Below are 56,021 nucleotides of genomic sequence, written 5' to 3' on the forward strand. Positions count from 1 at the left end.
AGTGATCGCAGGTCTCGACGTCGTGCCGGTCGTTGAAGGCCACGCCACGCCGGACCTGCTCCTCGAGGGCCCGCAGCGCCCGCGCCAGCGTCGCGCCCACGAAGTAGTGCAGGCTCTCGTCGTGCACGTCGCTCGTCCCGAAGTAGCCCGGGAAGAGCACGGCCCGCAGGTCCTCGACGATCCCGATCACCGCCTCGCGCGAGGGGAGCGTCACCTTGCCGCCGGGCGGGAACGCCGCGTTCAGCGTCGCCTCGCGGCAGAGGGAGTCCACCACCGGGGCGAGCGCCACGGTGTCGACCGCCGGCGCCCTCGCTTGTCTCGAATCGCTCACTTCGCCTCCTCGAACAACCACGTGGAGAGGTACCGCTCCCCCGTGTCCGGGAGGACGGTGACGATGAGCTTACCCTCGTTCTCGGGCCGGCGGGCGATCTCGCGGGCCGCCCACACCGCCGCGCCGCACGAGATGCCCGCGAGGATCCCCTCCTCCTTGCAGAGGCGGCGCGCCATCTCGCCCGCGTCCTCGTTCTTCACCGTCACCACCTCGTCGAGGAGCTTGGTGTCGAGCACCTTCGGGACGAAGCCGGGACCCCAGCCCTGGATCTTGTGCGGCCCCGGCTTCCCGCCCGAGATCACGGGCGAGTCCGCGGGCTCGGCGGCGACGATCCGCAGCGACGGCTTGCGGGGCTTCATCACCTGCGCGCAGCCGGTGACGGTCCCCCCGGTCCCCGTGCCGCAGACGAGGATGTCCACCTTGCCGTCCGTGTCCTTCCAGATCTCCTCCGCGGTCGTGCGCCGGTGGATGTCCGGGTTGGCGGGGTTGTCGAACTGCTGGAGGATGAGGTAGCGGGGATCCTTGGCGGCCATCTCCTCGGCGCGCTTGATCGCGCCCTTCATCCCCTCGGATCCCGGCGTGAGCACGAGCTCGGCGCCGAAGACGGCGAGCAGCTTCCGCCGCTCGACGCTCATGGTCTCCGGCATGGTCAGGACGAGCTTGTAGCCCTTGGCCGCCGCGGCGAAGGCGAGGCCGATCCCGGTGTTGCCGCTCGTCGGCTCGAGGAGGATCGTGTCGGGCTTGAGCTTCCCGTCGCGCTCGGCCGCCTCGATCATCGAGACGCCGATCCGGTCCTTCACGCTGCCCGCGGGGTTCCACATCTCGAGCTTGGCCGCGACGGTGGCCTTGGCGCCGTCGAGGACGCGGTTGAGCCGCACGAGCGGCGTGTTGCCGATGAGCTTCGTGATGTCTTCGGCGATGCGCATGAGACCTCCGGGAAACGGGACCGAACCCGCCCTGCATAAGGGGCCCCGGCCCGGCTGGCAACGAGCGCCCGCCCGGGGCGCTGGGGGTCACTCGACGGGCGCCGGTCCTTCCGCGTCCTCGTCCTCCGCTGCCAGCGCGGCGTCGATGTCCTCCTCGCTGACCGCCTCGGCGACCGCAGCGGTCTCGATCGGCGGAGCGGCCGCGGCGGACGGCGGGCCCACGACCGCGGCGCCCTCGGCGCCCTCGCGCCGGGGCGGATGGAAGAACTCGAACACGGCCCGCGCCTGCTTCGGTCCGAAACCGTCCACCTGCGAGATCTCGTCGAGCGTCGCCTCCTTCACGCGCCTCAGCGCTCCGAAGTGGCGCAGCAGCGCCCGCTTCCGCCCCTCGCCGATGCCGGAGATCTCCTCGAGCACGCTCTGGAAGTTGCGCTCGCGGCGGAGCTTGCGGTGGAAGGTGATGGCGAAGCGGTGCGCCTCGTCGCGCAGGCGGGCGAGGAGGAACAGCTCCGCCGAGTTCTGCCGCAGCACCACCGGATCCTTGCGGCCGGGCAGGAACACGCGCTCGGGGCTCCGCGCGAGCTCGGAGACGAACCCGTGCTCCTGAGCCTCCGCCGCGTCCGCCAGCGCCGCCGCGCCGCTCGCGGCTCGCGAGGCGCCGCCACCCCGTCCACGGCGGCCGATGACCCGCGTCGTCCCGAGCGCCGGGGCGTCCACGAGCCGGCTCTTGGCGAGCCCCACCAGCTCCACGAACGGCGCGCCCTCGTTCCCGGGCGACGGCTTCGTGGGGACGCCGAGGTCCTTCGCCGCGGCGAGGGCCGCGTTGAGCTGGCCCTTGCCGCCGTCGATCACGAGCAGGTCCGGGAACGCCCCCTCGCCGAGGGCGCGCCGGAGCCGGCGCGACACGACCTCGTACAGCATGGCGAAGTCGTCCTGCCCCGCCACCCCTTTGACCTTGTACCGGCGGTAGCACGCCTTGTCGGGCTCGCCGTCCCTGAACGACACCCCCGAGCCGACGGCGAGCGCGCCCTGGAACGTCGAGATGTCGTAGCACTCCATCCAGCGGGGCGGCCGGGCGAGGTGCAGCGCGCGCGTGAGCGCCGCGAGGGCCTGCTCGCGCCGCTCGTCCTTCTCGTGCCAGCTCCGGAACCCCTGCTCCGCGTTGCGCGCGGCCACCTCGAGCAGGTCCGCCTTGGCGCCCCGCTGCGGCGTGAGGAGCCGGACGCGGCGGCCGCGCCGCTCGGAGAGGACGTCGGCCAGCGCGTCCACCTCCGCCGGCTCCACCGGGACGAGGATCTCCTCCGGCGCGGCGTTCTGCTCGTAGTAGAGCGACAGGAACGACGAGAGCGTCTCCTCGTCCGGGAACTCCTGCTCGTGGAAGGGGTAGCTGCGCGAGTCCTGCAGCTTGCCGGCGCGCATGGCGAGCACCTGCACGACGAGGTCGGGCCCCTCGCGGTAGAGCCCCACCACGTCGCGGTCGGCCCGATCCGCCATGAGGACGCGCTGCTTCTCGAGGCTCCGCTCCACCGCCTGCAGCTGATCCCGCAGCCGCGCCGCGTCCTCGAAGCGGAGCGCGTCCGCGGCCTCGTCCATGCGGCCGTGGAGCCGCTCCACCAGCTCCGTCTCCCGCCCCTCGAGGAACTCGATCGCGTCCTCGACCGACTGCCGGTACTCCGCCTCCGGCACGTCGTACACGCACGGCGCCGGGCAGCGCTTGATCTGGTAGAGGATGCACGGCCGCTTGCGGTGCTCGAACACGTGGTCGGTGCACGTGCGGAGCTGGAAGTGCCGGTTCACCACCCGCAAGGTCTCGCGGATGGAGCTCGCCGACGAGTAGGGGCCGAAGTAGCGCGCCCCGGCCCGGCGCGGCTCGCGGGCGCGGCGGACCTCGAGCCGCGGGAACGCGTGGCGCTCGTCGAGGCGCAGGACGATGAAGTCCTTGTCGTCGCGCAGCCGGATGTTGAAGCGCGGCCGGTGCCGCTTGATGAGCTCGTTCTCGAGGAGGACGGCCTCCTTCTCCGAGCGCGTCACGATCACCTCGACGTCGCCGAGGAGCTCGTCGAGGAGCGCCACGAAGGCGCGATCGTCGCCGCGCGAGGCGTCGAAGTAGGAGCGGACGCGCGAGCGCAGGCTCGACGCCTTGCCGACGTACACCACCGCCCCCCGGCGGTCCTTCATGAGGTAGCAGCCGGGCTCGGCGGGCAGCTCGTCGAGCGTCTTCCTGAGGTTCGCGTCCATCCGGGAACGAGGAATTACCCGGAAACGGCGCGCGGATCACCTCCCGAGGTCCCCGCGCCGTCGAGCCGCCCCGCCCGCGCCGGGCGCCGCGCTCCCGCGGGGCGCCTCGCCTCAGGGGACGCAGATCTCGTTCGCGGCCCCGCACCCCGCGCCGAGCCCGGTGCAGACGTCGGTGGAGAACGCGCAGAAGGGGACGTCGAACGGCCCGCTCACGCTGCCCCCGTCCGTGAAGGTCACGCTCGCGTTGCCCGTGACGCGCTCCGAGAGCCGGTCGATGGTGATCGAGCCGCCCGTCGGCTCCACCGCGCCGCTCGTGTCGGCGCACGTCGCGTCGGTGCGCGAGACGAGGGCGGTCGCGAAGGTGAGCCGCCCCTGCGCGTCCGGCACCGGCGTCTCGCGGCTGATGGGGTAGGTCCCAGGCTCCACCGCGCCCGCCGCGCCGCCCAGCACGTTGGCCCGGAGGACGAGCACGCTCACCGTGGTCGCGTTCGCCTTCCCGCCGCACGCCTGCGTCTGCCGGGCGACGTCGCAGAGCCCGCCGAACGTGCCGAAGCCGACGAGCAGCGCCGACGCGTTCGCCTCGACGTCGCTCAGCTCCGTCTCGAAGAGGCACGCCTCCTCCGTCAGGCGGAGCGCCGCGCCGTCGCTCGGCTCGAACGGCTGGCCCAGCACGGTCCCCCTCAAACCCGCGGGCCCGCCGCCGCCGCCGTCGTCGCCCCCGCACGCCCCCAGCACACCCACGAGCACCAGCGCCGCCGCGGCCATCCGCATCGTCATTCTCCCGGCGTGAACTCCCGGGATGGTAGCGGCGCGCGAGGCGCGCGGACGGTCTCGCGCGGGGAGGGACCGCCGAGGAGCGCTCGGCGGGAGACGGGGGCTCGCCCGCCCGCCTCACACACGCCGAGCGCCAGGAGGCCGCGACGGCTACGGCTCCGCCCGAGGGACCCGCGCCGCGATCTGCTCGGGCGTGAGCGAGGCGCCGTAGTGGTACACGATCTCCGGTCCTCCGTAGACCGTCCCGCCGCTGGGCAGGTGCTCCGCCTCGACGAACGCCGCGTGCGGCTGCGCGTTCACGAACGCAGCGACGTCGAGCGCGTCCTGGTCCGAGAGCGTCAGCTCCGCTCCGGGGGGCATGTTGAACTGGATCCAGCTGCCCGCCTGGACGTTGTTCGCCATCCCCGCGCCCTTGTTGTAGGCGCGCGCTCCCCAGACCGGCGGCGACCCTGCGACGCCCTCGCCGTCCTCGGAGTGGCACGCGGCGCAGCGGCCGGCATAGACGGCCGCGCCGTTCGACGGGACCGCCTTCCCGGCGAGGGCCATCGCCTTGATGTTGGGGTTGGGGAACGACTGGTTGAGGGTCGAGACGGCACGGTCCGGATTGGGCTGGACCGGGAAGCCCTGCGACAGCCAGTTGATGTAGGAGACGATGGCGAGCAGCGCCTCGGAGTTCTCCGGGAGCCGCACGCCGTTCATGCTCCGCATGAAGCAGCTGTTCACGCGGTCCTGCAGCGTGATGACGCCCCCGTCCCGGTCGTTGAAGGCGGGGAACGACGCGGCGGCCCCGATGAAGGTGGAGGCGATGGCCTTCTTCTTCCCCGCGTCGAGGTGACAGGAGCTGCAGGTCAGGCCGGAGGCGGGCATGTACGGCGCCGTCAGCGGGTGGGTGTTCGTCTCACGGAGCAGCCGCTCGCCCAGCTGGATCATGTACGCGAGCTCCTGGCGCGCGCCCGAGCTCCGCGGCAGGACCGTCGGCGCGTCCGGCATCGCCGCGACCTCCGCCTTGCGCGCGGCGAGGTACTCCGCCTGCGGATCGGCGCTCGGCGGCGGCTCGGCGGAGGGAGGCGGAGGAGGCGGCGAAGGCGGAGGCTCGATCGTGCGCGTCGAGCTCGCGTCGCTGCATGCTGCGAAGAGGAGGACCGCCACGAGCATGGCGGCGGCACGGATTCGAGGGAACATGGGCGCGTCTCTCCTTTGCCGGCGCTCGCCGGGCTGCCCACGCGCTTCTCGCGGGGCGCGAAACGTGCTCTTTCCAGCGGCGTGCCCGGCGAGGTGGCGCGGCAGATCCCCGCGCCCTCGGCGGTTTTCGCGGAGGGCGCCTGCCTCGGGCCCGGGCGGAGGTTGCAGAGTGCAACGGAGCGGCGACGGGACATTGCGGCGACGCGACGGCCGCTGGCGGTCCGGCATCGGCGCACGCACGCTCGCGACGATGCTGCTGGTCGCGATCCCCTCGCTCCTGGCCTTTTCGCTGCTCGTGCGCGGTGCGGCGGGGGACCTGCTGCGCGGCCGCACCGAGGCCCACATCCAGACGGTCGCGCAGAGCTCGGCGCGCGGCGTCGAGGAGCTCGTCCGGCGCGGAGAGCACTCGGCGCTCGCCCTCGCCACCTCCACGTCCATCGTGAGGGCGCTCGGGGAGCTGGAAGACGGGCGAGCGGACACCGCCTCCGTGGCCGCCCTCGGCGAGAGCTTCCTCGCCGCCCAGCGGCTCGATCCCGCGATTCAGGCGGTTCGCCTCGTCGACGTCGAGGGGAACGAGGTCGTGAAGGCGAGGGAGGGCGAGCTGACGCCCGCGCATTCGCCCGTCCATGGACCGCTCGGGCTACCGGCCATCCAGTCGCTCCGCGGCCGCCCCTTCTTCGAGGAGGCGCTCCGCGCGCCGCGAGGGTCCGTCACGATCTCCGATCTGGAGCGCGGCCGGGTCGAGGGCGAGGAGGACTGGTGCCCGGCGATGGTGCGCTTCGCGACGCCGCTGTTCTTCCAGTCGGGCGCCCGCGCAGGCGTGCTCATCGTGAACGTCTGGGGCGCCGAGGTCGGGGCCATGCTGAACCGGCTCGTCCCCGCCGAGCAAGGCGCCGCCTTCCTCGTCGAGCGCAACGCGGCGGCTCCCGACCGATCCGGCGTCTACCTGTTCCACCAGGACGGTCAGTGCGAGTTCGGCAACCAGACCGGCTCGCGCGTGACCGCGTGGCAGCAGTATCCGCGGGAGCTCGTCGACTCATGGATGAAGACCGACGCGGGCATCGCGATGGATCCCCGGACCGGGGATCTGCTCGCCCACGTCTACTACTCCCCCTACGCGCGCCCGGACCGCGGCTGGGTGGTCGTGCTCGCGGCCCGCGAGGCCTACTTCGCGCGTCCGCTCGAGCGGCTCCAGGCGAGCGTCCTCGGGCTCTCGGCGCTCGTCGTGGCAGGCACCGTGGTGGCCGCGCTCCTGCTGTCGCGCACGCTCACGCAGCCGCTGCGCACGCTCGCGGCCGGGGTCCGCGCGATCGGCGACGACCTCTCCGTGCGCGTGCCGGTGCGGGGCGGTCGTGAGGTCGCGATCGTGGCGGAGTCGGTGAACCGGATGGCTGGCGCCCTGCAGGAGCACCTCGAGACCCGCGAGCGATCGGAGCGCCAGCTGCGCGAGACGGAGAAGCTCGCCTCCATCGGCGAGATGGCGGCGGGGCTCGCCCATGAGCTCAACACGCCCCTGTCCAACATCCGCGCGCTCGCCTCCCTCGCGCGCCGCGATCTCGACGCCGGGCGGGTGGAGCTCCAGGCGCTGAAGGCGGATCTCGCCGACGTGGCGGACCAGACCCGCCGCTGCACGACCATCATCGACGGCCTCCTCCGGTTCGCGCGTCGCCAGCCGCCCGCGCTCGCCGCGCACGACGTGAACCGGCTCGTGCACGGATCGCTCGCGCTCGTCCGGCTGCGCGCAGAGAAGAAGGGCGTCACGCTCGCGTTCGAGGCAGGCGCGGCGCAGGCTGCGGTCGTGGACGCCGCGCAGCTCGAGCAGGTGTTCGTGAACCTGCTCCTGAACGCCGTCGACGCGGCGCGCCCCGGCGGCCGCGTGGAGGTGTCGACCGCCACGGCCGGCGGCCGGATCGCCGTCCGCGTCTCCGACGACGGCGCGGGCATCGCGCCCGAGCACCTGCCGCGCATCTTCGATCCCTTCTTCACGACCAAGGCGGTCGGCGAGGGGACCGGGCTGGGCCTCTCCGTGAGCTACGGCATCGTCCGCAACCACGGCGGCGCGCTCTCGGTCGACTCGGCGCCGGGGCGCGGCGCCACGTTCACGGTCAGCCTCCCCCTGGGGACTCCCTGATGGCGCGGATCCTCGTCGTCGACGACGACCCCCTGGCGCAGCGGGTGCTGGTGCGGCTCCTCTGCCCTGCTCACGACGTGCACGCGTACGGCGACCCGGCGGCCGCGCTGCGTCACCTCGCGGATCGGGGGGCGGACGTCATCCTCACGGATCTGCGGATGCCGGGGCTCGACGGGATCGAGCTGCTCTCCCGCGCGCGGGAGCTCGACCCCGAGGTGCTCGTGTTCGTGATCACCGGGCACTCCTCGATCGCGTCGGCCGTCGAGGCGACCAAGCGCGGCGCGGAGGACTACCTGTCGAAGCCGTTCGAGCCCGACGACGTCCTCCTGCGCGTCGAGCGCGCGATCGAGCGGCGGAGACTGCTCGCCCGGGTCCGGCTCCAGGAGGAGGCGGCGGCGCCGGGGGGCGCGCACGGCGTGTTCCTCTCGCCGCACCCTCGCATGGCGGCGCTCGCCGAGTTCGCCCGAAAGGCCGCGCGCACGGACTCGACGGTGCTCGTGCAGGGCGAGACGGGCGTCGGCAAGGAGATCGTCGCCCGGCTCGTCCACCAGTGGAGCCCGCGCGCGGGGCGCGCCTTCGTCTCGATCAACTGCGGCGCGCTGCCCGAGACCCTCCTCGAGAGCGAGCTCTTCGGACACGAGCGGGGCGCGTTCACGGGCGCGATGGCCCGCCGCGCCGGTTACTTCGAGGCGGCGGACGGCGGAACGATCCTGCTCGACGAGATCGGCGCGACGTCGCCCGCCTTCCAGGTGCGCCTCCTGCGCGTCCTGCAGGAGCGCGTGGTCCAGCGCGTCGGCGGCACGACGCCCATCGCGGTGGACGTGCGGGTGATCGCGGCGACCAACGAGGACCTGGAGCGCGCCGCGGGCGAGGGGCGCTTCCGCAAGGACCTGTACTACCGGCTAGGGGTCGTCACGCTGGTCGTGCCTCCGCTGCGTGAGCGGCGAGAGGACGTGGGCCCGCTCGCGGAGCACTTCCTGCGCAAGTACCGGCACGTCAACCCGGCGGTGCGGGGCGTCTCGCCCGAGGGGCTCGCGAAGCTGGTCGCCTACGACTATCCGGGCAACGTCCGCGAGCTCGAGAACGTCGTCGAGCGCGCGATGATCCTGGAGACGGGCGAGGCGCTCTCCCCAGGGTCCCTGCTGGTGGGACCGGGAGCGGCGCTCGCCGGGAGCCGCGCGGAGCGGGCCGACGCGCCGCAGCCGGAGCCGGTCGCGATTGACGACGCGGAGCGCGAGCACATCCGCCGCGTCCTCGAGCGCTGCGGGGGGAGGCGCGGCGAGGCGGCGCGCCTGCTCGGCATCGACAAGTCCACGCTGTGGCGGAAGCTGAAGCGGTACGGGCTCGGCGGCGACTGAGTCCCCGGTCACTCAGCGGCGCCGCCGGCGCTGCTGCGCGCGGCGCGCGCCGCCGAGCTTCCCCAGCGCGGCCGCGCCGGCGAAGGCGCCCGAGCCGAGCAGGCCCTTCACGCCGGAGGCCTTGGCCGGCAGCCCCAGCTCGAGGTCCTTCAGGGCGAGGATGCGATCGCGCAGCTGCGCCGCCTTCTCGAACTCGAGCGCGCGGGCGGCCTCCTTCATCTCCTGCTCGAGGGCGGCCACGATGGCGGGGAGCTGCTCCGGCTTGTACTCGGCGCCGTCCTCGGCGGCCATCGGCACGGTGACGTAGTCCGCCTCCACCACGGCCATGTGCAGGTCGGTGATGTTGCGCTTCACCGTCTGCGGGGTGATGCCGTGCTCGAGGTTGTAGGCGCGCTGGATCTCGCGGCGGCGGTCGGTCTCGTCGAGGGCGCGGCGCATCGACGCCGTCACCGCGTCGGCGTACAGGATCACGCGCCCGTTCACGTTGCGGGCGGCGCGCCCGATGGTCTGGATGAGCGAGACCTCGGAGCGGAGGAACCCCTCCTTGTCGGCGTCGAGCACCGCGACGAGCGACACCTCCGGGATGTCGAGCCCCTCGCGCAGCAGGTTGATGCCGATGAGCACGTCGAACTCCCCGCGGCGGAGGTCGCGGATGAGCGCGCTGCGCTCGAGGGTCTCGATGTCCGAGTGCAGGTAGCGGCAGCGGACCCCCACGTCCGTGAAGTACTCCGTGAGATCCTCCGCCATCCGCTTCGTCAGCGTGGTGACGAGGACGCGCTCGCCGGCCTCGGCGCGCTTCCGCACCTCGCCGAGCAGGTCGTCCACCTGCGAGCCCACGGGCCGGACCTCGACCTCCGGATCCGTGAGCCCGGTGGGGCGGATGATCTGCTCGACGACGACCCCCTGCGCCTTCTGGAGCTCGTACTCGGCGGGCGTGGCCGAGACGTAGATGCCCTGGTGGACGAGCCGCTCGAACTCCTCGAACCTGAGGGGCCGGTTGTCGAGCGCCGACGGGAGGCGGAACCCGAACTCCACCAGCGTCTCCTTGCGCGAGCGATCGCCCCGGTACATCGCGCCGATCTGCGGGATGGTCTGGTGCGACTCGTCCACGACGACGAGGAAGTCCTTCGGGAAGTAGTCGAGCAGGCACGGCGGGGGATCGCCGGCCTTCCGCCCGGAGAGCCAGCGCGAGTAGTTCTCGATGCCGGGGCAGAAGCCCATCTGCTCCAGCATCTCGAGGTCGAACATCGTCCGCTGCTCGAGCCGCTGCGCCTCGACCAGCTTGTTCGCGGCCTTCAGCTCGCCGAGCCGCTCCCGCAGCTCCTCGCGGACCCCGTCGACGGCGCGCTTGCGCGTCTCCGGCGCCGACACGTAGTGGCTGTTGGGGAAGATCGCGACCTTGTCGACCTCGGCGAGCGTCACGCCCCGGAGCGGATCGAACTCGTGGATCGACTCGACCACGTCCCCGAAGAACTCGATGCGGACGGCGCGGTCCTCCTCGTACGGAGGGAACACCTCGATGGTGTCGCCCCGCACGCGGAAGGTGCCGCGGTGGAAGTCCACGTCGTTGCGCTCGTACTGGATGTCGATGAGGGAGCGGATGAAGCGATCGCGCACGAACTCCTGCCCACGCTCGATCTGCTGCAGCAGGCCGAAGTAGGCCTCGGCCGTGCCGAGGCCGTAGATGCAGGAGACCGACGCGACGATGAGCACGTCGTTCCGGGTGAGCAGCGCGTGCGTGGCCGCGTGCCGCATCCGGTCGATCTCGTCGTTGATGGACGAGTCCTTCTCGATGTACGTGTCGGTCGAGGGGACGTACGCCTCGGGCTGGTAGTAGTCGTAGTACGAGACGAAGTAGTGGACGGCCGCCGAGGGGAAGAGCTCCTTGAACTCGCCGTACAGCTGCGCGGCCAGCGTCTTGTTGTGCGCGATGACGAGCGTCGGCCGGCGCAGCTCGGCCACCACGTTCGCGACGGTGAAGGTCTTCCCCGAGCCGGTGACGCCGAGCAGCACCTGGTGACGGTCGCCGCGGCGGAGGCCGGCGGTGAGCTCCCCGATGGCCCGCGGCTGGTCGCCCGTGGGCTGGAACTCGCTCCGGAGGTCGAAGGGCACCGGCGGAGTGTAACGGCCTCCGGCGCCGCGGTCAGCGAGCGCCCGCCCTCCCCCCTCGGTGGGCGGGCGGGTCCGCGAGCCGCTCGACAAGCGCACCCGTTCCAGTTAATTTGCGCGCGTCCCGCCTGTCGAATGGACGGGGCCGTGCGGGAAGTCTCCCGCGCGAATGACGAAAGAAGTGTGTACAGATGGCGAGCGGTTCCGTGAAGTGGTTCAACGACGCGAAGGGCTTCGGCTTCATCCAGCAGGACGGCGGTGGCGAGGACGTCTTCTGCCACCACACCGCGATCCAGTCCCAGGGTTTCCGGACCCTGCAGGAGGGTCAGCGGGTCGAGTTCGAGGTGAAGCAGGGCCCCAAGGGCCTCCAGGCGGCGAACGTCCGCCCGGTGTAGCGCGCGGCGTGAGCCGCTTCTCGGGGGCCCGGCCGCGCAGTGGCCGGGCCCCCACGATTTCGTGATCTCGAGCACGGAGGAGCGATGGCCTTCAACCCCGGAGCGACGAAGAGGCAGAAGGAGGCGGCGCGCCGCGACAAGCAGCGCCGCAAGGACGAGAAGAAGGAGCAGCGCAAGCGCGAGAAGGTGGAGCGCGGGCCCCTCGCGCCGGGAGAGGACCCGGACATCGCCGGGATCGTCCCCGGGCCGCAGCCGCCGCTCGAGGACTGACCGGCCCCGCCGCCGCGATGCGCCGGCGCCGGGCCCACGGGGCTACTCGACCTTCCAGGTCGTGCCCTGCGGGCCGTCCATGAGCGCCACGCCCTGGGCGAGCAGCGCATCCCGGATGGCGTCGCTCCGCGCGAAGTCCCGCGCCCTGCGCGCCTCCGCGCGCTCCACGATCTTCGCCTCCACCGAAGCCGGATCGATGCCGCGCCGCGCCGCCGCCCTGGCGCGGATGGCGCGAAGCGCCTCCGCGGGCCGCCGCTGCACGAGCCCGAGCGTGGTGCCGATCTCGCGCACGTCGCGGGCGAACGCGGCGAGCCGCGCCCGGTCCTCCGGCGTCTTCTTCCCCCGCTTGTCGGCGAGCGCGTTCGCGGCCGTGAACGCCTCGGCGAGCACGGCCAGCACCTGGGGGGCGTTGAAGTCGTCGTCGAGCGCCCGGCGCGCGTCCTCCACCACGCCGCCGCCCTCCCCTGCGGGCGACGTCCCCTCGGCGAGCGCGTCCACCTTCTCGAGCGTCTCGTAGAAGTAGTTCAGGCGCCGCTCGGCCTCCGCGAGGATCGCGTCCGAGTAGTTGATGGGGTTGCGGTAGTGCGTCCCGAGGTAGAAGAGCCGCACGCCCTCCGCGTCGAACTTGGCGAGCACGTCGCGCAGCGTGAAGAAGTTGCCGAGCGACTTCGACATCTTCTCGCTGTCGATCTCGACGAAGCCGTGGTGCATCCAGTGGCGGCAGAAGCTCTCGGCCGTGCGGCCGTCCCCGACCGCCGCGGCGGACTGGGCGATCTCGTTCGTGTGGTGCGGGAAGACGAGGTCCTTGCCGCCACCGTGCAGATCGATCGGCACGCCCAGGTGCGCGAGCGTCATCGCCGAGCACTCGATGTGCCACCCCGGCCGGCCCCCGCCCCACGGCGAGTCCCAGGTCGGCTCGCCCGGCTTGGCCGCCTTCCACAGGGCGAAGTCCAGCGGATCGCGCTTCGCCTCGCCCGGCTCGACGCGCGCGCCGGAGAGGAGATCGTCGAGGTTGCGCTTCGACAGCCGCCCGTAGTCGGGGAAGGCGCGGACCGAGAAGTACACGTCGCCGTTGGCCGCCGCGTAGGCGAACCCCTTCTCGACGAGGCTCGAGATCATGGCCACGATCTGCGGCACGTGCTCCGACACCTTGGGCGCGACGTCCGGGCGGAGGTTCCCGAGCGCGTCCATGTCCTCGTCGAACTCGCGCGCGTAGCGCGCCGCGAGCGCCACGGGATCCTCGCGCCGCTCGGTCGCGCGGCGGATGATCTTGTCGTCCACGTCGGTGAAGTTGCGCACGTAGCGGACCTCGTAGCCGCGCGCGCGCAGGTGGCGGACGACGAGGTCCCACACCACGTAGCTGCGCCCGTGGCCGACGTGGGCGGAGTCGTAGACCGTGGGGCCGCAGGCGTAGAAGCGGATCTTGCCGGGCTCGATCGGCTGGAGCTCGCGCTTCGTCCCGGTGAGCGTGTCGGAGATGACGATGGGCATCGGCGCTTCTCCTACCGCACTCTGACGAGGAGCGCGACGGCGTGCGCGGCGATCCCCTCGCCGCGCCCGACGAACCCCATCCCCTCGCCCGTGGTGGCCTTCACGTTGACCTGCCCCGGCGTGACGCCGAGCGCCTCGGCGAGGCGCGCCCGCATCTCCTCCGCGCGCGGCGCGATCTTCGGCCGGCGCGCGGCGAGCGTCACGTCGCAGTTGCCCACCCGGAAGCCGGCCGCCGCAACCTTCGCGGCGATCTCGCGCAGCAGGGCGAGCGAAGAGACCCCCTTCCAGCGCGGGTCCGTGTCCGGGAAGTGCCGGCCGAGGTCGCCGAGGCCGGCGCCGCCGAGGATGGCGTCGCCGATGGCGTGCGCGCAGACGTCCGCGTCGGAGTGGCCGAGGAGACCGTCGCCCTCGAACTCGACGCCCCCGAGCACCAGCCGGCGCCCCTCCGCGAAGCGGTGGGTGTCGTAGCCGACGCCCATCGCCACCGGGGCCTCGAGGATGGACCGGGCGCGCGCCACGTCGTCGGGCCCCGTGATCTTGAAGTTGCCGGGCTCGCCCGGGACGAGGGTGACGGGCGCGCCGAGCGCCTCGACGAGGGCGCACTCGTCGGTCGCCTCCGCGGCGCGGTCCCCCGCCGCCTCGAAGGCCTCGAGGAGGAGGGCGCGCCGGAAGCCCTGCGGCGTCTGCGCCAGCCACAGCGCGCGCCGATCGAGCGTGGCCTCCACGATCGGCGCACCGTCACGCGGCGCGGCGCGCTTCACCGTGTCCGTCACCGGCAGCGCCGCGAGGGCCGCGCCGTCGCGCGCCGCCGCCTCGGCCACGCGCGCCGCCAGGCCCGGCGTCGCGAACGGGCGGGCCGCGTCGTGCACGAGCACGATCCCGCAGCCCTCCGCCGCGCGCGCGCCGTTCCGCACGGAGTCGGCGCGCGCCGCGCCGCCCGCGATCGCCCGCGCCGGTCGACCGAGCCCCTCCACCTCAGCGAGGCCGCGGCCCTCCTCACCCGACGGGACCACCACCACGAGCTCGTCCACGGCGTCGCAGGCGACGAGCGCGCGCGCCGCCCGCCGCAGGACGCTCTCACCCCCGAGCTCGAGCCACTGCTTCCTCAGGCCGGCGCGCACCCCCGAGCCCCCCGCCGCCAGGATCGCCGCCACCCGCTCATCGCGGATCATCCGGATCTCCTCCGTCGCCCGCGGGACGCGGGCTGGCACCGCTCGTGCTGAGGCCGCCGCTGGTGACGGCGTCCCCCCGACCCAGGCGCGCAGACGCGCCGATACGCGACCGCCGCGCGGACGCGGGTCCGTGCGGCGGTCGCGTGAGCCTCGCCCCGGCGCGAGCGCGCCCGGGCGGGCGATCAACAGTTGAAGATCTTCTTCAGGTCGTCCTCGACGTCGTCCTCGCCGCACTCCTTCGCGATCGCGAGCTCCTTGATGAGGAGCGACCGTGCGGTGTCGAGCATCTTCCGCTCTCCGAAGGACAGGTCCTTGTCCGACCGGAGCAGGTAGAGATCGCGCAGCACCTCGGCGATCTCGAACACGCTGCCGGTCTTGATCTTGTCCATGTACTCCCGGTAGCGGCGGTTCCAGGTGGTCGAGTCGACCGAGACCTCCTTCTCGCGGAGGATCGTGTAGACCCTGCGGACGTCCTTCTCGCCGATGATCTCGCGGAGACCGACGGAGCCCACCTTGTTCATCGGGATCATGATCTTCATCCCGTTCTCGAGGATGCGGAGCACGTAGAAGGACTGCCGCTGGCCGGCGACCTCCTTGTGCTCGATTCCCATGACCTCGCCGACCCCCTGGCCGGGATAAACCGCCTTGTCCCCGACCTTGAAATTCGGGGCCATCTGAGTAGCCTGCGTTGCGGGCATTCCTTCCTCCGCTCCCTGCGGCTCCCCGGCCGACCGGGGCGGTCGAAGCCGGGGCGGGAGCTTGATCGCGGGAGACTATCACAGCCTCCCGTTCTGCTCAATAACACTACGGAAATCCTTTTTGTTCTCCGCTCGGGCCGACCGCATCCGCAGAGGCTCGCGTGAGCGTCCCGCGCCCCTTCGTCGCGCCTGCGCTGGCGCTCGTCGCAGGGATCGCGCTCGGCCTGCACGGCGTCCGCCTCCCGCGCGGGGTGGCCGCCGCGGGCCTGCTGCTGGGCGCATCCCCGCCGCTCGCCCCGGCGGCCTTTGCCGTGACCGGATGGTGGGCCACCGAGCGGTCGCTCGCCGCCGCGAAGGAGCGGCGCCTCCGCGGCGACGTCTCGCCGCCGCTGGCTCGCCCGCCCCTCGAGCCCGCAGGCGCGGCGCTGGCGGGCCGGATCGCCTCGGTGCCCGACCCGCTGGGCGATCGCGTCCGCTTTCGCCTACGGAGCGCGGCTGGCGGCGCGGTGGAGGTGCTCGCGCCGCGCGCCCCGTGGCCGCTCGGCCTCGGCGACGAGGTCCTCCTCCGCGCGACGCTCCGGCAGCCGCCGGGCGCGCGGAACCCCGGCGGACGCGACGTGCGCGCCCGGCTCGCGGCGAGCGGCATCGCGCACCAGGCGCTCGCCACTACCCCAGCCGTCCGGATGCGGCCTGCGCGGGCCCCGAGCTGGCTCGAGCGCGGCCGCGAGCGGCTGGCCGAGGCCGCGCGCGCCCTCCCCGCGCGCGAGGCCGGCGTCGTGCGCGCGATCGGCGCGGGCGACCGCGGCGGCCTGGATCCGGAGACCAGCGCGTCCTTCGCGCGCAGCGGCCTCGCGCACGTCCTCGCCGTCTCCGGGATGCACCTCGTGCTCGTGGCCTTCGGCCTCGAGCGGTTCCTGCGGGCCCTCCTCCTCCGCGTGGACGCGCTGGCCTCCCGGGCCGATCCGCGCCGGGTGGCCGCCGCCGTCGCCGTCCCGGCCACCCTCGTCTACGCCGTCGCGACCGGGGCGGGTCCGCCCGTGCTGCGCGCGGCCGTCGCGGCCGCCGTCGTGCTGGCGGGGACCGCGCTCGATCGCGAGCCCGACGCCGCCAACACGCTCGCCCTGGCCGCGCTGGTCCTGCTCGCCGCGGATCCCGGCGGCGCCCTCGACGTCTCGCTCCAGCTCTCGTTCGCGGCGGTGGGCGGCCTCGTCGCGTGGGCGGGGCCGATCCGCCGCGCCCTTCCGCTCGCCCGGCCTCCGCCCCGCAGCTGGCGCGCGCGCATCCTGGAGCCGCTCGTCGCCGGGGCTTGCGCGAGCGGCGCCGCCTCGCTCGCGGCGGCGCCGGTCCTCGCGTTCCATTTCCGGCAGCTCCCCACGCTCGGCCTGCTCGCCAACGTCGCCGCCGTGCCCATCGGCTCGGCCCTGACGATCGCGGCCACCCTCGCCGCGGTCGCGGCCGCCGCCGCGCCTGCGCTCGGGGCTGCCCTGCTCGTCGCGGCGCGCCCGCTCGCGAGCGCCCTGCTCGCCGTGTCGGACGCGGCGGCGGCGCCCCGCCTGGCGACGATCGGCGTCGGCACGCCCGGCCTCGCCGGCGTGGCCGGCTTCTACGTCGCGGCCGTCCTCGCCACGCGCGCGCGCCGCGGCCTGCGGCGCCTCGCGTGGGCGGCGGCCGCCGCTTGCCTCGTCGCGCCCGCCCACCTCCGCGCGACCGCGGCCTCGGCGCGCGGGGGGCTCGAGATCCTGTTCATCTCCGTGGGCCAGGGCGACGCCGCGCTGCTCCGCCTCCCCGACGGAAGCGCGGTGCTCGTCGACGCCGGCGGCGCCCCAGACGGCGGCGCCGACCCGGGGGCGCGCGACGTCGTTCCGCTCCTCCGCGATCTCGGCGTGCGCCGTCTCGCGGCGGCGTTCCTGTCCCACGCGCACCCCGACCACGTGCTCGGCCTCGCCGCGGTGGCCGAGGCGTTCCCCATCGACGTCGTGTTCTCGAACGGAGCGCCGGGCGAGGGCGAGGCCGCCCGCGTGCTCGCCCCCCTCTCACCGATCGCGCTCGCGCCGGGGGACGGCTGGGCGCGGGCAGGCGTACGCTTCGACGCGCTCGGCGGGGTCCGCGACGGCCTCGGCGAGAACGACGCGTCGCTCGTGCTGCGCGTCTCCTACGGCGACACGGCGCTCCTGTTCACCGGTGACGTCGAGGCGCCCGGCGAGGCGGCGGCGGTCGCTCGCGGCGGGCTCGACGCCGACGTGGTGAAGGTGCCGCATCACGGCAGCCGGACCTCCTCGAGCGAGGCGTTCACCCGCGCGGTGCATCCCGGCCTGGCGATCGTGAGCGTGGGCCGCGACAACCGCTTCGGCTTCCCCCATGCCGAGGCGGTCACGCGATGGCAGTCGGCTGGCGCGACGGTGCTCCGGACCGACGAAGGGGCGATCCGCCTGCTCTCGGATGGACGCCAGGTCCGGCGCGTGCCCGCTTCGGCCACCCTCGACCCCCTGGCGATCCTCCGCGAGCGCCCCTAGGGTTGCTCGTGCGCATCGAGGACCTCGACCTGGCCGAGATCACGGAGAAGATCCGCCGCCATATCCCCCCCACCGAGCCCCCCGTGGGATACCTCCGCGGCCGGAGCTACTTCCGCGACGTGCTGGTCCACGAGCTCGGCATCAGCGAGTTCGAGGCCGAGGCGCTCGTCGATACCCTCGAGCTCAACGGCTACCTCAAGTTCGAGGGCGATCCCTCGGAGCGCTCTCAGGCCGAGAGCCGCTGGCACGTGGGCTCGGACTCCTGACGCGTCGATGGGGCTTGGCCGGGCGGGGGGGGGCGGGCCGCCGCCCCCGGCGGCCGCGCGGCGGACGGCTCGGTCGGCTCTGGCGCCGCAACCTCCCGGAATCAGACGGTTCGCGTCGCGGTCGTCATGGCACGGCTCCTGGATCGCCGCCGCGCGTGCGACACGCGATCCTCCTCGAGCGGGCGGGCGTCGAGACCGAGGAGCGCGAGCTCCTCTCCGCGGTGACGGCGGGGGGCTCGCGGGCCGATCTCCTCCCCCTCCCTGGCGCTCCCGCCGCGGCCGTCCGGCTGCAGCCCTGCGCAGCGGGAGTGATCGCCGAGGCGCGCGCCATCGGCGTCCGGGCCGCGGGGCGCCCGCTGCTCCCGGGCGCGCGGAGGCTCCTGCGCCCCGGGGAGGGAGTCGAGGTCGGCGGGAGCCGTATCCGCCTCGCACCAGCCTCGGTGGCGGAACGCACCTGCCTCGCCGCGGCCGCGCTCCTCCGGGACGCGGCGGCGAGCCCGGAGGCGCCCGTCGCCGGACCGCACCTCCTCGTGCTCACGGGCACGAGCGCTGGGACGCGGTACCCGCTCGTCGCGGACCAGGTCCTCGGCCGAGGACGATCGGCCACCATCCGGCTCGCCGATCCGCTGGCGTCGCGCCGTCACGCGCGGCTCCGCCTCGAGGCGGGCGGGGCCTCGGTGGAGGACCTCGGGTCCAAGAACGGTCTGCGGGTGAACGGGGTCGCGGTCGAGCGCCGCCCCTGGCCGCTCCGCGACGGCGACGAGATCGCCGTCGGCGAGACGATCCTCACCCTCGTGGACGCTTCGGCGCGGGAGCCCGCGCCTTCGCTCGCCGACCCCGGGGACGATCCGTCCACGGCGATCGCCTCGCTCAACCACGCCGCAGCCGCGGCGCTCCTCGGCTTGTGCGCCGCGGCGCTCGCCCTCGCCTCGTGAGCGGTCACAGGGTCGTTCAGAATGCCGGGGACCGAGCCAGGCGAGACGCGAGCAGCGCAAGGCGCGACGACCGAGCATGGCCGTAGGCCATGTAAGGGAGGAGCAACGCAGCGAGGCGACGCGGATCGTTCGCCGCGGCGACGGGACCGGCGTTCTGGACGCCCTCTCTCAGCGCGGGGACCGCTGCGGAGACAGATCGGCGCGCTCCAGCAGCAGCTCGAAGAGCTCGCCGTGCCGAGCGAACAGGCTCGTGAACTGGACCCGCCCGCGGCGCGTGAAGACGGCGTACACCCTGCCACCGAGCCCGTCCTGCACCACGATGTGGCGGATCTCGTCCCACCGCACGGGACGCCGGCTGAAGGGGGTGGCCGCGACGATCCCTTCGTCCGTCACGGTGATCGACGTGCGGCCGTACACGACGGTGAACACGGCGAAGAAGGCGACGAACAGGGACGCGCCGAGCACCGCGCGCGGCTCGGCCCCGGGAGCGCCGAGGAGCACCAGGAGCACGACGAGCCAGAACGCGCCGGCCGTGGCCACCGCGATCCTCAGCGCCAGGCGCGTCTTGTAGATCCGCGCCGCGTCCATGCGCCAAGTCTACGGCCGCGGAGGGAGGCGGGCCAGACGGCCGGCGCGGGACGAAAGGGGCGGACCTCGGGTGGCGTCCCCGCGCTCGGCCGCGCCCGCGCCCCCCCGCCGCACAACCGGTGCGTCGGGGGAACCACGCGAGGCGTGGCACGAACGAGCGGCCGTCTCGCGGGCCGTGCTCAGCGGCGCGAGAGGTCCTCCGCACGATCGCGCGCGATGACCCGGAGATCCTCGCGCACGTCGGAGGCGCGGCTCGCCGCGTACCGTGCGTACAGCTCGGCGGCGAGGGGATCGCCCAGGAGCCTGTAGCACTCGCCGAGGCCGTACAGCGGCGTGGCGAGCGCGGGGTCGAGGCCGAGCGCCGCCTTGTAGTCGTCGGCGGCCTCGCGGAAACGGCCGAGCCCGAACCGGGCGCTCGCGCGCGCCGTGTAGGCGACCGCGAGTCGCGGCTCCAGCGCGATCGCCTCGTTCAGCAGCGCGATCGCCCCGGCGTAATCGCGGCGGGCCACCAGGTCGAGCGCGCTCCGGTATCTCTGGCCGGCGGACGGCAGCGCGCCCGGCGCGCTCGCCGCGGGTGCGGGGGCCCCGGCTCCTTCCGGCGGCAGCCGGTACATGCGCGGCTGAGGGCTCGCGGACGTGGAGGGGGCCGGAGCCGCCGCGGCGCTGGGGAGCGCGAGGGCGGGCGCGGAGCCCGCGGGCATGACCACGACCACCGTCGCGCCGGCCGGGATGGACGGCGCCGCCGCGGCCGCGGCCCCAGCGGGAGCCGCGGCACCTGGAGAGGGCGGCGCGACGCCCGGGGACGGAGCCGAGGGCACGGGCGGAACGGCGGGCCCCGTCGCGACGGACCTCGGCGCCCGCGCGTCGTCGCTCAGGCGGCGCGCCTCCTCGTCGGCAGGATCCGCGGCGAGCACGAGCTCCGCCTGGGCGATGGCCTGCGCGGGGTAGCGGAGCGCGAGGTAGGCGCGACCGAGCTTCACGCGTGCGAACGCGTAGCCGGGCTGGAGGTAGACCGCGTCCTGGTACGCGAAGAGCGCGCCGCGGAAGTCTCCGGCCCCGAAGGCGCGATCCCCTTGCGCGAGCTTCTCCGCGACAGCGGCGGAGGGACCGGCCTCAGGAGATCCGGCCGGGGTCGCGGTCGGGCTCGTCCCTCGACTCCGCGCCTCCGCTGTCGCGGAGTCGCTACGCTCGGGATGAGCGGCCTCAGGAGATCCGGCAGGGGTCGCGGTCGCGGTCGCGGCCCCTCGACTCCGCGTCTCCGCTGTCGCGGAGCCGCTACGCTCGGGGTGAGCGGCCTCGGGAGCTCCGCTCGCGGCCGGGGCCGCCGGCGCGGCAGCGGCATCCGGCTGCGCCGCCTGCGCGAGCGCGGGGGAAGCGTGGAGGGCGACGGCGAGGGCGAGGGCGCGCATCAGGCGCGCATGATACTTCGACGCCGCGCCCCGGCGAAGGCGGCGCGGCTGTCGCACATCCCCGCTGGACGAGCGCTACGCGCGGAACGGGTTCTCGAGCAGGATCGTCTGCCCGCGATCCGCGCCCACCGAGAGCCCGACCACGGGGACGCCCACGAGCTGCTCGACGCGCTTCACATAGGCGCGCGCGCGAGGCGGCAGGTCGTCCCAGCTGCGGAGGTCTTCGAGCTTCTCGGTCCAGCCGGGGAGCTCCTCGTACACCGCCTCGGCGCGCTCGAGCAGCTCGGGATCGGAGGGCATCTCGTCGAGCACCTTGCCGTCGACGCGATAGCCGACCGCGATCTTCACGGTCTCGAACCCGGCGAGCACGTCGAGCTTCGTCATCGCGATGCCGTGCAGGCCGTTGACGCGGGCCGCGTAGCGCAGCGCCAGCGCGTCCAGCCAGCCCGTGCGGCGGGGCCGCCCGGTGGTCGCGCCGAACTCGCCGCCGATCTTGCGGAGCCGTTCGCCGGTCTCGTCCTTGAGCTCGCTGGGGTACGGCCCCCCGCCGACCCGCGTCGAGTACGCCTTCGAGATGCCGAGCACGTAGTCGACGGCGGTGGGGCCGAGGCCGCAGCCGACCACCGCGTTCCCCGCCACGGTGTTGGAGCTCGTGACGAACGGGTACGTGCCGTGGTCGACGTCCAGCATCGTCCCCTGCGCGCCCTCGAACAGCAGCTGCTTGCCGTTCTGGAGGGCGCGGTGGAGCCAGAGGGACACGTCGGCCGCGTAGCGGGCCACGCGGCGTCCCAGCTCCGAGTACCGGGCCACGATGGCCGCCTCGTCGAGCTCGGGCGTCGCGCCCAGGCGGCTCAGCTCCTCGCGCGCGGCCGGGAGGCGCTCCTTCACCTTCCGCTCGAGGCGGGCGGCGTCGAGGAGGTCGCGGATGCGCAGGCCGCGCCGGGCGACCTTGTCCTCGTAGGTCGGCCCGATGCCGCGGCCGGTGGTGCCGATCTTGCCGGCCCCCATCGCCTGCTCGCGCGCGATGTCGATCGCCTTGTGCCACGGCATGATCACGTGCGCGTCGAGCGACACCACGAGCTGGGAGTCGTCGGCGAGGGCGTTGCGGGACTTCAGCCGGTCCACCTCCATGACGAACACCTCGGGATCGAACACGACGCCGTTCCCGATGACGCACGACTTGCCGGGGTGGAGGATCCCGGCGGGGATGAGGTGGAGGACGGTCTTCTCGCCGTTCACCACCAGCGTATGGCCGGCGTTGTTGCCGCCCTGGAAGCGGACCACGACGTCCGCGTGCTCCGTGAGGAGATCGACGATCTTTCCCTTGCCCTCGTCGCCCCATTGGGCTCCGACGACGACCACGTTCGGCATGTGAAGGCTCCCTGGTGGACTTCCGGCGCGCGCACCTCTAGGGCGCCGCGCCACGGCAGGTGCGGCACGATACCAGGGCGGACCGAGATCCGCTAGCGCGGACGCGGAGGGCTGCGGCGCGGGCGCGCGGGGCGCTTCGCCCGACCGTTCGCGCGCTCCAGCGCCTGGGTGGCGAACTCCAGGTCGACCGCGAAGCCGATGGCGGGGCCGGGCCGGCCGAAGCGCGCGAGCAGCTCGTCGTAGCGGCCGCCGGCGGCGACGGCGCTGCCGGCGCCGGGCGCGTAGCCGGCGAAGGTCACGCCGGTGTAGTACCCGAGCCCGCGGGTCTCGCCGAGGTCCACCGACACCGCCTCCACGCCGCGCCGGCGGGCGAGCCTCAGCGCCGCCTCGACCTCGCCGAGGGCCGCGGCGGCGCCAGGCACCTGTCGGGCGAGCGCCCTGGCCCGCGCGAGGGCGCCGTCGCCGTACAGCGTCGCGAGCTCCGGGAGCGCGGCGCGGGCGCCGGCGGAGCCGCGCGCCCTCCGCGCGAGGGCGGCGAGCGCCCCCTCGTCCTTGCGCGAGAGCGCGTCCCAGGCGGCGCCGCGGGCCTTCGGGGCGAGACCCGCCGCGTCGATGACGGCGTGGGCGAACCGCGCGTGCCCGACCTCGACCACCGCCGAGCCCAGCCCGACGCGCTCCAGGGCCCGGGCCAGCACGACGAGCGCCTCGGCGTCCGCCGACGCGCCGCCCGCGCCCAGCAGCTCGACGCCGGCCTGGTAGACCTCGCGCGGCCGGCCGGCCCGGGCCTCGCGGGCGCGCAGCACCGGGCCGTCGTAGCAGAGCCGCGCCGGGGACGGCAGGGCGTCGGGGCGCGCCGCGTAGAGGCGCGCGATCTGCGGGGTGATGTCGGGCCGGATCGCCACGACCTCGCCCGAGCCCGGCTCCACGAACTTCATCACGTCGGCGAGCGCCGCGGCCGACAGGCCGCGCTCCACGACGTCGAGCCGCTCGAGCGTCGGCAGGAACAGCCGCCGGTACCCGAACTGCGAGAACACCTCCTGCAGCTTCGCGGACAGCTCGGCGAGGTGGGCGGAGTGATCCGGGAGGAGATCGCGCAGGCCGGACGGGAGCGAGAGATCGAGCATCGGGCGGCGACTCTATCCGGGCTTCGGGCTCGAGGCTACGGGCTACGGTGAGCCCTCGCGATCACGACGCTCCCTGAGCGTGGAGCCCGAAGCCCGTGGCCTCGCCTCACAGGACGATCGCCCGCGCGGAGCGGACGTGCGGCAGCTTGCGCACCTTCTCCAGGAGCTCGGCCGAGGGCGGCGAGTCGACGTTCAGGAAGGCGAACGCGCCCGAGCGGTCCTCCAGGCGCGAGAGCGAGATCTGCGCGATGTTCACGCCCGCCGCGGCGAGCGTCGTCCCGAGGTTCCCCACCACCCCCGGCGCGTCGTCGTTCTCGCAGAGGAGCACGTTCCCGTCCGGGACGGCCTCGACGCGGAACGCGTTCACGCGCACCACCCGCGCCTCGCGCTTCCCGTACACGGTCCCGGCGACCTCCGCCTGGCCGACCGCGCCGCGCACGGTCACGGTGACGAGGCTCGCGTAGTCGTGGAGCTCGGCGGAGCGGACCTCGCGCACCACCAGGCCTCGCTCGCGGGCGATGGCCGGCGCGCTCACCTCGTTCACCGGAGTGTCGAGGACCGGCCCGAGCATCCCGACGAGCGTGCGCGCCGCGAGCGGGCGGATGGGCACCGCCGCCAGCTCCCCGGCCACCTCGATGGTCACCTCGCTCGGCCCCTGCGGCGCGAGCTGCGCCGCCAGCGCGCCGAGCTTCTGCGCGAGGGGCAGGTACGGCGCGAGCTGCTCCATCACCTCCGGCGGCAGCCCCGGCGCGTTCACCGCGTTGCGCACGACGCCGCGCACGAGGTAGTCGGCGAGCTGCTCGGCGACCGCCACGGCGACGGCCGACTGCGCCTCCTCGGTCGAGGCGCCGATGTGCGGCGTCAGGATGACGTTCTCGAGCCCGTACAGCGGGTGGTCCGCGGGCGGCGGCTCCTGCTCGAACACGTCGAGCCCGGCGCCCCCGAGCTGCCCCGAGCGCAGCGCGTCCGCGAGGGCGCGCTCGTCCACGATCCCGCCCCGGGCGCAGTTCACGAGGAGGGCGCCCTTCTTCATCTTGCCGAGGGCGGTCGCGTCCACGAGGTGGCGGGTCTTGTCCGTGAGCGGCACGTGGATGGAGACGACGTCGGCCTCGCGCCAGAGCGTGTCGAGATCCACGAGGCTCGCGCCGAGCTTCGCGGCGGCCTCCGCGGAGATGAACGGGTCGAAGGCGACGACGCGCATCCCCAGCGCGACGGCGCGCGCGACCAGCACCGAGCCGATGTTCCCGATGCCGACGACCCCCAGCGTCCTGCCGGCGAGCTCGTGTCCCTGGAACCGCTTCTTCTCCCACTTGCCCGCCTTGACGCTCCCCGTCGCCGCGGCGACGTGGCGGGAGAGCGCGAGGATCATGGAGAGCGCGAGCTCCGCCACGGTGATGGACGAGCCGCCGGGCGTGTTCATCACGACGACGCCACGGCGCGTGGCCGCGGCGAGGTCGACGTTGTCGACCCCCACCCCGGCGCGCCCGATCACCTTCAGCCGCGCCGCCTTGTCGAGCAGCTGAGCGGTGACCTTCGTCGCGCTGCGGACGGCGAGGCCGTCGTAGTCGCCGACGATCCGCTCGAGCTGGTCGGGCTTCAGCCCGACCTTCACGTCCACCTCGAGCCCGGCCTCCTGGAGGATCCGCACCGCCTCCGGCGACAGGTCGTCCGACACGAGTACGCGCGCCACCATCGTCACCCTCGCTCCTGCCCCGTGGGGCCGGGGTTGCCGGCGGCTCCGCGCCCCGGTCAGTGTCATGAGCCCACCGCCCGGCCGCCCGGGCAGCGCCCGCCACGCCGCAGCGCGGCACGAGGGGAAGGGATTCTGTTCGGGGCGGCCGCCGGGTCCAAGCTCCGCGCGGGGCGCGCGTCGCCGAACCGCCCGCGGTTCGCAGGGCGCTTCCAGGCGGCTCAGCGGCGCCGCAGCCCGCCGCAGACCAGCTCGACGATCTCGCGGCGCGTCCGGTCGACGGCGGACTCGTCCCCGGCGGGGACGATGCCGATCACCATTCCGGTCATCGCCAGCTCGAGCGCGCCGAGGAGGCCCGCTGCCGCGATCAGCGGGTCCAGATCGGACCGGAACTCGCCACGCTGCTGCCCCTGGCGGACCACGTCGGCGACGAGGTGGACCGCCCGGTCGAACGTCTCGCGGGTGGAGCCCGCGCGCAGCCCCTGCGGCGTCCGCGTCACCTCCAGGATGAGGACGCGCACGGCGGCGGGCGCCGTCTTGTACACGTCGAACACGAACCCGAAGATCGCCGCGACCTTGTCGCTCGCCGTGCCGGGACCCTCGTCGATGGCGCGGATCGCGTTGATGAGGATGGTCCACTGCTCGGCGAACACGCTCTCGAGCAGCTCTTCCTTGTTCCGGAAGTAGTGGTACACGAGGCCGTACGCGACGTCCGCAGACCGTGCGACGTCGGCGATGCGACAGCCGTGATAGCCCTTCTCCGCGAACACGCGGACGGCCGCGTGAAGGATGGCGCGCCGCTTCTCGGGCTCGGTGCCTTCGACGTTCCTCGCAGGTGGCGTGCGGGCCCGGCTCACCGGTCGATTCTCCAGTCGGCGTTCACGTTCGGCAACCCCCGCGAATGCCGGACGAAGTGCTCCGGCAGGGGCGTCGGACTCTACCGGGTCGCACGTGTCAACGTCGAGCCCAACCGGGAGAGATCGAGCGACGCGCGGTACGAAACGTCCCCGCAGTCGTTCACGCTCACGAACGCCGCGGCGCTGAAGCAGCGGCAGAGCGACTCCCAGGCGACCGACGCGACGTGCTGCTGGACGTGCAGCGCACCGACCTCGCGGGGCGCCTCCCCCGGGCACTGGCGGACCTCCGGGCGGCCGGGGAAGAGCACGTCGTAGGTCGCCGTCGCGCCTCCCATCCGCCCCGTGATGCCCGCGTTCCCCTGCGCCACCGCCTCGATCGGGGCCGGGCGCAGATCGAACAGCGGGTCCAGCCCGGCGACGAGCGCGCCGGAGGAGCCCCGACCGATGGACAGCAGCCCGAGCCGCAGAACGTCTCCGCGGCGGTCCGCGACCGAGGCCGTGGCGCGGAGCTCGGTGAGGCGGTCGAGCGGGGAGGACGTTCGGGCCGGCCTTCCAGTGAACGGGACGGGCTCGGTCCGGCCGTCGATGGCCAGGAAGCGCGCGGTCGCGTCGAGGGAGAACGGCCCGGCCCGGACGGTCCCGTTCGCGAAGGTCTCGCCGAAGCGCCCGGCCTCCAGGTCGAAATCCTGGCCGAGCTCCAGCCGGAGGGCGTCCGCGCCGCGTACGGAAAGGCGGGTGTCCACCGCGGCCCGGAGCTGGTGGAAGCGGCCGGGCGGGGCGGCGGAGAGCACCGGCCAGGCGAGCTGGAGGGGGGGGCCGCCGGGGACCGGCCACGTGTAGACCGGGCTCGGGGCGGTCCGATCGTACGCATCGTACGCCGTCGCGAGCCCCGCCTCGCCGAACCGGTCGGTCCCGACCCGCCACTCGATGCGCGGCGACACCCGGTGGTGGACCTCACCGTAGCGCCGGCCCACCGCGGTCTCCAGCCGCGCGCCTGCGATCCCCCACACGTTCGCGGCGGGGTCATCCGCGTCGGGTCCCTCGAACCCGTAGCCCACCGCGGCGCCGCGCGCGAAGGGCTCGAGCGTGGCGGCGGAGCCCAGCATCAACGGCAGGGCGAGCTCGAGCCGCGCGTCCGCCCGAGACGCGGCGGAACGCCAGTAGGCCGCGACGCCGGGGGCATCGCCGGCCCAGCCGAAGCGCGTGAGCCCTGCGCGTCCGTCGACGCGGAGCGGACCGAACATCGCCGGGAGGAGCGTGGCGGACGCCCACGGCAGCCGGTGGAGCGAGCCGAAGTCGCTGCCGAAGAGGCCGTAGTCGTCCGAGGAGACGAGGAGCGGCTGGAGATAGGAGGCGCCGCCCTCGAGCACGAGCGCCTCTCGCGCGTGGGTAGCGATCAGATCCGAGCGCCGGTAACTGGTGCCACGCGCGAGGACGTCGGTGGAGAAGTCGCGCGGCAGGAACGGGTCGCCGTACAGCGCCACGTCGGCGCGGATCGAGGTGCGCTCCGAGAAGCGCTCCGCGTGCGAGAGCGACAGCGCGTAGCGGTTGCCGGACTCGCCCCCCGGCTCGGCGTCGAGGTCGTCGAGCCAGGTCAGCTCCGCTTGCCCGCGCGAACCGGCCGCGGGCGTCCACCGGCCCTCGAGCCGGAGGATCGGGCCGCGCACGGCGGGGTTCCCCTTCGCGACGTCCTCCCGGCCACGCCCGAGGGCGTACGCGGGCCGGAGCGTGAGGTCGGCGCTCCGCCCGAGGGTGACGAAGACGGGCAGCTCGACGGCGAACCCGGTCGCGCTGCTCGACGCGATCTGCGGGAGCAGCAGCCCCGTCTGCCGATCTCCGAGCGGGAGGTACAGCCAGGGGAGCGGGAGCACCGGCACCGGGCGATCGACGAAGAGGAAGCGCGGCGTGACGTACAGGATGGGCCAGGAGAGCGTGGCACGCCTGCCCGGGATGACGTCGGCGCCCCGCGCGCGGAGCTCCCAGGAGGGCGCCCGGCCCGCCCCGCAATCACAGAGCGTGAGGCGGGCACCGGAGAGCCTCAGCCGGCCCGCGGGATCCCCGTGGAGCTTCGTGCCGGAGAAGGACAGCCGGTTGCGTCCGATGTCGCGGGCCGCCTCGATCGACTCGGCCTCTCCGAGCGCCACCGGCCCGTCCTTCAGGAACGCGACGACGTCCTCGGCCTCGAAGGGGCCGCCGAGCACCGCGGTGACGCCGTCCGCGGCGACGGCTCGGGTGGAATCCGTGAGGAGCACGCCACCCGTGGCGACGACCTCGCCGGTGGCCGGGTCGTAGCGTGCGGTCCTCGCGCGCAGGACGACCGAGCCCCGGCGGAGCACCGCGCCATCCTCGACGAGGTAGCCCCCGGTGACCGCGTCGTAGGTCACCGTCCCGGCCTCGACGCGGACGTCGCCGGCGAAGCCGGCATCCGGGCGAGCCCGGGTCTCCGGCGCCTGGGCGGCGGCGAGACGCGCGGCGAGCGCGATGGTGGCGAGCAGGACGGCGCGGCGCACGGAGGGCGGGATTCTACGCGGCGCGCCGCCGGCGTGGCGTCAATTCGCGGCCGGTGCCGCCTCGGGCGCGCCCCCCTCGAGCGCGGCGGGAACCGGCTCGGCGGCGTCCGCGCCGTCGGCCGGGGCGCTCCCCGCGACGGGCAGATCGCCCGCGGCGGCGGGACGCTCGAAGTCGATGGCGAGCATGTCGCCCTCGATCCGCTGCTGGAACGGGACGCGCTCGCGCAGCTTGATGTCCAGGACGTAGCTGGACCCGCGCCGCGCGGGGGTGACCACGGCGACGGCCGACGGGAAGAACGAGGTGTCGAGGTGGCGCAGGTCGTTGCCGCGCGTGGCGCGGGTGTTCTCGAGCTCCACCCGGATGACGTTCTCGCCGACGTCCTGGATGGTGAAGCGGGGCGTCACGGTCGTGCGGATGTAGACGCGCGAGGCGCCGGGGAGCTGGCGGAAGCCGACCTCGCGCAGCCGCGCGCTCGGCGCGCCCACGTCGAGCCGGTCGGCGGACCCGTCCTCGGCGGCAGCCCTCTCAGCGAGCGCGGGAGACGCCTCGGGCGCCGCCTCGGCGCTCGCCGCTGCCCGCTCGAACGCGGCCGCGTCGTCGGATGCGACCGCCTCGCTGCGCCCGTTCGCGGCGGCGAGCTCGTGCTCGGCGGCGGCCCGCGCCTCCGCGGCCGCCCGGGCGTCGGCCTCCTCCCGCGCCTTCCGGTCCGCCTCGGCGCGTGCCTGCGCCGCCGCCTCGCCCGCCTCGGCCTCCGCCCGCGCGCGCTCCTCGGCGGCGGCCCGCTCGCTCGCGACCGCCTCCTGCCGCTCCTCCTCGTAGGCCGCGCGCGCTTCGGCCGCGCTCCTCGCCTCCTCCTCCGCGCGCGCCCGCTCCGTCGCCGCGACCTTCTCGGCTCCCGCAGCCTTCTCGGCCTCCGCAGCTTTCTCGGCCTGCGCAACCTTCTCGGCCTGCGCAACCTTCTCGGCCTGCGCAACCTTCTCGGCCTCCGCAGCCTTCTCCGCCCGCGCAGCCTTCTCGGCCTCCTCGGCGGCCTTCGCCTGCTCGGCTTCGGCCCGCGCCTGCGCCTCCGCGGCGGCGCGGGCGGTGGCCTCCTCCTGTGCCTTTCGCTCCGCCTCGGCCTGCGCCTCGGCGCGCGCCCTCGCCTCCGCTGCCTCGCGCGCGTCCGCGTCGTCGGCGGCCGCCACCGCCGGCGCCGTACCGGCGGGCTTCGCCACGCGGACGACGAGCGTGGTCCCCTCCGCCAGGACCTCGGGGGGATCCACCTCGAGCTGGAAGGCCACCATGATGCGCGCGATGGACGTCGCGTCGGATCCGTAGGACAGGTTCTTCACGAGGTTCACGACCCCGTTCCGGACCAGGATGTCCTCGGGCACGCCCTGGAACTTCGCCTCCGACAGGTCGATCACGAACCGCGGGGGATCGGCCATCGAGAAGGTCGTGAAGTTCGGCGCCTTGGAACCCTTCACCTGCAAGACGACCGCGGCACCCTCGTCCCTCACCTCCACCGCTGAGACGACGTTCAGGCCGCCCGCGGCGCGGGCGCTGCCCGCGAAGGCGAGGACGAGCGCGAGGAGATGACGAGGACGCATGCGTGGGCTCCCCTGGAAGATCGGCCGGCAGGTTAGCATGCGACCGGGCGAGCCCCAAAAAAAGCCTAGGCGTTACAATGCGATATCTACCTACCCCGGCACGAGCAGGTCCCTGGCCTCGCCGACCAGGTAGAGCGACCCGGCCACGCAGACGACGCCGCCGGGGAGCGCCGCGCGCCGGGCGCAGGCGATGGCGTCCGCCACCGAGTCGTGCACGTCGGCTGGCGCGCCGAGGCCGCGCGCAGTCGCCGCGACCTCGTCGGCGGGGCGAGCACGGGTGGAAGCGGGCGTGACGACGTGCAGGGCGCGCGCGGCCCGGACGAGCGCCGCGAGCATCCGGGCGTGGTCCTTGTCGGCCAGCACGCCGAACACCAGCTCCACCGGACGTCCGGGGTACATCGCCCGGAGCGCGGCTGCCAGGGCGGCCGCGCCGTCCGGGTTGTGCGCTCCGTCGAGGAGCACGCCGGCGACCTCCTCGAGCCGCCCCGGCCAGCGCGCCGTCGCGATCCCGCGGGCGATCGCCTCGTCGGAGAGCGCGACCCCGGCCCGGGAGAGCTGGCGCAGCGCGGCGTCCGCGAGCCCGGCGTTGCCGCGCTGGTGCGGGCCCGGCAGCGCGATGGCGCCCGGGTAATCCCGGGCGGCGACCACGAACGGCGCGCCGCGCCGGACGGCCTCCGCGTGGAGCGCCTCCAGCGCCGCGGGGGGCTGCCGCCCGTGGACCACCGCCGGCACGCCGGGCTTGAAGATGCCGGCCTTCTCGACCGCGATCCGCTCGACGGTGTCGCCGAGCAGCTGCGTGTGATCGAGGCCGATGGCGGCGATGGCGGTGACGCGCGGGACGATCGCGTTCGTCGCGTCGAAGCGGCCGCCGAGCCCCACCTCGACCACCGCGGCGCCGACGCCGGCCCGCGCGAAGTGGAGCAGGCCCGCGAGCGTGGCGAACTCGAAGTAGGTGAGCCGGTCGCCCTCCCCGCCCCCGTCGTGCCACGGACAGGCCCGGCGGATCTCCTCCACCACGGCGGCGAGCTCGTCGTCGCCGATGGCGGCGCCGCGCACCTGGATCCGCTCGTTGAAGCGGACGAGGTGGGGGGACGTGTAGAGGCCCACCTCGTGGCCGGCGGCGGCCAGGGCCGCGGCCGCCATCGCGCAGGTGGACCCCTTGCCGTTCGTCCCGCCGACGTGCAGTACGGGGTAGGCGCGCTCGGGACGCCCCAGCGCGTCGAGCGCGCGCTGCATGCGCTCGAGGCCGAAGCGCATCGCGAGCGGCTGCAGCCCGGCGAGGTAGGCGTGGGGATCGGCCATGACTCAAAGCCAGTCGGTCAAGCGCTGCGGCCTCGGTCCTCGGAGCTCTGGCCTCGGCGAAGCGGCGCGGCTGCGCGGGCTTCAGCCTGAAGCCCGACGCGTGAAGCCCGTCCGCCGGGCGTTCACTCAGCCGAGCAGCGACATCAGCTGCCCGAGCCGATCGCGCATGTCGTGTCGGTGCACGATGGCGTCGATCATGCCGTGCTCGAGGAGGAACTCGCTCCGCTGGAAGCCCGGCGGCAGCTTCTCGCGGATGGTCTGCTCGATCACGCGCGGCCCGGCGAAGCCGATGAGCGCCTTCGGCTCGGCGATGACCACGTCGCCCAGCCAGGCGAAGCTCGCCGCCACCCCGCCCGTGGTCGGGTGGAGCATCACGGAGACGTAGGGCTTGCGCACCGAGCGGAAGCGGTGGAGCGCCGCGGACGTCTTCGCCATCTGCATGAGGGAGAAGATGCCCTCCTGCATGCGGGCGCCGCCGGTCGAGGAGAAGACGATGGCCGGGATCCTGCGCTCGTAGGCGCGGTCGAACACGCGCGTCACCTTCTCGCCGACCACCGAGCCCATGGAGCCGCCCATGAACTCGAACGCGAAGGAGCCGATGGAGACCTGCTGGCCGCCGATGGCGCCCACGCCGGAGATGAAGGCGTCTCGCAGCCCGGTGCTCTTGAAGGTCCCCTTGAGCCGATCCCGGTACCTCTTCGAGTCCACGAAGCCGAGCGGGTCCTGGGGAGTGAGCTCGGCGTCGAGCTCCTCGAACGAGCCATCGTCGAGGACCAGCTCCAGGCGCCGCCGGATGGGGAGCGCCTCGTGCTGGCCGCACGACGGGCACACGTTCCACTCGCGCTCCAGCTCGGCGCGCGCGACGACGTTCTCGCACCCCGCGCACTTGTGCCAGATGCCCTCGCCCTTGGCGAGCGGGGGCGGGGGGGAGGCGGGCGTCGACTCCTTCGCCTTCACCTTCTTCTGCTTGGAGAACCAGGCCATTTGCGGTGGGTGACCTCGCGAGGGAGACGTGGGCTTAGCCGACCTTCCGCGCCGGTGTCAACGAACCGCCTGCGACGCGCCGCGGCACGGGCGCGGTCGAAAACTGGCGATGACGGATCGCTCCGCTACGATGCCCGTCAAGCACTCCGAGCGAAGGCTGCTCCCCGATGCGCCTCACCACCGTCCTCCTCGCCGCCCTGCTGCTCCTCGCGGTCGCCCTCTAGCGACCCGCGCAGCCCGCGCCCGCGCCTCAGGGCGCCGCGCCTCCCCACGTGTCACCTGGCTCCTGGCCGCCGGGCCCGTATCGTGCGCCGAGCGGGCTTGCGGCCGTCGCGCGGTCGCGATAAGGGCCCGCCATGTCCCTCACCTATCGCGACGCGGGCGTCGACATCGACGAGGGCGACCGCCTCGTCGAGCTCATCAAGCCCCATGCCCGCCCCACCCTCCGCCCGGAGGTCCTCGCCGGGATCGGCGGCTTCGGGGGGCTGTTCGCGCTCGACGTGAAGAAGTACCGCGAGCCGGTGCTCGTCTCCGGCACGGACGGGGTCGGGACGAAGCTCAAGGTCGCCTTCGCGGCGAACCGGCACGACACCATCGGCATCGACCTCGTGGCGATGTGCGTGAACGACGTGGCGGTCGTGGGCGCCGAGCCGCTCTTCTTCCTCGACTACTTCGGGACCGGCAAGCTCTCGGCCGAGCAGGGCGCCGAGGTGGTGAAGGGCATCGCCGAGGGCTGCCGCCAGGCGGGCTGCGCCCTCATCGGCGGCGAGACCGCGGAGCTCCCGGGCTTCTACGCGCCGGGCGAGTACGACCTCGCCGGCTTCGCGGTGGGCTGCGTGGAGCGGTCTCGGATCGTGGACGGGAAGGGCGTCGCGCCGGGCGACGTCGTCGTCGGGGTGGCGTCCACGGGGCTCCACTCGAACGGCTACTCGCTCGCGCGCAAGGCGCTCATGGACCGCCACCCGCTCGACCGGCGCTTCGACGGCCTCGGCGGTCGGACGCTCGGGGAGGCGCTCCTCGAGCCCACCCGGATCTACGCTAAGGACGTCCTCGCGCTGCTGGACGCGGTGCCGGTCAAGGCGTTCTCCCACATCACCGGGGGAGGCCTGCCCGGCAACGTCCCGCGCACCCTCCCCGACGGCACCCGCGCCGTGCTCGAGGAGAAGCGCTGGCCGCGGCCCGCGATCTTCGATCTCGTCGAGCGCGAAGGGGGGGTCCCGCGCGACGAGATGTACCGGACCTTCAACATGGGGCTGGGGCTCGTGGCGGTGGTCGCCCCGGGGGACGAGGCGGCCGCGCACGCCGCGCTGCGCGCCCGCGGGCTCGACGCCTGGACCGTCGGGCAGATCGAGGTGGGCACCGGCGAGGCGACCTGCGAGGTGGTGCGGTGATCCGGGTCGGCGTCCTCGCCTCGGGCGGCGGCACGAACCTGCAGGCGATCCTGGACGCGTGCGGGGCCGGGGGCGCCGCGCGCCGCATCGACGCCGAGGTCGCGGTGGTGGTGTCGAACGTCCCGACCGCCGGCGCGCTCGATCGGGCGCGTCGCGCGGGGGTCGCGACCGAGGTCCTCCCGTCCAAGGGCGTCGCGGATCGGGAGGCCTACGACCTCGCGCTGGTCGAGGTCCTGCGCGCGCATCGCGTCGAGGTGGTGTGCCTCGCCGGCTACATGCGCCTCGTCACCCCTGCCTTCCTCCGCGCCTTCGGCCCGACCTCCGGGTCGCGCGGCTGCCCGCGCGTGCTGAACGTCCACCCTGGCCTCTTGCCGAGCTTCCCCGGGCTCCACGCGCAGCGGCAGTGCGTCGAGTACGGCGCGCGCTTCGCCGGCTGCACCGTGCACTTCGTGGACGAGGGGACCGACACCGGCCCGGTCATCGCGCAGGCGGTCGTGCCGGTGCTGCCGGACGACGACGACGCGGCGCTCGCCGCGCGCATCCTCCAGCAGGAGCACCGGCTCTATCCGCAGGCCATCCAGTGGCTGTCGGAGGGGCGGCTCTCCGTCGAGGGGCGCCGCGTGCGCGTGGACGGCGCGCGCGCCGCGCCCGCGGCGCCGGTCACGAACCCGGTCGTCGAGCTCGGCTGAGGTCGCGCCGCGCGACGCGCAGGGGCCCACGACGGCAGCGGTGAGCCGTTGCCAGCGGTGGGGCCCCAGCTGCTCCGCTGCCGGGGCGGGGCGCAGCCCCCGTCCAACTGATCCGTTTGGCGTCCGGCCGAACCCGAGTAGACTGCCACGCCCGTGGCGCAGACCTTCCGTCCCCCCGCAACCCAGCGCATCTACGACGTCTGCGTCGTCGGCTCGCAGCTCGGCGGCGTCGTCGCCGGCGCCCTGCTCGCCCGGCGCGGCCTCCGCGTCTTGCACGTCGCGCACGACGACCCGGGCTTCCACTACGCCGATCACGGCTACGTCCTGCCGTTCGGCCCGGCGGTCGTCCCCTCCCCGCGCCAGCTGCCGAGCGCCGAGGCGGTCCTCTCCGAGCTGGGCCTGGCGACGGACTTCTCGCGCGCGCTCGTCCCCTCGGATCCGGACCTCCAGCTCCTCCTGCCGAAGCACCGCGCCGACCTCTCGCGCGACCCCGCGGTGCTGCGCATCGAGCTGCGCCGCGAGTGGCCGCAGGAGGCCGAGGCGCTCGAGGCCTCCTTCGCGAAGCTCGGCACGCTCTTCGACTTCGCCGGGTTCTTCCTGCGCGCGGCGCCGCCGCTCCCGCCCGACGGCTTCATCGAGCGCCGCGAGGTGAAGAAGGCCATCAAGCTCGCCTCGTCGGCGCCCGGCGCGCCGCCGGAGCCGGTCGGGGTGGCGCGGCCGTTCGCGGGGCTCGAGGATCACGAGCTCGCGCAGAGCCTCGCCATCGCGCACCGCTATCTCACCTACCTCGACGGCGAGCCGTCCCCCCTCTCCCTCGTGCGCCTCCTCGGCGGCGCGTTCCGCGGCACGAGCCGGCTGCCCGGCGGCCAGGGGACGCTGCGCGAGATGGTCCGGCGCCGCATCGCGGAGTCGCGCGGGGAGCTCCGCGGCGGCCCGGGCGAGCCGGCGGTCGCGACCGGGTTCGAGATCGAGGGCGGCAAGGTGGAGGCGGTGCGGCTCGCCGACTCTCCGGACGCCCACGTCGCACGCGCGTTCATCGCCGCCACCGACGCGGACCGCCTGCTCGGGCTGCTGCCCGCGGACCTCCGGGAATCGCGCGCGCTCGAGCCGCTCCGCGGGATCCGCCCCCGGCGCCAGCTCGTCTCGGTGAACCTCGTCGTCAAGCAGACGGCCCTGCCCCCGGCGCTCGCCGAGAACGTCGTGGCGCTCCGGAACGCCTCCGGCGGCGACGGGCTCGACAACGCGGTGTTCCTCCAGGTCCTCCCCGCCCGGCGCGAGGGTCGAAAGGGGCCCGGCGACAAGGGAGCGGCCGGGGAGCCCGTGTCGGACGAGCGCGTCGTGTGCGCCTCGGGCTTCATCTCCGCGGACGTGCGAGGCAGCGCCGCGCTCCGCGAGGCGGCCGGCCGCATCCGCGAGGCCGTGGCCGACGCCATCCCGTTCTTCGAGCGCCACCTCATCGCCGAGTCCGCGCCGCTGCTGGCGTCGCCACACGCCGCCGAGCTCCCCCCGGTGCACCCGCTCTACGAGGCGAACCTCGACGAGTTCCTCGGCGTCACCGGCCTGCCCGTGAAAGGCCCGTGGAAGAACCTCTTCTTCGCCGGCCGGGAGGTGCTCCCCGGCCTCGGGATCGAGGGCGAGTTCTACGCGGGCATCCAGGCGGCCGGGCACGTCGCCGCGCTGCTCGGCTCGAAGGCCCGCTGAAGTAGGCGTCGCGCCGCCGGGGTGGCTGGGCGCGATCCAGCCCTTGCATTTCCGCCGCCGTTGCGTAATATCCCGCGCTCTTTCGGTTTTCGGAGCAAGCCATGGCACGCCGCTGCGACATCTGTGGGAAGGGCCCGCTCGTGGGCAACAACGTCTCCCACGCGAACAACAAGTCGAAGACCCGCTCGCTGCCGAACCTGCGCTCTGTCCGCGCGACGGTCGACGGCACGGTGAAGCACGTGCGCGTCTGCACGCGCTGCCTCAAGGCCGGCAAGGTCGTGAAGGTCGCGCACGGCGCCTCGCGCGCCTCGGCGCGCGCCTAGGGCAGTTCGCCCGCCTCTCGGGCGCGCTCTCCGTTCCCCGCGCGGCCTCTCTCGGACCGCAGCCGAGCGCCACCCCCCGACCTGCGTGCAGCCGTCCGCGGACCCGGAGCCGGGTCGCAAGGCGTTGCGCCGGCCGGGGCGGTGCGCCATGGGGGTGCGTGATGGCAAAGGACGACAGGTCGCTCGCCCCCGCGGAGCTCCGGGACGCCCGCACGGCGCTCGCCGCGGCGCGCGGCCGCAAGCGGCTCGACGTGATCCTCGACGCGCGCGATCCGCAGGCGCTCGTGCGCGCGCTGCCCGCGGACGAGCTCTACTTCACGGTGCGCGACATCGGCCTCGCCGACGCCGCCCCCATCGTGCAGCTCGCCTCGGCAGAGCAGTTCAAGATCTTCGTCGATCTCGACGCCTGGTCCCGCGCCGGCTTCGACGCGCGGAAGGCGCTGCCCTGGCTGCGCGCGGCGCGCGCGGGCGCCCAGCTCGAGCCGAAGGCGGCGGCGCGCTGGGAGCGCAAGCTCGCGGCGCTGGATCGCGAGCTCCTCCACCTCGTCCTGCGCACGACGCTGCGCGTGCACGACCTCGAGCAGGATCCGGACCCGGAGCTCACGAGCGACCGCTTCATGCGGGCGCCCGAGGGGAAGTTCGTCATCGAGTTCCTCGTCGACGGCGCCGAGTACATGGCCGTCCGCGGGATCCTCGACGACCTGTACGCGGAGGACCCGTTCGCGGCCACGCGGCTGCTCTCCTCGATCCGCTGGGACCTGCCGAGCGAGCTCGAGGAGACTGCGCTGCGGTGGCGCGCGGGGCGGCTCGCCGATCTCGGCTACCCTTCCCTCGACGAGGCCCTCTCCTGGTTCGCGCGCCCGCCGCGCACGCCCGCCACGGCGCCGGGGCTCGCTGCGCGCCCGCCCGGCTTCTTCCTCGCGACGCTCGCGACGTCGTCGCTGCTCGACCGCGCGTTCGCCGCCCTCGCCCCGTCCGAGCGCGACGCGCTGGAACGGCAGATCGTGTCCGCGGCGAACGCGGTCCTCGTCGCGGACGCCGTGGACCCCGGCGACCTCGAGGCGGTGCGCGCCGCGTTCGGCGCCGCGCGGGCGTACCTCGAGCTCGGCCTCGAGAAGCTCTCCGGGGAGGACGAGGCCCGCGCGGCCGAGGTGCTGGCCGAGACCCCGGTGAAGCGGATCTTCCAGGAGGGGTTCGGGCGCGTGCTCGAGCTGCGCTGGCGGGCGGAGCGGCTCCTCGCCGCCGCCGGCGGGGCCGAGCGGTTCCGCTCGCCGCTCTCGGAGCTGCTCACCGCGCTCGCGCGCCGCAGGCCCCGTTACTTCCCGGGCATCGAGGCGCCGCGGGAGGAGTGGGGTACCCCCATGGCCGCGGCCTTCGAGCCGCGCCACTTCCGATCCTCGGCGGACCTCGCCCGCACCGCGGCCGCGCTCGACGCGGCCGAGGCGGAGGCCGGGGCGGCACCCGCGCCGTAGGACGACGGGGCTGCCGCCGGCGCCCTACCCGGCCTCGACGAACGTCGCCTCGCGGGCCCACTCCTGCGTCTGGTCGAGCTGCTCGTCCGAGAGGATCCCGCCGTCCCGCAGCAGCCGCACCTCGCTGCGCATGTTCGTGTCGAGCAGGTACGGCCCGTCGGTGTTGATGGTGAACTTCACGCCCCGCTGCCAGAAGCGGCGCAGCACCTCGCCGAGCTCGTCCAGCGAGGCCACGGCGCGGGTCGCCAGGTTGGAGCTCGGGCAGATCTCCAGGACCACGCCGCGCTCGCGGAGCAGATCCATGACGCGCTCGTCCTTCGCGGCGCAGATGCCGTGGCCGATCCGCTGCGGCTGCAGCTCCTCGACCACCGCCCGCACGCCCTCCGCGCCGGTCCCGGCGGTCTCGCCCGTGTGGACGGTCGTCTTGAGGCCAGCCGCCCGCGCCCGCGCGAACAGCTCGCGGTAGCGCTTCACCTCTCGACCGTCCAGCTCGATGGCGTTGCGCTCGGTCCCGGCGAGGTCGATCCCCACCACGCCGCGGCGCCGGTAGCGGATCGCCTTCTCGACCAGGATCTCGTTCAGCCGGGCGTCGAACTCGCGGGCGAGGCAGAAGATGATCCCGGCCCGCACGCCGTACTCGAGGACCGCCCGATCCATGCCGCGCAGCGCCGCGTGGATGATGTGATCGAGATCGCGCTCGCCGCCGACGTTGCGCTTCATCGGGTTGAAGCGCAGCTCGATGAGCGAGACGCGCGAGGAGCGGTACTCCTTCCCGATCACCTCGTAGACGCTGCGCTCCATCGCCTGCGGCGAGGACTGGATCCGCTCCGTCCAGGTGTGGAGCACCGCGAGGTACTCGTCGAGCGACCTCACCTTCCCCGGCCGCGCCGAGACGAGCTCCTTGAACTCCCAGTAGTCGGAGACCGGCAGCTTGAAGCCCTGGTCGTGCGCGATCGACCAGAGGATGTGGGGGGCGACCGCGCCGCCGACGTGGATGTGGAGATCCGCGAGCTCCCTGGGCATGTCGCTCCGTCGTGTTCGCTTCGGGTTCGGACCGCTCAGGACTGCGCCTCGTCCGGCGCCGCGTTCGCGGGTGCGCCGAGCCCGAGCCCGCACTCCGGGCACTCCGCCGGCCCGCCCGCGCTCACCGCGAAGGCGTGCCCGCAGGCGGGGCACGTCACCTCGCCGCCCGCGTCGAGATCCACTCCCGTCTGGCCGCGCGCGGCGGCCGCGGCCGCCGCCGGATCCTCGAGCAGCTCTGCCCAGTCCTTGCGCAGGAACTCGCCGGCGCGCGGGACCTCGTCGCGCGGCACGTAGAGGTTCCAGAGCGGGTGCGCGCGCTCCTCGGGCCGCGCCGGCGGCACCTTCTCCATCTCGGGCGCGAGCCCCTGGACCTCCAGGAGCGACATCATCTCGCGGACCGACGCGTAGCCGGATCGCGTGATGAGCGCGAGCCCCTCCCCCTCCGCGTCGCACGTCACGCAGGCGCCGGCGTCGTCGAGCGGCGTCGAGCACTTCTGGCAGAGCTGGGCCATCGGCGTCCTCCCTGGCGCGTCCTCGCGCGCCCGGGATTCTAGCCGGACCGGCTCCCGTGTGCCCGCGTCGTCGGCGCGCCCGGCTCGTCTTTGGCGCGAATCGTCAGCGCGCCGGCTTCGCGTTCGGTGCGCGCCTCGGAGCGTGCTTCGCCGCGACGGCGCGCTCGAGCGCCGCCGGCGGTCGGGCCGCGGGCGCGGCCGCCTCCGTCGCGATCACGCGGGGAGCCTCGGCCTGGACCGGCTGTGCCCGCTCGTGCACGGGCCCGGCCAGCACGGCGACGGCGAGGAGGGCGGGCGCGAAGAGGAAGCGGTACAGGGCCATGGTCGGCCTCCCGGGCGGCTTGCGGGCGGAGCGTGGACGACCATGACGGTGAGGCGGCACCCCCGCGGCGCCAAGCGGCCAGGATGGGGGACGCGAGCCGCGCGTCCTCCGGTATACTGCGCGGCCCTATGATCATCGACGGGAAGCTCATCGCAGCGAAGGTGCGCGGCGAGGTCGCAGAGGCCGTGCGCGCGCTCAAGGCCTCCGGGGTCGCCCCCGGGCTCTCCGTGGTGCGGGTCGGAGACGACCCCGCCTCGGCCATCTACGTCCGCGGCAAGCGCAAGGATTGCGAGGAGGTCGGGATCCGCTCCGACGAGCATCACCTCCCCGCGACGGTCTCGCAGGCCGACCTGCTCGCGCTGGTGGCACGCCTCAACGCCGACCCCACCGTCCACGGCATCCTCGTGCAGCTCCCGCTGCCGAAGCACCTCGACGAGCGGGCCGTGCTCGACGCCATCGACCCGCGCAAGGACTCGGACGGCTTCCACCCGTTCAACGTCGGCGCGCTCTCCATCGGCATCCCTGGCACGCCGCGGCCGTGCACGCCGGCGGGCGTGATGCGGCTGCTGGACGAGGCGAGGGTCGATCCGAAGGGCAAGCGCGCCATCGTCGTCGGCCGCTCGAACATCGTGGGCAAGCCCATGGCCGCGATGCTCCTCGAGCGGCACGCCACCGTCACCATCGCCCACTCGCGCACGCAGGACCTGGCCGGCGAGGTCGCCCGCGCCGACATCGTGGTGGCGGCGATCGGAAAGGCGGAGCTCATCCGCGGCGAGTGGATCCGCGAGGGCGCCGTGGTGATCGACGTCGGGATGAACCGGCTCGACGACGGCCGCCTCGTGGGCGACGTCGAGTACGCGGCCGCGGCGCGGCGCGCCTCGGCGATCACGCCCGTCCCGGGCGGGGTCGGCCCGATGACCCGCGCCATGCTGCTCGTCAACACCATCGAGCTCGCGAGGTCGGGCGCGCGGTGAGGCGGGCGGCGGTCGCGGCCGCGCTGGCCGCCGTGCTCGCCGGCTGCTCGCCGGCGAGCCCGACGTTCACGGTCCGCTCCGCGCGCGCCCGGAACCCGGGCCCGGCGCCCGCCATCGCCGGGCCGTTCGAGCGCGTCCTTCACCTCGCGGACTTCGGCGACCCCACCGATCAGCAGGGCGAGGTCGCGCGCGCCGTCATCCGCGCCCACGAGCGAGCGCCGTTCGCGCTCGGCTTCTTCCCGGGCGACAACGTCTACCCGTGTGGCCCCGACGTGACCGCGCCAGGGGCGGACGCGTGCCGGTTCGGCGACGACGGGAACACCCTCGCACCCGGCTTCTCCCCGCCCGCCGATCCGTCCTTCTCCCGCCACGACGCGCCGCTCGCGCGGCTCGCGGGTCCTCCCGCCGCGGAGGTCTACCTCGCGCTCGGCAACCACGACGTCGCGACCTGGACGGACTGTCGCCGCAGCGGCGATCCGGTGGCGGAGGGCAGGCTCAAGGCCTGCCTCGAGGTGGCGCACCGCTCGCCGGTGTGGCGGATGCCGGGGCGCCACTACGCCGTCGAGCGCGCCGCCGCGCGCTTCCTGGTGGTGGACACGAACCCCGTCGAGGAGCCGTACGGCGGGTTCGCGCTGGAGGACGAGGTCGCCTTCGTGCGCGACCAGGCGGCGGGGTGCCGGGCCGACGCGTGCGAGTCCGAGCCGGGCGGCTGCGAGAGACCGTGGTGCTTCCTCGTCGGCCACCACCCGCCCGTCACGGCCGGCAGCCACCGGGACGACGCGACGCCGGAGCGTCTCGCCCGCATGGACGAGCTCCTCGCCGCCGGCGCCGGCCGCATCCGCGCGTTCCTCGCCGGGCACGACCACGATCTGCAGCACCTGCGCTCGCCCGAGGGGCTCGACGTGCTGGTGTCCGGCAACGGCGCGCGGGGCCGCCCCGGGGAGCGGTTCGACGGGACCTCCGTCCCGGGGACCGAGGTGATCTTCGCGACGGTGCGCTGGGGCTACGGCGTGCTCGAGGTGGCGCGCGACGGCTGGCGCTACCGCTTCGAGGACGACGAGGGCAAGGCCGTCTACTGCTGCGCCGCGGTCGCCGGCGGGCGCTGCGAGCCGGTGCGCTGCCACTGAAGGACCCCTTCGCGCGCAGTGCGTTCGAGGCGGCGACAGCCCCGTTCCGGGGCGCCCGGGCCTCCCCTGCGTTCCCGCCTTGCGGTCGCGCCGCCAGGGAGGTAGTGCAAGGGCGCGTCTCCGCGGGATCTTCCGCGCCCGGCGCGCTTGACCCGAGAGTCGACCCCGATAGAATTCGCCCGCCTTTCCCGGTTGTCCCCGAGGCGCCCATGGCCCAGCGAACGCCCCTCTTCGACACGCACGTCCGCTCCGGCGCGCGGATGGTGGAGTTCGCCGGCTGGGAGATGCCGGTCCAGTACGCCGGCGTCCTCGCGGAGCACGAGGCCGTCCGTACGCGCGCCGGCCTCTTCGACGTCTCGCACATGGGCGAGGTCGTCTTCCGCGGGCCGCGCGCCCTCGAGGCGCTGAGCCGGCTCTTCACGAACGACCTCTCGAAGGTCGCCGACGGGCAGGCCCAGTACGGCTGTCTCTGCCGCGAGAGCGGCGGGATCGTGGACGACGTGGTCGTCTACCGCCGCGCCGCCGACGATCTGCTCGTCTGCGTGAACGCCGCGAATCGCCAGAAGGACCACGAGTGGCTGGCCGGTCACGCCGCCGGCGCCGACGTGAGGAACGAGTCCGACGAATGGGCGCAGCTCGCCCTGCAGGGACCGCTCGCGGCCCGGGTGCTGCAGCGGCTCACGAGCGCGGATCTCCCCGCCATCCGCACCTACCGCTTCGCCCGGGGCGAGGTCGCAGGCGTGCCCTGCCTCATCGCGCGCACCGGCTACACCGGCGAGGACGGCTTCGAGCTGTTCTGCCCGCCGGACGCCGCCGCGCGGCTGTGGGACGCCGTCGTCGACTCCGGCGAGCCCGAGGGGCTCCAGCCGTGCGGCCTCGGCGCGCGCGACTCGCTCCGCCTGGAGATGGCGTACCGCCTGTACGGCTCGGACATGGACGACGGCACGACGCCGCTCGAGGCGGGCCTGGGCTGGGTGGTGAAGCTCGACAAGGGCGAGTTCGTCGGGCGCGACGCGCTCGTCCGCCAGAAGGAGCAGGGCCTCGCGCGGAAGCTCGTCGGCTTCGTGCTCACCGACCCCGGCATCGCGCGGCACGGCTACCCGGTGGTGCAGGACGGGCGGAAGGTCGGCGAGGTGACGAGCGGGACGCGCAGCCCGTCGCTCGGGACCTCCATCGGCCTCGCCTACGTGCCCCCGGCGCTCGCCGCCGAGGGCTCGACCTTCGCCGTCGAGATCCGCGGGCGACCCGCCGCGGCCAAGGTCGTGAAGACGCCGTTCTACACGCGGAAGTGACGAGGAGGCGGACGCCATGGATTTCCCCGAGGACCTCAAGTACACGCGCGAGCACGAGTGGGCCCGGCAGAAGGGCTCGAGGATCGTCATCGGCATCACCGACTTCGCCCAGGACCAGCTCGGCGACGTGGTGTTCGTCGAGCTGCCCGAGATCGGCGACACCGTGAAGAAGGGCGAGTCCTTCGGCGTGGTGGAGTCGACGAAGGCCGTCTCCGAGCTGTTCGCCCCGATCTCCGGCAAGGTCGTCGAGGTGAACGACCCGCTGGCGGACGCCCCCGAGACGATCAACTCGGATCCGTACGAGGAGGGCTGGATGATCGCCGTCGAGCCCTCCGACCCGAAGGAGGTCGAGGCGCTCATGGACGTGCGCGCCTACCGCGCCTTCGTCGAGGAGCAGTAGCAGCGTCCGCCGCCGGCGGTCGCGTCACGATTCAGCCTCGCGGCCGCTCGCCCGAGCCGGCCCCGACGGGCCACAGGAGTCCGCGCCTTGCGCTACCACCCGCACACGCCCGAGGACGTCCGGGCGATGCTCGACGTCATCGGGGCGGAGAGCCTCGACGACCTGTTCCGCTCGATCCCGGAGCGGCTCCGCCTGGCCCGCCCCCTCGACCTGCCTCCCGCGGCCGACGAGATCACGCTGTTCGCCGAGCTCCGCGCCCTCGCGGCGCGCGACGACACCGCCCACCCGCCGTTCGTCGGCGCCGGCTGCTACCCGCACCACGTCCCGCCGGCGGTCGATCAGCTCCTGCTCCGCGGCGAGTTCTTCACGGCCTACACCCCGTACCAGCCGGAGGTGTCGCAGGGCACGCTGCAAGCGCTCTTCGAGTGGCAGACGTTCGTGTGCCTCCTCACCGGCATGGACGTCTCGAACGCGTCCATGTACGACGGCGCGACCGCCATGGCCGAGGCGGCCCTCATGGCCACGCGGGTGACGGGGCGCAGCAAGATCGTGGTCTCGGCCGCCGTTCACCCGGAGTACCGCAAGGTGCTCGCCACCTACCTGCGCTCGACCGGCGACGAGATCGTGACCGTCCCGTTCGGCGCCGACGGCCGGACCGACCTCCGCGCGCTGGAGGCGGCGGTGGACGGCGGGACGGCCGCGGTGATCGTCGGCTACCCGAGCTTCCTCGGCGTGGTCGACGCGCTGCCGCAGGCGGCCGCCATCGCCAAGAAGGCCGGCGCGCTCACCGTCGCGGTGACCGCCGAGGCGGTGGCGCTCGGGCTGCTCCAGGCGCCCGGGGCCCTCGGCGCGGACGTCGCGGTGGGCACCTTCCAGAGCTTCGGGAACCCGATGTCCTTCGGCGGTCCCGCGCCCGGCTTCTTCGCCATCCGCGAGCAGTTCGTGCGCCAGATGCCGGGCCGGGTCTGCGGGGCGACGGTGGACAAGCACGGGCGGCGAGGGTTCGTGCTCACCCTCTCCACCCGCGAGCAGCACATCCGCCGGGAGAAGGCGACGTCCAACATCTGCACCAACTCCGGGCTCGCCGCCCTCGCGGCCACCATCCACCTCGCGCTGCTCGGCAAGCAGGGGCTCGCGGAGCTGGCGCGGCTGAACTTCGCCCGCGCCCGCATGCTGAAGGACGCGCTCGGGCGCGCCGGGATCGCCCCGCTGTTCTCCGCGCCCCCCTTCAACGAGCTGGCCTTCGACGTCGGCGACGCGGAGGCGGTGGTGGCGCGGCTCGCCAAGCGCGGCATCGCCGCCGGCGCCCCGCTCGCGCGCTGGTACCCGGAGCTCCCGAGGGCCAAGGGCGCGCTCCTCAGCGTCGCGACCGAGCTGCACACCCCCGAGCTCATCGAGCTCTTCGCGCAGTCGGTGAAGGGATAGCCATGGGAAACCCCACCGGCTGGAGGCCCAGCATGGAGAAGGACGCGAGGACGACCGCGGGGGACGCGGGCGTCGGGTCCGGCGGCGCCACCCGCGGGCTCGTGCACGAGGAGCAGCTCCTCTTCGAGCGCGGCTCGACCGGGCGCAGCGGGGTGTCGCTCCCGGCGCCCGGCGGCGACTTCGATCCCGCGCGCGAGCTGCCGGCCGAGCTGCTCCGCGGCGGGGTCGACGGGATGCCGGAGGTCTCGGAGCTCGAGGTCGTGCGTCACTTCACGCGGATGTCCGTGTGGAACCACGGGATCGACACGGGCTTCTACCCGCTCGGCTCGTGCACCATGAAGTACAACCCGAAGTCGAGCGAGGCGCTCGCGCGCCTGCCCGGGTTCGCGAACGTCCACCCCCTCGCGCCCGCCGAGCTGGCGCAGGGCGCGCTCGAGCTCATGTACCGGCTGGAGCGGGCGCTCTCCGAGATCGCCGGCTTCGACCAGACGACGCTCGCGCCGGCGGCCGGCGCGCAGGGCGAGCTCTGCGGGCTCATGATCATCCGCGCCTGGCACGAGGCGCACGGCAACCCGCGCAAGAAGGTGCTCATCCCCGACACGGCGCACGGGACGAACCCCGCGTCGTCCGCGCTGAACGGCTACGACGTCGTGCAGCTCGCGTCGGGCCCCGACGGGCGCCTCCACCCGGAGACCGTGAAGGCGGCGATGGACGAGGACGTCGCCGCGATCATGATCACGAACCCCAACACGCTGGGCATCTTCGAGACCCACATCGCCGAGATCGCCGAGATCGTGCACGCGAAGGGCGGGCTCGTGTACGGCGACGGCGCGAACATGAACGCGCTGCTCGGCGTCGCGCGCCCCGGCGACATGGGCTTCGACGTCATGCAGTACAACCTGCACAAGACGTTCGCCACGCCGCACGGCGGCGGCGGGCCGGGCTCCGGCCCGGTCGGCGTGAAGGCGCAGCTCGCGCCCTTCCTCCCGCTCCCGGCCGTGGTGAAGGAGGGCGAGCGCTACCGCCTCGTCGTGGACCCGGCGGAGCGGCCGCAGACCATCGGGAAGCTCCGCGAGTTCTGGGGCAACTTCGGGATGTTCGTCCGCGCCTGGGCGCTCATCCGCGAGTACGGGCCCGACGGCGTGGCGCAGACCGGCAAGCTCGCCGTGCTGAACGCGAACTACGTCCGCAAGCTCCTCGAGGGCACCTACGACCTGCCCTACGAGACCGACTCGTTGCACGAGGTGGTCTTCGACGACAAGCTGCAGAAGGCGAGCGGCGTCACCACGATGGACGTCGCGAAGCGGCTCATCGACCACGGCTTCCACCCGCCCACCGTGTACTTCCCGCTGGTGGTCTCGGGCGCGCTCATGATCGAGCCCACCGAGACGGAGTCGAAGGAGACGCTCGAGCGCTTCGTCGCGGCGATGAAGGACATCGCCGCGGAGGCGCAGGCCGCCCCCGACGCCGTGAAGGCCGCGCCGACGCGGCCGGTCCGCGCCCGCCTCGACGAGACACGCGCGGCGCGGAAGCCGGTGCTCCGCTGGCGCCCCGGGATGAAGGTCGAGTAGCTCTCGGCGAACGATACCGGGTCTGCGCCCTTCGACTTCGGCGCTCCGCGCGCCCTTCGCTCAGGGTGAGCGGGCGGCGTCCTCGCTTCCTTCGCCCGCCGGCTAGTACCCGCGGGCGGCGCGCGCGCGCAGGAACGCCTCGCGCACCGCGGCGTGGTCCTCGACCAGGCGCTGGTACTCTCCGTGGAACAGGTCCGACGCGACGATGAAGTCGGCGGTCGCCCGGTTGCACGCGGTGGGGATGTTGTAGAGCACCGCGATGCGCAGCAGCGCCTTCACGTCGGGATCGTGCGGCTGCGGCTCGAGCGGATCCCAGAAGAAGATGAGCACGTCGAGCTCGCCGTCGGCGATCTTCGCGCCGACCTGCTGATCGCCGCCCAGCGGCCCGCTCTTGAAGCGGGTGACCGGCAGGTCCGCCTCGGCCTGCACGAGGCCGCCCGTGGTGCCGGTGGCGAACAGCCGGTGCTCCTTCAGCACCTGGCGGTTGTACTTCACCCACTCGAGCAGGTCGTCCTTCCGGCTGTCGTGCGCGATGAGCACGACGTTCTTCACGCCTTCCATCTTGACGCGCCGCGTCTTGTCCATCGCAGCCGTATACCGCGTCCACGGGCCCGCGACATCGGCGTGATCGTGACGATCGGGCGCCGGGCGCCCGGGCGGTGGTCCGCCGGGACGCCTAGCGGCCGGGCGCGGCGGGCAGCGCGAAGCGCGGGCGCGTGCCGTCCCAGGACAGCTCGAACCGCCACCGGGCGAGCAGGATCCGCCCGTCCTGCCCCACGAGCGCGCGGGGGGGGTTCGGGAAGGGCGCCGCGGCGCGGATGGCGCGCACCACCTCGCGGTCGTAGAAGTCGAGCCCCGAGCCGCGGACGACGCGGACGTCGCGGAGGCCGCCGCCGGGGTCGAGGACGATGTCGACGAGCGTGCCGCGCGTCCGGCGGCCGTAGCGCTGCGCCGCCGGATCCCGCGCGTCCATCGCGCGGTTGGGATCCCACTCCCGGGCGATGGCGCCCTTCACGCGGAGGAAGAACTCCGCGAACCGGAACCGGCGGGTGCTGAGCGAGGTCGCGTCGCCCTCCTCGACGCCCACGAGCCGCTCGCCGGGGCCGCCGCCGAGCCGCTCGAACGTCGCGGCGGTGGGGAGGAGGCGCGGGTCGTAGCGTCCGGCGCTTCGGGCTCCCCCGTCCCCCGCGGAGAGCTCACCGCCGGGCCGGGCCGCGTGCCCGACGGGTCCGGCGGCCTCGTCGCCCGTCGCGAGGGGAGCCAGCGCCCGCCGCGCGCGCGCGACCGCGTCCTCGCGCGTCGCGGCCTCGCCCTCCCGCCCCGGCGCGGACGCGGCCGCGGTCCCCTCCTCGCCGCGCTCCGGCACGCCCTGCGCCCCGGCGGCGCCGGGGACGGCTCGCGCGAGCGGGTTGTCCCAGCGGCGCTCGCCCGCCTCGCGCGACTGCACGTCGCGGGGCGAGGTGCCGTCGTGGTCGGAGAGGAACCGCCAGCGCTCCGGCGCGCGTCGATCGGGCGACGGCGGCGCGGCCACGACCTCGCCGCGCGGGTCGGGCGATCGGCGAGGAGGGACCGGAGGCGGAGGCGCGACGGTGGGCGGAGTCGGCTCGGGCACGGGCGCGCGCTCCTCCCCGTCGATCGCGCGGTTCGCCTGCCAGCGCGCGCCGGACACCACGGCGAGGCCGACCCGCGCGGCGGAGGCCGCGCGGTGAGCGAGCGTGAACGCCCCAGCGGAGTGCAACGCGGCGACGAGGGCGCCGTTGACCGCCGCGGACACGGCGAGGGCGACGATGGCGCGGACCGACGGCCGCTCGCGGCCCGTACGCGCTTCATTGCCGGAAGGGTTCGGCACGCGGGAGGTGAACAGCGCGCGCGGTCCATTCCTGCCCGCAGGCTACCGCCCACGTGCGCCGAACGCCGCCCGGCGTGACGTGCTGCCCGCCCGCGGGCGGGCGGCGAGCGGTCAAGGCTGCGGCCGCTCCCACATCACGAACGGCCGGCGGTCGGCGGGATAGAGCGTGAAGACGAAGGGGACGCGCGTCGTCTGCTCGGAGCCGAACAGCCCGCCGGGCGGGTTGGGGAACGGCTGCGCCTGGCGCACCGACGTCATCGCCACGCGGTCGAAGAAGTCGACGTTGGACGACTGGAGGACCGAGAGGCCCGTCACGTGGCCCGCGCGGTCGAGCGTGACCCCCACCACCACGGTGCGCTCCTTGTAGAAGAAGTGCTTGAACTCCGGGTCGCGCTCGCGAACGGCGGCGCGCACGCGTGGGTACCAGTCGGCGCCGATCTCCCGCCGGACCTGGTTGAAGAACGTGGCGTACTTGAACTCGCGGGTGTTGAGGGCCGTCACGTCGCCCTCCTCCGCCTCCCCGTAGCCGTCCATGTTCGGACCGCCCGCGAGCCGCGCGAGCGCCTCCCGGCCGACGGACAGGTCCGGCCGGGTCGGCCCCTGCAGTCGCTCGGCGCCGTCGCCCGGGGCGCCGGGGATCGCGGGCGCGACGCCGTCGACCCGCTCCCGGCCCTGCTGCGGCGGGATCTCGCCGCCTGGGCCCGGCGCGAGCGCCAGCTTCTCCTGCTGCTCCTGGCGAGCCGCCCGCGCGCGCTCCGCGCCGGTGCCGCGCTGACCCGAGGTCCCGTCCTTCGCCTCGGTCCGACGCTCCGCGCGCCCCCCCTCCCCCGCCGCCTCGCGGCCGGGAGAGCCCGGCGACGGTCGCGAGAGGAGGTTCGGCGAGTTCCCCGCGTAGCGCGAGACGGTCTCCTGCTCGACGCGCCGGTTCCGGTCGGAGAGGTAGCGGCTGTCCTTCGGCGGCGCGTCCTCGCCGGGCGCGTCGGGAGCGAGCTCCACCACCTTGCCCTTGGGCAGCTCTTCCTTCGGCGGCGCTGGCGGTGAGGCGCGCGGGGGCGTGGGCGGCGGTGGCTGGCGATCCACCGCGCGGTTCGCTTCCCAGTCCGAGCGCGACAGCTGCGCCAGCGAGACGGGCCGGACCGGAGCCGGCGCGCGGAAGGTGAAAGCGCCCGCCGAGAGCAGGCCCCACAGCAGGGCGGCGTTCGCCCCCAGCGACAGCGCGATCGCGAGGAGCGTGCGGACGCCGAGGCGATCACGGCGAACGCGGCGCCGGAGGCGGGGTCGAGTCGGCGTCATGGCTCCCTGGAGAATGTAACAGAGCGCCTCCCCGTTTCCTCCCGTAGCGCTGCTTGCCATGCACGGGCACGGTTGACCTCCCGGGCGCCGGCCGGTAAACAGCGCGCGCGCATGCGTGCCGAGCGAGACATCCGGCCGTCGCCGGCCCGCCCTCCCGTGAGGGTACGCCGCGCCGCCCTTGGGGCGCTCGCGCTGCTCGTGGGCGTCTATGCGTCGGCGCAGGGGCTCACCCACCTGCCCGCCTTCCAGCGGTGGGCCCGGGACCGGATCGCGGCCGAGCTGCGACTCCGGTTCGGCGACGTGACGGTCGCACCCGGCGTCGCGATCGATCCGCTCTTCCGGGCGCGCTTCGGCCCGGTCACCCTCCCGGGCGCGAGCCCGCGCGAGCCGCTGGTCCGGATCGAGCATGTCACCGTCCGCCCGCGCCTCCTGGAGCTCCTGCGCGGCCGCGTCGAGCCCGCCTCGGTTCGGCTGCGGGGGATCCGCATCGCGGCCGGTCCGCGCGGACGAGCGCTCCGCGCGCTCCTCGACCGCCGCACGCGCGCGGCGCCTCCCGTCGACGGACGGCCCGCGGAGTCGCCGCGCCCGCGCCCCGCGGCGCGCGCCCCCTTTCCGTCCATCCACCTCCGCGGCGTGATCGTGGTGCTGCCGCTCGGGCGGCGCTCCGCGGAGCTGGGCCCCTTCGACGCCGACCTCTCCGGCGAGCGCGACGCCGCGGCCACCGCCTTCGCGCTCGCCCTGCGGCTGCCCGGCGGCGGCCGGGGCGAGGTCACCGCGCGCAGCCAGGGCGACCGCTGGCACGCGCGCGTCCGGCTCGATCACCTCGGCCCGGCGCTCCTGTCGCCGGCGCTGCAGGACGCTCCCGCGACGCTCGCGGACGGCGTGCTCTCGGTCGAGCTCGAGGCGGAGGCCGACGACCGGCTCACGCGCGCGGAGGCTCGCCTGCGCGCGTCCGGGGAGCGGCTGTTCGTCTCGGGCGAGCGCGTCGCCGAGACCCCGCTCGGCCCGTTCCGGGCGGGCGCCGAGGGCACGGTCACGTGGGATGCCACGGAGCGCCGCGTGGCCTTCCGGGAGGGTCTCCTCTCGCTGGGGAGCGCGCTCCGGGTCGCCGTCGCGGCGGAGGCCCGGCTCGGCTCGGGGCTGCCGTTCAGCGCCTCCTTCCGCGCCGACCGCGTCGACTGGCCCGCGCTCGTCGCGGCCGTCCCCCCGGCCCTCGCTCCACCGCCGGAGGCGCCGGTCCCCCGCGGCGATCTCGACGCCAGCCTCGACGTCGCCGGCCCGCTGCTCGCCCCCTCCGCCTGGACCCTCCGCGCCTCGCTCGAGCTCGCGCGCATGCGGGAGGCGTCGCGCAAGGGGACGCCGGCCGCGCTCCGCAGGCCCTTCCCGTACCACCCGGTGGACGGCGCGGGCGAGCGGGGCCGGGCGTTCGAGATCGGCCCCCGCACGGCGACCTTCGTCCCGGTCGCGGAGCTGCCGGAGCACGTCATCCGCGCCGTGACCACGAGCGAGGACGCCGGCTTCTTCGGCCACCCGGGCTTCGACTTCGCCGAGCTCCAGGATGCCTTCGTCCGCGGCGCCGAGGAGGGCCGCGTGGTGCGGGGCGGCTCGACCATCACCCAGCAGCTCGCGAAGAACCTCTACCTCTCGCGGGAGAAGACCGTCGCCCGCAAGCTGCGCGAGGCGGCGATCACGATCGCGCTGGAGGCGGCGGTCCCCAAGGCGCGCCTCCTCGAGATCTACCTCAACCTGGTGGAGTGGGGTCCGGGCGTGTTCGGGATCGGCGCGGCGGCCCAGCACTGGTTCGGCAAGGACGCCCGCGAGCTCTCCGCGAAGGAGGCCGCGTTCCTGGCCTCGATCATCCCGAACCCGATCCGCTACCACGGCATGCGCGCCCGCGGCAGCCCGAGCGACGCCTGGGAGCAGCGGGTGGAGGACATCCTGCTGAAGATGACGGAGCAGGGGGCCCTCACCGACGAGGACCTGCTTCGCGCGCTGTCGGAGCCGATCGTCTTCCGCGAGGGCTGACCGCGGCCCCTGGCCGGGATTACGCGGCCGCGCCGCTCACCTTGCCGGCGCCGCCCTCGCCGCGCGGCCCTCCCGCGCGCCGGCGGCCGCGGTACTTCTCCCAGCCGAGCGAGATCGCCCACGTGAGGGCGACCATGGCGACGATCCCGAGGACCGTCGCTGGAAACGAGAGCACGCGCTTCACGGGCGAGGCCAGCGCACCGTAGGTGAGCTCGACCGACGCCACATATCCGACGAGCGACTGCCGCCCGAGCAGCGTGAGCCAGCCCAGGCCGCGCTCCGCCGCGTCGGGCACGAGCTGAAGCGCGCCGGTCATCGCGAGGCACACGGCGAGCCGCATCGCGAACCAGGAGGGCGACGTCCGCCAGAACTGCTGGTACGCGTACACCGCCGGCCAGCGGTCCGCCCACCACCCGAGCGCGAACAGCGCGGCGGCGAGCCCGAGCCACAGGGCGGGCCGCCGCTCTCCTCGCGCGAGGGGCGCGACCGCGCTCCCGGCGAGGAGGAAGGCGGCCCAGTTGAAGAGGTGGAAGTTCGCGCGAGGCCAGCCCGCGTACAGGTATGCGAGGAGGACGTCCACCGCCCGGTTCGGCGCCTGCCGCGCGGCAGCGCCCGCCGCCGCGCCGGCGGCCGGCAGGTCGTAGTGGCGGAGCGCGTCGGCCACGAGCGGCGTGGTGAGGACGATGGCGAGCGCCGCCGCTCCGGCGAGCAGCGCGCCCAGTCGCGCGGAACGGCCGACAGAGAGCAGCGCAGAGAGCACGAGCCCCACGGCGATCACGTTCAGGATGTCCACGCGGAGGACGTCGCCGAGGCCGCCGGGGCGGCGCCAGGCCCCGCCGGCCAGGAACGCGACCGCCCGGAAGGCGTACGCGACTCCGAGGAGCCACAGCGCTCGCCGCAGGGCCGCCGCGCGCCGCGCGCCGGGCGGGAGGCCCTTCCGCTCCGCCGCGGCGTCGGCGAGCGCCTGGGAGAGGCCGGCCATGAACAGGAAGCCGGGCGCGGCGAACCCGCCCAGCATGCGGAGCGCGTGGTACACGGCGCCCGTCCGCGCGTCGGGCGCGAGCCACGCGTCGAGGACGTGCACCTCGATCATGAACAGCACGGCGAGACCGCGCTGCCAGTCGAGCCAGAGCTTGCGGCGGGGGGGCGTCATCGGGCGCCGACGGGCGGCGCGGACGACCTCACTTGTCGCGGTAGGTGATGCGACCGCGGGTCAGGTCGTACGGAGAGAGCTCGAGCTTCACCCGGTCGCCCGGGATGATGCGGATGTGGAACTTCTTCATCTTCCCGGAGGCGTAGGCGAGGACCGTCGGGCCCTGGTCGACCTTGACGCGGTACATGCCGCCGGCGAGGGCCTCCTCGACCGTACCCTGTACCTCGATGCCGGCTTCCTTCTCGCTCATTCAGTTCCTTCTCGGTGTGGGCGCGTCCGTGCCCGGAAGCGCGAGCGGCCCCGGTGACCCGAGGCCGCTCGATCGTCGCCGAAAGCCCCGCTCTTACTACCGCCGGACGTTCGCTGCCTGAAGCCCCTTGGGGCCCTGGGTGACGTCGAACTCGACGCGCTCACCCTCCTTCAGGGTGCGAAACCCGTCCATCTGGATCGCGGTGTGGTGGACGAACACGTCCTCGCCGCCCTCCTGCGAGATGAACCCGAAGCCCTTCGCGTCGTTGAACCACTTCACGGTACCGGTCGCCATCGCTTCGCTTCCTTCTCTGTCACCAGGCCGACCGCCGGCCGGGGCGGCAGGGGGGCACGGACCCCCAGCCTGGGCGCGAAATATCCCCGAAACGGCGGCGGACCGTCAAGCGAACCCCTGGCAAAACGGCCTCTAAAATGTGGACTTCCGAGGGCACCTCGCTCTCCTGGAGATTCACTGCGAGAGCGCCCCCAGCAGCGCCCGCGCCCGCTCCCCCACCTCGGGGTCGCTCGCGACCGCACGGAGCGCCTCGCGCGCCTCGTCCCGGCAGCCTCCAGGCTGCGCGAGCAGGCTCTCGGCGCGGGTCAGCCGGACGAAGGGGTCCTCGGGCGCGAGCTTCAGGGCCACCTCCGCGCAGAAGCGCGCGGCGAGCGGCTGGGCGAGCCGCCGGTGGGCCTGCGAGAGGAGCGCCCAGGCGCCCGCGTCCTGGTGATTCGTGACGACCAGCCCCTCGAGGATCGCCTGCGCCGTCTCCACCCGCCCGGCCTCGAGCTCAGCCTCCGCCAGGCAGGCGATGGCGTCGCCGATCTCGCGCGAGATGCCCTGCACCTCCGCGAGCGTGCTGCCCTGCTCCATGGCCTCGATGACGTTCATGGCGCGCTCCTAGCGGATGTTCGCGATGATCCCGGCGCGGGTCTCGTGCTGCATCCGGAAGATCGCGGAGACCATGCTGAACATCTCCTTCTGCTTCTCCTGCAGCTGCTGGAGCTTCATGAGCTCCAGCTGCTGCTGGCTCGAGGAGAGCTCCGCCTTCCCCGACGCGGAGCCCGAGGCGCCGGAGGACGCGGAGCCGCTCGCAGGGGTGGACTTCAGCTCCGAGTCGATGGCCTTCGCGAGCTCCACCGCGCCGCCCGCCAGCGTGGGCCCCAGCTTGAGCAGGGCGGGAGCGAGCGCCGGCATGCCGAGGGCGGAGGCGCCTGCCGCGAGCACCGGACCGCCCAGCTTCGACAGCGCGGACTGGAAGGTCTTGTCCTTGAGGAGGTCGACGATCCCGCCGGCGCCCGGGATGACCTTCGTCACCACCGACGCGATGGCCCCGAAGATCCCGCCCTTCTTCTTCGCGCTGGACGAGCCGCTCTTCGCCTGGGAGGCCGCCGGCGTCTTGCCCGCGATCGCGTCCATGCGCTGCTGCATCTCCTCCTCGTACTTCGCGTTGAGGTGCGCGAGGAGGCGCATCAGCTTCTCCTCGATGGAGAGCTTCGGGTCCTTCAGGAAGGCGAGCGGATCGCTCGTCGAGGTCTTCCCGGAGGACGAGCTCGAGGTCTTCTTGGCGTAGCCCGCGCCGGAGCTCCTCGAGGCGCTCGAGCGCTTCGCCGTCGCGCTCTTCGAGGCCTTGCTCGACTTCGTCGCCTCCTTCACCGCCGCAGCGGCGGAGTCGATGGCGAGCTCGGCGAGCCCGCGGGCGGCGGCGCCCGCCGCGGCGCGCAACGTCGAGGCGCGGTCCGGCGCGTCCGTGGGCGGCGGGAGCGAAACGGGGGAACGCGCTGCGCCGGACGAGGTGGTGGAGATCATGGGGTCCTTTCCGAGGCCGGCGGAGGATGGGGGGCGCCGGTGTCGTCACGCCGAGCGCGCGCCGTGCCAGCACGTCCGGCGAGTCGTTCCGCGCACTTCCTCGCACCCGCCCGTCCGCGGGACGGGCCCCGCGGCCGCGCTCCGGTCTTTACGCCGCGCCCGATCGCCGCCTAGATTCCGGCGCGATGCGCTACCTCGGCCTGGACCTCGGCCGCGCCCGGATCGGCCTCGCCCTCGCCGACGACGTGCTCCGCACGGCTCGCCCGCTGTCCGTCGTGCGCCACCGCACGCGCGAGGCGGACCTCGCCTCGATCGCGGCCACCCTCCGCGAGTGGGAGGTCGGGACCGCGGTGGTCGGGTTGCCGCTCAACATGGACGGCAGCGAGGGCGCCTCGGCCCGGTACGCGCGGGCGTTCGCGGAGGAGCTGGCGCGCGCGACGGGCGTCCCGGTGGAGCTGTTCGACGAGCGGCTCTCCACCTTCGAGGCGGAGTCGCGGCTGCGCGAGCAGGGGTTCTCCGCGCGAGAGCTCCGCGGGCGCGTCGACGCCGAGGCCGCGGCCGTGATCCTGCAGGGCTGGCTCGATGGGAGGCACGCGTGAAGCGCTTCGTCCTCGCCGTGCTCCTCCTCGCGCTCGTCGCCGCGGGCGGCGCGGCGTTCGTCGCCTGGCGCGATCTCGCCTCGTTCCGCGAGACGCCCTACGGCGACCCGGAGGAGAAGGTGGTGGTGGTCCCGCCCGGCGCGAGCGCGCGGGTCGTGATCCGCACGCTCGCGCGCGGCGGCGTGCTGTCGGACGAGCGCACGGCGTGGCGGTATTTCCGGTACGTGAAGCGCGACCCCCGCGCGTTCCGCTCGGGCGAGTATGCGTTCGCGGGTCCGCTGCGCCCGGACGAGGTGCTCGAGCGCGTGTTCCGCGGGGACGTGAAGCTCTACCGCTTCACCGTCCCGGAGGGGCTGCGCATGGAGGAGATCGCCGCCATCGTCGCGCGGAGCGGGCTCGCCGCGGAGGCGGCCTTCCTGGAGGTCGCGCGGGATCCGGCGGTCGCGCGGGGGCTCGGCCTCCCCTACGCCAACCTCGAAGGGTTCCTCTTCCCCGACACGTACAGCTTCCCGCGGGGGGCCTCCGCCCGCGCGATCGCCGCCGCGATGGTCGCGCGGTTCGACACCGAGTACGCGAAGGCCGAGGCGGTTCGCGCCCCGGGCGTGAGCCT

51 protein-coding genes (2 of these 51 running past the window's edge) are annotated in these 56,021 nt (G+C 74.3%); 21 read left to right on the forward strand and 30 right to left on the reverse strand.

Features of this window, described 5'->3' with window-relative positions; genetic code table 11:
- The 5 genes from epsC to ANAE109_RS23440 form a co-directional block, all read right to left on the reverse strand.
- Positions 1-331, reverse strand: the start of a protein-coding gene (gene epsC / locus ANAE109_RS12725) for a serine O-acetyltransferase EpsC (RefSeq protein WP_012097279.1). 611 nt of this gene lie to the left of the window's left edge; 331 of the gene's 942 nt are visible here — the first part of the coding sequence; it begins with the start codon at positions 329-331; the stop codon falls past the left edge of the window.
- Positions 328-1,257, reverse strand: coding sequence for a cysteine synthase A (gene cysK / locus ANAE109_RS12730; RefSeq protein ID WP_012097280.1), 930 nt, complete (start codon positions 1,255-1,257; stop codon positions 328-330). The genes epsC and cysK overlap by 4 nt, the downstream gene beginning before the upstream one ends.
- A gap of 87 nt (positions 1,258-1,344) precedes the next feature.
- Entirely contained in the window at positions 1,345-3,495 is a 2,151-nt protein-coding gene (gene uvrC, locus ANAE109_RS12735) for an excinuclease ABC subunit UvrC (RefSeq protein ID WP_012097281.1), read from the reverse strand.
- Between the two features lie 111 nt (positions 3,496-3,606).
- Entirely contained in the window at positions 3,607-4,266 is a 660-nt protein-coding gene (locus tag ANAE109_RS12740; RefSeq protein ID WP_041448317.1) for a hypothetical protein, read from the reverse strand.
- 153 nt (positions 4,267-4,419) lie between these two features.
- Positions 4,420-5,451: a c-type cytochrome gene (locus ANAE109_RS23440; RefSeq protein ID WP_012097283.1), complete on the reverse strand. Its 1,032-nt coding sequence runs from the start codon at positions 5,449-5,451 to the stop codon at positions 4,420-4,422.
- 169 nt (positions 5,452-5,620) lie between these two features.
- Between ANAE109_RS23440 and ANAE109_RS12750 the strand changes: the two genes are divergently transcribed.
- Complete coding sequence (locus ANAE109_RS12750) at positions 5,621-7,582, forward strand: sensor histidine kinase (protein WP_234945141.1); 1,962 nt, start codon at positions 5,621-5,623, stop codon at positions 7,580-7,582.
- A complete protein-coding gene (locus ANAE109_RS12755) occupies positions 7,582-8,940 on the forward strand; it encodes a sigma-54 dependent transcriptional regulator (RefSeq protein ID WP_012097285.1) in 1,359 nt (452 codons plus the stop codon). Before ANAE109_RS12750 ends, ANAE109_RS12755 begins: the two co-directional genes overlap by 1 nt.
- 12 nt (positions 8,941-8,952) lie before the next feature.
- Here the strand turns inward: ANAE109_RS12755 and uvrB are convergent, their stop codons facing one another.
- Positions 8,953-11,052, reverse strand: coding sequence for an excinuclease ABC subunit UvrB (uvrB, locus tag ANAE109_RS12760; RefSeq protein ID WP_041448318.1), 2,100 nt, complete (start codon positions 11,050-11,052; stop codon positions 8,953-8,955).
- Between the two features lie 188 nt (positions 11,053-11,240).
- Here uvrB and ANAE109_RS12765 point away from each other — a divergent pair, with 188 nt between their 5' ends.
- Both ANAE109_RS12765 and ANAE109_RS12770 read left to right on the forward strand, forming a co-directional pair.
- Positions 11,241-11,444: a cold-shock protein gene (locus tag ANAE109_RS12765; protein WP_012097287.1), complete on the forward strand. Its 204-nt coding sequence runs from the start codon at positions 11,241-11,243 to the stop codon at positions 11,442-11,444.
- Between the two features lie 84 nt (positions 11,445-11,528).
- Entirely contained in the window at positions 11,529-11,714 is a 186-nt protein-coding gene (locus ANAE109_RS12770; protein WP_012097288.1) for an SRp25 nuclear protein, isoform 3, read from the forward strand.
- A 42-nt stretch (positions 11,715-11,756) separates the two neighbouring features.
- On the opposite strand, the gene cysS is transcribed toward ANAE109_RS12770, so the two are convergent.
- The 3 genes from cysS to ANAE109_RS12785 all read right to left on the reverse strand — a co-directional run bounded on the left by cysS (position 11,757) and on the right by ANAE109_RS12785 (position 15,051).
- The gene (gene cysS, locus ANAE109_RS12775; RefSeq protein WP_012097289.1) at positions 11,757-13,205 is read right to left on the reverse strand and encodes a cysteine--tRNA ligase; all 1,449 of its coding nucleotides are present in this window, start codon (positions 13,203-13,205) and stop codon (positions 11,757-11,759) included.
- 11 nt (positions 13,206-13,216) lie between these two features.
- Positions 13,217-14,377, reverse strand: coding sequence for a 2-C-methyl-D-erythritol 2,4-cyclodiphosphate synthase (gene ispF, locus ANAE109_RS12780; RefSeq protein ID WP_012097290.1), 1,161 nt, complete (start codon positions 14,375-14,377; stop codon positions 13,217-13,219).
- 182 nt (positions 14,378-14,559) lie between these two features.
- The gene (locus ANAE109_RS12785; protein WP_041448319.1) at positions 14,560-15,051 is read right to left on the reverse strand and encodes a CarD family transcriptional regulator; all 492 of its coding nucleotides are present in this window, start codon (positions 15,049-15,051) and stop codon (positions 14,560-14,562) included.
- Between the two features lie 185 nt (positions 15,052-15,236).
- Here ANAE109_RS12785 and ANAE109_RS12790 point away from each other — a divergent pair, with 185 nt between their 5' ends.
- The 3 genes from ANAE109_RS12790 (at position 15,237) to ANAE109_RS12800 (ending at position 18,789) form a co-directional block, all read left to right on the forward strand.
- A complete protein-coding gene (locus tag ANAE109_RS12790) occupies positions 15,237-17,588 on the forward strand; it encodes a DNA internalization-related competence protein ComEC/Rec2 (RefSeq protein WP_012097292.1) in 2,352 nt (783 codons plus the stop codon).
- Between the two features lie 8 nt (positions 17,589-17,596).
- Positions 17,597-17,854, forward strand: a complete 258-nt coding sequence (locus tag ANAE109_RS12795; protein WP_041449147.1) for a hypothetical protein — start codon at positions 17,597-17,599, stop codon at positions 17,852-17,854.
- Positions 17,855-18,009: 155 nt separating this feature from the next.
- A complete protein-coding gene (locus ANAE109_RS12800) occupies positions 18,010-18,789 on the forward strand; it encodes an FHA domain-containing protein (RefSeq protein ID WP_049768579.1) in 780 nt (259 codons plus the stop codon).
- 168 nt (positions 18,790-18,957) lie between these two features.
- On the opposite strand, the gene ANAE109_RS12805 is transcribed toward ANAE109_RS12800, so the two are convergent.
- From ANAE109_RS12805 to accD, 10 genes are all read right to left on the reverse strand, one after another.
- The gene (locus ANAE109_RS12805) at positions 18,958-19,377 is read right to left on the reverse strand and encodes a hypothetical protein (RefSeq protein ID WP_012097295.1); all 420 of its coding nucleotides are present in this window, start codon (positions 19,375-19,377) and stop codon (positions 18,958-18,960) included.
- Between the two features lie 179 nt (positions 19,378-19,556).
- Positions 19,557-20,786, reverse strand: a complete 1,230-nt coding sequence (locus tag ANAE109_RS23445) for a tetratricopeptide repeat protein (RefSeq protein ID WP_012097296.1) — start codon at positions 20,784-20,786, stop codon at positions 19,557-19,559.
- 75 nt (positions 20,787-20,861) lie between these two features.
- Positions 20,862-22,157: an adenylosuccinate synthase gene (locus tag ANAE109_RS12815; RefSeq protein WP_012097297.1), complete on the reverse strand. Its 1,296-nt coding sequence runs from the start codon at positions 22,155-22,157 to the stop codon at positions 20,862-20,864.
- 92 nt (positions 22,158-22,249) lie between these two features.
- Positions 22,250-23,281 (reverse strand): ATP phosphoribosyltransferase regulatory subunit, encoded by a 1,032-nt coding sequence (gene hisZ / locus ANAE109_RS12820; RefSeq protein ID WP_012097298.1) that lies wholly within the window; start codon positions 23,279-23,281, stop codon positions 22,250-22,252.
- A 106-nt stretch (positions 23,282-23,387) separates the two neighbouring features.
- The gene (serA, locus tag ANAE109_RS12825; RefSeq protein WP_012097299.1) at positions 23,388-24,974 is read right to left on the reverse strand and encodes a phosphoglycerate dehydrogenase; all 1,587 of its coding nucleotides are present in this window, start codon (positions 24,972-24,974) and stop codon (positions 23,388-23,390) included.
- 218 nt (positions 24,975-25,192) lie between these two features.
- Positions 25,193-25,828, reverse strand: coding sequence for a TetR/AcrR family transcriptional regulator (locus ANAE109_RS12830; RefSeq protein WP_012097300.1), 636 nt, complete (start codon positions 25,826-25,828; stop codon positions 25,193-25,195).
- Between the two features lie 80 nt (positions 25,829-25,908).
- Entirely contained in the window at positions 25,909-28,338 is a 2,430-nt protein-coding gene (locus ANAE109_RS12835) for an LPS-assembly protein LptD (RefSeq protein ID WP_012097301.1), read from the reverse strand.
- 39 nt (positions 28,339-28,377) lie between these two features.
- Positions 28,378-29,928, reverse strand: coding sequence for an AMIN domain-containing protein (locus ANAE109_RS12840; protein ID WP_012097302.1), 1,551 nt, complete (start codon positions 29,926-29,928; stop codon positions 28,378-28,380).
- A 90-nt stretch (positions 29,929-30,018) separates the two neighbouring features.
- On the reverse strand, positions 30,019-31,230 hold the full coding sequence (locus tag ANAE109_RS12845) for a folylpolyglutamate synthase/dihydrofolate synthase family protein (RefSeq protein ID WP_012097303.1): 1,212 nt from the start codon (positions 31,228-31,230) through the stop codon (positions 30,019-30,021).
- A gap of 126 nt (positions 31,231-31,356) precedes the next feature.
- Positions 31,357-32,214, reverse strand: coding sequence for an acetyl-CoA carboxylase, carboxyltransferase subunit beta (gene accD, locus ANAE109_RS12850; RefSeq protein ID WP_012097304.1), 858 nt, complete (start codon positions 32,212-32,214; stop codon positions 31,357-31,359).
- Positions 32,215-32,570: 356 nt separating this feature from the next.
- Between accD and purM the strand changes: the two genes are divergently transcribed.
- The 5 genes from purM to ANAE109_RS12875 all read left to right on the forward strand — a co-directional run bounded on the left by purM (position 32,571) and on the right by ANAE109_RS12875 (position 37,790).
- Positions 32,571-33,605: a phosphoribosylformylglycinamidine cyclo-ligase gene (gene purM, locus ANAE109_RS12855; protein ID WP_012097305.1), complete on the forward strand. Its 1,035-nt coding sequence runs from the start codon at positions 32,571-32,573 to the stop codon at positions 33,603-33,605.
- A complete protein-coding gene (gene purN / locus ANAE109_RS12860) occupies positions 33,602-34,294 on the forward strand; it encodes a phosphoribosylglycinamide formyltransferase (RefSeq protein WP_012097306.1) in 693 nt (230 codons plus the stop codon). The genes purM and purN overlap by 4 nt, the downstream gene beginning before the upstream one ends.
- Positions 34,295-34,447: 153 nt before the next feature.
- Positions 34,448-35,995: an NAD(P)/FAD-dependent oxidoreductase gene (locus ANAE109_RS12865; protein ID WP_012097307.1), complete on the forward strand. Its 1,548-nt coding sequence runs from the start codon at positions 34,448-34,450 to the stop codon at positions 35,993-35,995.
- Between the two features lie 101 nt (positions 35,996-36,096).
- Positions 36,097-36,318, forward strand: coding sequence for a 50S ribosomal protein L28 (gene rpmB, locus ANAE109_RS12870; protein WP_012097308.1), 222 nt, complete (start codon positions 36,097-36,099; stop codon positions 36,316-36,318).
- A 161-nt stretch (positions 36,319-36,479) separates the two neighbouring features.
- Positions 36,480-37,790 carry a DUF6178 family protein gene (locus tag ANAE109_RS12875; protein ID WP_012097309.1) on the forward strand — a complete coding sequence of 437 codons (1,311 nt, stop codon included), beginning with the start codon at positions 36,480-36,482 and terminating at the stop codon, positions 37,788-37,790.
- 24 nt (positions 37,791-37,814) lie between these two features.
- On the opposite strand, the gene ANAE109_RS12880 is transcribed toward ANAE109_RS12875, so the two are convergent.
- The 3 genes from ANAE109_RS12880 to ANAE109_RS12890 all read right to left on the reverse strand — a co-directional run bounded on the left by ANAE109_RS12880 (position 37,815) and on the right by ANAE109_RS12890 (position 39,647).
- Complete coding sequence (locus ANAE109_RS12880; RefSeq protein ID WP_012097310.1) at positions 37,815-38,813, reverse strand: adenosine deaminase; 999 nt, start codon at positions 38,811-38,813, stop codon at positions 37,815-37,817.
- A 35-nt stretch (positions 38,814-38,848) separates the two neighbouring features.
- Positions 38,849-39,325, reverse strand: coding sequence for a hypothetical protein (locus ANAE109_RS12885; RefSeq protein WP_012097311.1), 477 nt, complete (start codon positions 39,323-39,325; stop codon positions 38,849-38,851).
- A 103-nt stretch (positions 39,326-39,428) separates the two neighbouring features.
- A complete protein-coding gene (locus tag ANAE109_RS12890) occupies positions 39,429-39,647 on the reverse strand; it encodes a hypothetical protein (protein ID WP_041448320.1) in 219 nt (72 codons plus the stop codon).
- Between the two features lie 128 nt (positions 39,648-39,775).
- Here ANAE109_RS12890 and folD point away from each other — a divergent pair, with 128 nt between their 5' ends.
- The 6 genes from folD (at position 39,776) to gcvPB (ending at position 46,436) form a co-directional block, all read left to right on the forward strand.
- Positions 39,776-40,621: a bifunctional methylenetetrahydrofolate dehydrogenase/methenyltetrahydrofolate cyclohydrolase FolD gene (gene folD / locus ANAE109_RS12895; RefSeq protein WP_012097313.1), complete on the forward strand. Its 846-nt coding sequence runs from the start codon at positions 39,776-39,778 to the stop codon at positions 40,619-40,621.
- A complete protein-coding gene (locus tag ANAE109_RS12900; RefSeq protein WP_012097314.1) occupies positions 40,618-41,748 on the forward strand; it encodes a metallophosphoesterase in 1,131 nt (376 codons plus the stop codon). The genes folD and ANAE109_RS12900 overlap by 4 nt, the downstream gene beginning before the upstream one ends.
- 209 nt (positions 41,749-41,957) lie before the next feature.
- Positions 41,958-43,040: a glycine cleavage system aminomethyltransferase GcvT gene (gene gcvT, locus ANAE109_RS12905; RefSeq protein ID WP_012097316.1), complete on the forward strand. Its 1,083-nt coding sequence runs from the start codon at positions 41,958-41,960 to the stop codon at positions 43,038-43,040.
- Between the two features lie 16 nt (positions 43,041-43,056).
- The gene (gcvH, locus tag ANAE109_RS12910; RefSeq protein ID WP_012097317.1) at positions 43,057-43,440 is read left to right on the forward strand and encodes a glycine cleavage system protein GcvH; all 384 of its coding nucleotides are present in this window, start codon (positions 43,057-43,059) and stop codon (positions 43,438-43,440) included.
- 87 nt (positions 43,441-43,527) lie between these two features.
- The gene (gcvPA, locus tag ANAE109_RS12915) at positions 43,528-44,865 is read left to right on the forward strand and encodes an aminomethyl-transferring glycine dehydrogenase subunit GcvPA (RefSeq protein ID WP_012097318.1); all 1,338 of its coding nucleotides are present in this window, start codon (positions 43,528-43,530) and stop codon (positions 44,863-44,865) included.
- A gap of 2 nt (positions 44,866-44,867) precedes the next feature.
- Positions 44,868-46,436: an aminomethyl-transferring glycine dehydrogenase subunit GcvPB gene (gcvPB, locus tag ANAE109_RS12920; protein WP_012097320.1), complete on the forward strand. Its 1,569-nt coding sequence runs from the start codon at positions 44,868-44,870 to the stop codon at positions 46,434-46,436.
- Between the two features lie 102 nt (positions 46,437-46,538).
- On the opposite strand, the gene ANAE109_RS12925 is transcribed toward gcvPB, so the two are convergent.
- The 3 genes from ANAE109_RS12925 to ANAE109_RS24890 form a co-directional block, all read right to left on the reverse strand.
- A complete protein-coding gene (locus tag ANAE109_RS12925) occupies positions 46,539-47,021 on the reverse strand; it encodes a methylglyoxal synthase (RefSeq protein ID WP_012097321.1) in 483 nt (160 codons plus the stop codon).
- Positions 47,022-47,112: 91 nt separating this feature from the next.
- Entirely contained in the window at positions 47,113-48,285 is a 1,173-nt protein-coding gene (locus ANAE109_RS12930; RefSeq protein WP_012097322.1) for a TonB family protein, read from the reverse strand.
- Positions 48,286-48,396: 111 nt separating this feature from the next.
- Positions 48,397-49,578 (reverse strand): energy transducer TonB, encoded by a 1,182-nt coding sequence (locus ANAE109_RS24890; protein ID WP_012097323.1) that lies wholly within the window; start codon positions 49,576-49,578, stop codon positions 48,397-48,399.
- Positions 49,579-49,689: 111 nt separating this feature from the next.
- Here ANAE109_RS24890 and ANAE109_RS12940 point away from each other — a divergent pair, with 111 nt between their 5' ends.
- The gene (locus tag ANAE109_RS12940) at positions 49,690-51,603 is read left to right on the forward strand and encodes a biosynthetic peptidoglycan transglycosylase (RefSeq protein WP_012097324.1); all 1,914 of its coding nucleotides are present in this window, start codon (positions 49,690-49,692) and stop codon (positions 51,601-51,603) included.
- Positions 51,604-51,622: 19 nt separating this feature from the next.
- Here ANAE109_RS12940 and ANAE109_RS12945 read toward each other — a convergent pair whose 3' ends face one another.
- The 5 genes from ANAE109_RS12945 to ANAE109_RS12965 all read right to left on the reverse strand — a co-directional run bounded on the left by ANAE109_RS12945 (position 51,623) and on the right by ANAE109_RS12965 (position 54,812).
- A complete protein-coding gene (locus tag ANAE109_RS12945) occupies positions 51,623-52,756 on the reverse strand; it encodes an acyltransferase family protein (RefSeq protein WP_012097325.1) in 1,134 nt (377 codons plus the stop codon).
- 28 nt (positions 52,757-52,784) lie between these two features.
- A complete protein-coding gene (infA, locus tag ANAE109_RS12950; RefSeq protein WP_012097326.1) occupies positions 52,785-53,006 on the reverse strand; it encodes a translation initiation factor IF-1 in 222 nt (73 codons plus the stop codon).
- A 96-nt stretch (positions 53,007-53,102) separates the two neighbouring features.
- Positions 53,103-53,300 (reverse strand): cold-shock protein, encoded by a 198-nt coding sequence (locus ANAE109_RS12955; RefSeq protein ID WP_012097327.1) that lies wholly within the window; start codon positions 53,298-53,300, stop codon positions 53,103-53,105.
- A gap of 174 nt (positions 53,301-53,474) precedes the next feature.
- Positions 53,475-53,894 carry a hypothetical protein gene (locus tag ANAE109_RS12960; RefSeq protein ID WP_012097328.1) on the reverse strand — a complete coding sequence of 140 codons (420 nt, stop codon included), beginning with the start codon at positions 53,892-53,894 and terminating at the stop codon, positions 53,475-53,477.
- Positions 53,895-53,903: 9 nt separating this feature from the next.
- Positions 53,904-54,812, reverse strand: a complete 909-nt coding sequence (locus tag ANAE109_RS12965; RefSeq protein ID WP_012097329.1) for a hypothetical protein — start codon at positions 54,810-54,812, stop codon at positions 53,904-53,906.
- Positions 54,813-54,997: 185 nt separating this feature from the next.
- Here ANAE109_RS12965 and ruvX point away from each other — a divergent pair, with 185 nt between their 5' ends.
- Together ruvX and mltG are read left to right on the forward strand one after the other, a co-directional pair.
- Positions 54,998-55,411, forward strand: coding sequence for a Holliday junction resolvase RuvX (gene ruvX / locus ANAE109_RS12970; protein ID WP_012097330.1), 414 nt, complete (start codon positions 54,998-55,000; stop codon positions 55,409-55,411).
- Positions 55,408-56,021, forward strand: the 5' portion of a protein-coding gene (gene mltG / locus ANAE109_RS12975) for an endolytic transglycosylase MltG (protein ID WP_041448321.1). It continues 424 nt past the right edge of the window; the window shows 614 of its 1,038 coding nt (coding positions 1-614); the start codon lies at positions 55,408-55,410; the stop codon falls past the right edge of the window. Before ruvX ends, mltG begins: the two co-directional genes overlap by 4 nt.

The organism is Anaeromyxobacter sp. Fw109-5, from assembly GCF_000017505.1.
GTDB lineage: Bacteria > Myxococcota > Myxococcia > Myxococcales > Anaeromyxobacteraceae > Anaeromyxobacter.

Bases quoted from the DNA above. Each gene is read 5' to 3' on its own strand.
- ANAE109_RS12885 (WP_012097311.1), bottom strand. From the start codon at position 39,325: ATGGCCCAGCTCTGCCAGAAGTGCTCGACGCCGCTCGACGACGCCGGC.
- ANAE109_RS23440 (WP_012097283.1), bottom strand. From the start codon at position 5,451: ATGTTCCCTCGAATCCGTGCCGCCGCCATGCTCGTGGCGGTCCTCCTC.
- ANAE109_RS12845 (WP_012097303.1), bottom strand. From the start codon at position 31,230: ATGGCCGATCCCCACGCCTACCTCGCCGGGCTGCAGCCGCTCGCGATG.
- folD (WP_012097313.1), top strand. From the start codon at position 39,776: ATGATCATCGACGGGAAGCTCATCGCAGCGAAGGTGCGCGGCGAGGTC.
- ANAE109_RS12940 (WP_012097324.1), top strand. From the start codon at position 49,690: ATGCGTGCCGAGCGAGACATCCGGCCGTCGCCGGCCCGCCCTCCCGTG.
- ANAE109_RS12880 (WP_012097310.1), bottom strand. From the start codon at position 38,813: ATGCCCAGGGAGCTCGCGGATCTCCACATCCACGTCGGCGGCGCGGTC.
- ANAE109_RS12770 (WP_012097288.1), top strand. From the start codon at position 11,529: ATGGCCTTCAACCCCGGAGCGACGAAGAGGCAGAAGGAGGCGGCGCGC.
- uvrC (WP_012097281.1), bottom strand. From the start codon at position 3,495: ATGGACGCGAACCTCAGGAAGACGCTCGACGAGCTGCCCGCCGAGCCC.
- ispF (WP_012097290.1), bottom strand. From the start codon at position 14,377: ATGATCCGCGATGAGCGGGTGGCGGCGATCCTGGCGGCGGGGGGCTCG.
- ANAE109_RS24890 (WP_012097323.1), bottom strand. From the start codon at position 49,578: ATGACGCCGACTCGACCCCGCCTCCGGCGCCGCGTTCGCCGTGATCGC.
- cysK (WP_012097280.1), bottom strand. From the start codon at position 1,257: ATGCGCATCGCCGAAGACATCACGAAGCTCATCGGCAACACGCCGCTC.
- ANAE109_RS12815 (WP_012097297.1), bottom strand. From the start codon at position 22,157: ATGCCGAACGTGGTCGTCGTCGGAGCCCAATGGGGCGACGAGGGCAAG.
- ANAE109_RS12805 (WP_012097295.1), bottom strand. From the start codon at position 19,377: ATGGACGCGGCGCGGATCTACAAGACGCGCCTGGCGCTGAGGATCGCG.
- ANAE109_RS12945 (WP_012097325.1), bottom strand. From the start codon at position 52,756: ATGACGCCCCCCCGCCGCAAGCTCTGGCTCGACTGGCAGCGCGGTCTC.
- rpmB (WP_012097308.1), top strand. From the start codon at position 36,097: ATGGCACGCCGCTGCGACATCTGTGGGAAGGGCCCGCTCGTGGGCAAC.
- ANAE109_RS12755 (WP_012097285.1), top strand. From the start codon at position 7,582: ATGGCGCGGATCCTCGTCGTCGACGACGACCCCCTGGCGCAGCGGGTG.
- cysS (WP_012097289.1), bottom strand. From the start codon at position 13,205: ATGCCCATCGTCATCTCCGACACGCTCACCGGGACGAAGCGCGAGCTC.
- ANAE109_RS12785 (WP_041448319.1), bottom strand. From the start codon at position 15,051: ATGGCCCCGAATTTCAAGGTCGGGGACAAGGCGGTTTATCCCGGCCAG.
- gcvT (WP_012097316.1), top strand. From the start codon at position 41,958: ATGGCCCAGCGAACGCCCCTCTTCGACACGCACGTCCGCTCCGGCGCG.
- ANAE109_RS12925 (WP_012097321.1), bottom strand. From the start codon at position 47,021: ATGGACAAGACGCGGCGCGTCAAGATGGAAGGCGTGAAGAACGTCGTG.
- accD (WP_012097304.1), bottom strand. From the start codon at position 32,214: ATGGCCTGGTTCTCCAAGCAGAAGAAGGTGAAGGCGAAGGAGTCGACG.
- purM (WP_012097305.1), top strand. From the start codon at position 32,571: ATGTCCCTCACCTATCGCGACGCGGGCGTCGACATCGACGAGGGCGAC.
- ANAE109_RS12955 (WP_012097327.1), bottom strand. From the start codon at position 53,300: ATGGCGACCGGTACCGTGAAGTGGTTCAACGACGCGAAGGGCTTCGGG.
- ANAE109_RS12740 (WP_041448317.1), bottom strand. From the start codon at position 4,266: ATGCGGATGGCCGCGGCGGCGCTGGTGCTCGTGGGTGTGCTGGGGGCG.
- ANAE109_RS12765 (WP_012097287.1), top strand. From the start codon at position 11,241: ATGGCGAGCGGTTCCGTGAAGTGGTTCAACGACGCGAAGGGCTTCGGC.
- ANAE109_RS12965 (WP_012097329.1), bottom strand. From the start codon at position 54,812: ATGATCTCCACCACCTCGTCCGGCGCAGCGCGTTCCCCCGTTTCGCTC.
- hisZ (WP_012097298.1), bottom strand. From the start codon at position 23,281: ATGCTCGATCTCTCGCTCCCGTCCGGCCTGCGCGATCTCCTCCCGGAT.
- ruvX (WP_012097330.1), top strand. From the start codon at position 54,998: ATGCGCTACCTCGGCCTGGACCTCGGCCGCGCCCGGATCGGCCTCGCC.
- gcvH (WP_012097317.1), top strand. From the start codon at position 43,057: ATGGATTTCCCCGAGGACCTCAAGTACACGCGCGAGCACGAGTGGGCC.
- serA (WP_012097299.1), bottom strand. From the start codon at position 24,974: ATGGTGGCGCGCGTACTCGTGTCGGACGACCTGTCGCCGGAGGCGGTG.
- ANAE109_RS12890 (WP_041448320.1), bottom strand. From the start codon at position 39,647: ATGGCCCTGTACCGCTTCCTCTTCGCGCCCGCCCTCCTCGCCGTCGCC.
- ANAE109_RS12960 (WP_012097328.1), bottom strand. From the start codon at position 53,894: ATGAACGTCATCGAGGCCATGGAGCAGGGCAGCACGCTCGCGGAGGTG.
- gcvPB (WP_012097320.1), top strand. From the start codon at position 44,868: ATGGGAAACCCCACCGGCTGGAGGCCCAGCATGGAGAAGGACGCGAGG.
- ANAE109_RS23445 (WP_012097296.1), bottom strand. From the start codon at position 20,786: ATGCGCGCCCTCGCCCTCGCCGTCGCCCTCCACGCTTCCCCCGCGCTC.
- ANAE109_RS12840 (WP_012097302.1), bottom strand. From the start codon at position 29,928: ATGCGTCCTCGTCATCTCCTCGCGCTCGTCCTCGCCTTCGCGGGCAGC.
- ANAE109_RS12875 (WP_012097309.1), top strand. From the start codon at position 36,480: ATGGCAAAGGACGACAGGTCGCTCGCCCCCGCGGAGCTCCGGGACGCC.
- infA (WP_012097326.1), bottom strand. From the start codon at position 53,006: ATGAGCGAGAAGGAAGCCGGCATCGAGGTACAGGGTACGGTCGAGGAG.